Genomic DNA, 55,991 nt, shown 5'->3' with positions numbered 1-55,991 from the left:
GACGTCATCGTCGCGGCCATGACCGAAGCGGCCCGGAATGCCCACCGCTACCCCGATTACCACCGCACCGCGGCACGCGCTGCGGTTGCCGAGGCGATGGGTCTGGACGCGGGACGCATCGCGATCGACAACGGATCCGGCACGCTGCTGCACGCGCTCGCCCGGCTCGTCTGCGAACCTGGCGTGCACGGTGTGCGCCCGGCACCGTCGTTTGAGGCGTATGCGGCGGCGCTTTCGCTCGCCGGCGCGGAGTCCGCAGAGGTCGGTCTCGACGCGAACGGCGCGATGGATCTCGACGCGATGCTCGCCGCGGTCGGCCCGGAAACCCGCATTGTCTACCTCTGCAATCCCAACAACCCGACCGGCGGGCTGCGCGGCGTCGAGGATATCCGGGACTTCCTGAAAAGCGTCCCGTCGAACGTGCTGGTTGTTGTCGACGAGGCGTACCGCGAGTTCGTGTCTGCCGAACCGGTGGACGCGACTGTCGGATTGCTCGACGAGTTCGAGAATCTCGTGCTGCTGCGGACACTGTCCAAAGCGCACGGTTTGGCGGGAATCCGCGTCGGTTACGCCGCCGCGGCACCGCGGATCGCCGAAGCGCTGCGCCGCACGTCCGTCGGGTTCGCGCTCAACAGCGTGGCCGAGGCGGCGGTCATCGCGGCGTTGAGCGCCGAAGGATTGGCTGTGGCGAAGGAAAGAACGGCCGTCATCGTCTCCGAGCGCGCCCGCGTCGAGGCCGCGCTGACCGCGGCGAACGTCGCGTATGTGCCCAGTCAGGCGAATTTCCTTTTCCTGCCTGGAAACGCGGCCGACCTGCTGTCCCGTTTGGAGGCTCGCGGCGTGCTCGCGCGGCCGTTCCCGAAGGCGGGCGGGGCGCGCGTGACGATCGGGCTGCCCGAAGAGAACGACGCCGTACTCGCCGCTCTTCTCTGATCAGCGGTTTCCTCCGACACCGTGTCGGAGGAAACCGGAAGGACTTCGGAGAGCCGCTCGATGAGCCGCCGCACCTGAGTTCTTACGCTAACCGGCAGGACGGACGGAGCGGTTCGTCCCCGCGGCGGGTAACCGATCGCTCGCAGGAAGGAACGGTGCAGTGACCGAGCGCCTATTCGAGCACGACCGGCGGGCATCGATGCGCCGCTCGGTGACCGGCGGTGTGCTCAAAGCGACCCTGCTCGCCGGGCTCACGCTGATTTTCGTCTATCCGGTGGCGATGATCGTGCTCGGCGCCTTCCGCGACGGGCTGCCCTCGGACAACATGCCGTTCACGATGAGCGGCCTGCTCGCGGCGTTCGAGGCCCCGGAAACCTGGCACACGCTGTGGAACTCGATCCTGCTGGTCGTCGTGTGCGGCACGATCTCGGTGGCGGGCGGCGGGCTGTTCGCCTGGATCGCGGCCAACACGAACGTGCCCGGCCGCAAGCTGCTCACGCCGATCATGGTGGTCAACCTGTTCGTCCCGCCGCTGTTTCACACCCTCGGCTGGATCATGCTCGGCAACGCGCAGAACGGGCTGCTCAACCAGCTCGGCCGGGCGCTCGGCACGCACGGGCCGCTGATCAACATCCAGGGCTGGGGCGGGCTGATCCTGCTGACGTCGCTCGGCTACATGCCGTTCGCGTACCTGCTGCTGCTCGGCGCGTTCAAGAACCGGGACCAGTCGCTCGACGAGGCCGCGGCGATCAGCGGCGCGGGAACGGTGCGGACGTTCTTCACCATCACCATCCCCTCGGTGGGCCCGGCGATCACCGGCGCGGCCCTGCTGATCGCGGTGCTGGTGTTCCAGTCGTTCGACGGACCGCAGCTGATCGGCCGCCAGGCGGGCATTTACGTGTTCTCGACGCAGATATACCACTACGTCCGGGATGAGGCGCCAGCCGAGTACACCAAGGCGTTCGCGCTGTCGCTCGTGCTGATCCTGCTGGTGCTGCTGCTGTTCCTCGCCCAGCGCTGGATGCTGCGCGGCCGCAGCTTCACTACGCTCACCGGCAAGACGTCGCGGCGCGATCCGCAGGAGCTGGGCCCGGTCCGCTGGGTGCTGTCCGCGCTGATCGTCGTGGTGGTGCTGCTGAACTTCCTGCTGCCGCTGTTCGCGATGGTGCTCGGCAGCCTCCAGCCGATCTTCGGGGTGATGGGCACCGGGCTGACCCTGGACAACTACGTCACGATGCTCACCGACCCGCAGTTCAGCTCGAGCCTGGCGCTCACCGCGTGGCTCGCGGTCATCGGCGGTTTCGGCTCGATCTCGATCGCGCTGCTCACCACCTACGTGACCGCACGGCGCAGGGGATTCCTGCGCAGTTACACGTCGTTCGCGGTCTGGATCCCGTGGGCGCTGCCCGGTGTCGTGCTCGGCCTCGCCTACATGTTCGCCGTGCTCTACCTTCCGGCCTTCCGCGGGCTCTACGGTTCGGCGTTCCTGATGACGCTCGTGCTGGTCGTCGCGACGATCCCGGTTTCCAGCCGGATCGCCGAGGGCGCGCTCGCACAGCTGTCGCCCGAACTGGAGGAAGCGGGCCGGATGTCCGGCGCGAGCGCGGGCCGGGTGCTGGTGACCATCGTGCTGCGCTTGGTCATCCCGAGCTTCCTGGCCGGCTGGTTCCTCTCCGCGCTGTTCATCTCGGGCAACCTCGCCGTCCCGATGCTGCTCGCCCCGCCCGGCCTGGAACCGGTGTCGCTGACCGCCTTCCAGCAATTCCTCACCGGCGAGATGTCCCGAGGCGCGGCACTGTTCATGATCATCCTGCTAGCCGCGTTCGTGGTCCTCGCGCTCGCCGCGGTGTCCGTCAAGCTCGGCGGCCGGATCCTCGGCCGCGACCGTTCCGCAGGTCCGCTCTCCCGTCTCACCCCCTGACCCGAGAGGAAGAACAATGAAGTTCTCCCGTACGAAACTGCGCGCGCCCGCGCTGGCGGTCACCGCCGGCCTGCTCGCCGCGCTCACCGCCTGTGCGTCCGCGGGCGCGACCAAGTCGAGCACACCAGTCGAGGTCCCTGGTGCGTCAGCCGCGGCCAACAAATATATGAACGAGCTGTACGACAAGGCGTTCGCGGCCAACCACACGCAGCTCGTGCTGTACGGGCCCGGGGTGACCGCGAACCAGGCGCTGAACGACGTGTTCACGAAGCGCTTCCCCGGGATCAAGCTGCTCCCGCAGGACCAGGCCGACGCGCAGATCCTCACCAAGCTGGACACCGAGGCGCAGAGCGGGAACCGGATCGCGGACATCTACGTCGGCGGCGAATCGCCGCAGGCCGCCGCGAAGCCGAACATCTGCACCCCTGCGGACGTGCGCACCGCCGACCCGGGATTCAAGGTCCCGACCGACAACGACGGCCGGCTCACCTACTTCGCGTTGCGTTACTTCGGGTTCGTCTACAACACCGACCAAGTGCAGAAGCAGGACGCGCCGAAGAACTGGCACGACCTGCTCGACCCGAAGTGGAAGGGCAAGATCGCGGTCGGCGACATGACCGTGCCCGGCGGCATCCGGTACATCCTGGAATCGCTGATGCTGCCGGAGAACGAGAAGAAGTGGGGCCGCTCCTACCTGGAGAAGCTGGCCGCGCAGGACCTGCAGATATCTCAATCCGAGCCGATGGTCCCCACAGATGTGGCCAGTGGACGGTTCCCGGTCGGCATCGCCGTATATCAGGGTTACTTCGAGGCGCAGAAGCAGAAGGGCGCGCCGATCGACATGGTGTTCCCGCTGCAGGACGGCGGAAACTACATGGCGCGCTCGGCGCTGTGCCTGATCAAGGACGCGCCGCACTCCGAGGCCGCGCAGCTGTACGTCAACTGGCTGTACTCGCCGGAGGGCCAGAAAGCCTTGGCGGAGAAGGACAACTCCTACGGCCGCACCCCGACCGCGCCCGGCCCGGCCGGTCTGCCGTCGCTGGACAAGCTGCCGCGGCTGCCGTTCTCGAACCCGGACCCGGCGTTCAACAAGCCCTACTTCGACTTCATCACCCAGGCCTTCAAGAAGTAACGCCTCGCTCCCGGCCGAAGAGAAAGCGCAGGTCACGATGACCGAGGTCCAGGTATCCGGACTCACCAAGAAGTACGGCGCGAAGGCGGCGCTGCACGAACTGGATCTGACGATCGAGTCCGGGCAGTTCGTGACGCTGCTCGGTCCCTCGGGCTGCGGCAAGACGACGACGTTGCGCTGCCTGGCCGGGCTGGAGCGGCCGACCTCGGGCCGGATCGTCATGGGCGACCGGGTCGTGGTCGACACCGCGCGGCGCACCTTCGTGCCCGCGGACAAACGCCGGGTCGGCATGGTGTTCCAGAGTTACGCGCTCTGGCCGCACCTGAATGTCACGGACAACGTCGCGTACCCGCTGAAGGTCGCGCGGATGGCCGGCCGGGAGCGGGCGCAGCGGGTGCAGGAAATGCTTGACGCGGTCGACCTTTCCGACCTCGGGAAGCGTCCGGTCACCGCTTTGTCGGGCGGTCAGCAGCAGCGCGTGGCACTCGCCCGTGCGCTGGCCGCCCGGCCGGGGATCATCTTCTACGACGAGCCGCTGTCCAATTTGGACAGCAAGCTGCGGTACCAGATGGGCCAGCAGGTGCGCTCGCTGCACAACCGGTTCGAGACGACGTCGGTCTACGTGACGCACGACCAGGAGGAAGCGATCACGCTGTCCGACCGGATCATCGTGATGAGCGAGGGCGTCATCGTCCAGTCCGGGACGCCGAGCGACCTGTACGACCGCCCGAATTCGGCGTATGTCGCGGATTTCATGGGCTTTCAGAACATTCTGCCGGGGACGGTCACCGGTGTGCACGGCAAAACCGCTGAAGTGCGCGTGGATGGCACTTCGCTGGTTTTCTCCGGAATCACGACCGGCGACGTCTCTGTGGGTGACCGTGCCGACATCGCGTTCCGTGCGGCGCATGCCCGGCTGTCTCCGGGTGGTTCCGGTTCGGGGCGATTCCGTGGAACTGTCGAGCGCACCACCTATCTCGGCAGTGCCGTCAACCTCCTGGTTCGCGCGGACGGCCTTCCGATGCGCGTCCGCACCGAAACGGCCGAGCTGGCCGCGGAATCCGTCCCGACCGCGGGCGAGGAACACACTTTCGCGGTGAGCCCGGACCGCGCCGTCGTCATCCCGCACGAAAACGCGGCCCCGGCCGACGACGACTATCTGACCACGATGACCGATGCCGCCGTCGCGCCCCGCTGACGCCGGACGAAGGGAAGAATCCGTGCCCGATTTGAGTGTGCCGCGTTCCGACGGGCCGCGGATCCGGGAACTCGCCGAGATCGGCGGCCGCACCGATACTCGCGACGTCCTCGCCCACGCGACCAAACAGGCCGAGCGGGAGTACGACGACTACTTCATCGTCGACATCGACGCGCACGTCTCGGAAGATCATTTCTGGGGCGAGGTGCTGGAACTCATCGACAACGACGTGTGGCGCCAGATCGGGATGGACCAGTTCGGCAAGTTCGCCGGCAACAACGCGTTGCTGAACATCCAGCCTGGTATGTCACATCAGAGCGTTGGCGGACGGATCGGGCACCAGGGGCGCAAGGAGCCGCTCGACGGGGTGTCCGGGCATCCCTTCGTCGCCGCGGCCCGGCGTGGCATGGACGCGATGGGGCTGGATTACCAGGTTGTTTTCCCGAGTGCGATGTTGTTGCTGGGCATGCACCCGCAGGACGAGGTCGAGGTCGTGCTCGGGCGGGCGTTCAACCGCTGGTTGACGGAAGTCCTTCTGCCGCAGGATGATCGGCTCAAGGGGATGTTGTATCTGCCGTACAACACTCCGGAGGTCTGCGAGGAGCTGGTCGAGAAGTATGCCGATGATGACGGGATCATCGGGTATACGGTCTGTTCGACGCGCAACAATCCGGTGCACTCGGATGTCTACACTCGGTTGTACAAGCTGATCGAGGACAGTGGGAAGCCGCTCGCGTTCCACTCCGGGTATCACTGGGGCGACCCGTCTTTTGCTCAGCTGAACCGGTTTCTTTCGATGCATGCGCTGTCTTTCACGCATTACAATCAGATTCACGTGACTAACTGGATCATCAATGCGATGCCGGAGCGGTTTCCCCGGCTGAAGATGGTGTGGGTGGAGAGCGGACTCGCTTGGATTCCGTTCCTCATGCAGCGGCTGGATCATGAGGTGTTGATGCGGCCCAGCGAGGCTCCTGGGCTGAATCGGTTGCCTAGTGAGTATATGAAGGAAATGTGGTACACGAGCCAGCCGATGGAGCGGACCAGCATGGAGTTGCTGGAGGCTGGGATGAAGGCGTTCAACGCGGAGACGCAGTTGTTGTATTCGTCGGACTGGCCGCATTGGGACTGGGATGCGCCGTCTACTATTACGCGGCTGCCGTTTTTGTCTGAGCAGGCCAAGCGGAACATTCTGGGGCTTAACGCTGCTCGGGTCTTCAATCTTCCTACTGACCGTCGGAAGCCTGCTGCGCGGAGCGTGCTTCATGAGCGTCCTGGGGTTTCGTGATCATGACATCCGAACTGACGTCGTTGGTATCTCGGTTGGGCGAGTTGACCTCTGAGATCGCCTCGCAGGATCAGGCTGCTGCGGTCGCTGGCGAAGACATCGCGGAGCTGTTGTATGCGGCGGCTCGGCTGTTCTCTGCCAAGACTGACCGGGTGGGGAAGATCGCTTGGCCGATTCGCGAGGATGCGCTTACTGCGACTGAGACTGTTGTTCTGGTTACTGCGTTGCTGGATGCGGCGGATGTGAATCTTTTTGATATGGCGATCTGGTATCGGAGGGCCGAATGAGCGCTGTGCAGCGGGATGTCGTTGTTGCTGGGCTGGCGGATCTTCGGGTGCGTGAGCGGATCGTGGTGGAGGTCGACGGGCTGGAGGTAGGGCTTTACTTCCATGCCGGGGAGGTGCGGGCTTGGCATAATGTTTGCCCGCATCAGGGCGGTCCGGTTTGCCAGGGGAAGATCATGCCTCGGACTGTTCAGCCGGTTCGGGAGGATCGGAAGAGTGCTGGGCCTGCGTTTCATCCGGCTGATCGGAATATTGTTTGTCCTTGGCATGGGTTTGAGTTCGATGTTCTGACTGGGCGGCATCCGGCGGATGGCCGGGTGGGGTTGAGGGCGGTTCCGGTTCGGGTGGTGGGGGATGAGGTTGTGGTGACTGTTTGAGGCGGTGTGGGGTGCTGCTCGTCGCCTGGCGGCGACATTGCGCACGGGTCTCGGCGGGGCACCCCGAAGCTGATTGTGCTGACGGTCTGAGGGTGGTTGTCAAGGCTGGAAAGATGCCTTGACAACCACCCTCAGACCGCAGAGAAGGCTTCGTATCGGGGTGCGGGGGTGGTGTGGGTGCTTGGTGAGTTGGGTGCATCGGCTGCGGTTGGGTGGGTGGGTCCGTGAAGGGCTCCTTGAGGGAATCTGAGTCCGTGAAGGTTCCCCTCACGGACCTATCGCGGGTCGTGCGGAGCTGCTTGGGGTAGCTGCGTCTGTGAAGGTGGCCCTCACGGTCGGGCAGAGGTCCGTGAAGGGCTCCTTGAGGGAATCTGAGTCCGTGAAGGGGCCCCTCACGGACTGCGGTTGGTCGTGAGGGGAACCCTGAGGGACTCTGAGTCCGTGAAGGTTCCCCTCACGGACGCGCGGCGGGGGTTCCCGGCGCGTTAGATCGCTTCGGGATTCACGTCGACTGCTGCGAAGAGAGTGCGCGCGCAAAGATCCCGCAGTTCTTCCGTGCTGATCTTCGGCTCGTCCAGCCAGTCCAGAATCAACGTCGCCACAAAAGAAAGCCAACCCCGGACCGCCAGTTGGGTCGTCGGCGTGACTTCCCGCAGCAGGCTCACCGCGGCCAGAATTCGTTCAGCGTTCGCCGACATCCCAGCCTCGCAGATTTCCCGGATCTCGCGGTCCGCGTCACCGGCGCTGCGGTGCACGATGCGGTAGCCGTCGGGATGGGTGCGGGCGAATTCCAGGTATACCTCTAGCCCGGCGCGCAACTGTTCGGCTACCGGCAGTGCGGGGTCGGGTTCGCTCATCGCCAGCAGTTGGTCGCGCTGCCCGCGCACGATCGCGGCGAAGAAGTCCTTCTTGGTGGGGAAGTAGTGGTACAGCAAGCCACGCGAGACGCCCGCGATTTCGGCTACCTCTTCGATCCACACCTCGTCGTACGGGCGGCCCGCGAACAGGCCGGCTCCGATGGCCAGCAGCTGTTTGCGCCGCTGTTCGGTGCTCAGGCGCGTCCGCATCTCCCCAGCTTACTTGACACCGGTTCAGCAGCGGGGGATCGTGACCCTATTGGATGTGGGTTCAGTAGGGGAGCGAAACTGTGGACACCACCGCGATTCCGCACCGGCCGGGCAGGCTGCCGGTGGTCGGCGACATTCTCGGGGCCAGCTTGCGCACGCCGCTGCAGGGCACCATGCGCGTCGGCGAGAAGCTCGGGCCGATTTTCACCCGCAAGTTCTTCGGTGTCGAGATCGTGTTCGTCAGCGGGATCGACCTGGTCACCGAGCTGAACGACGAGACCAGGTTCGGCAAGCACGTCGGGCTCGGGGTCGAGCGGCGGCGTGCGGTCGCGGGTGACGGGCTCTTCACCGCGCACACGCGAGAGCCCAACTGGCGGCTCGCGCACGACATTCTGCAGCCTGCGTTTTCCGCCGAGGCGATGCGCCGGTATCACTCGATGATGCTGGAGGTCGCCGGCGAGTTGACTGCGTCCTGGGACCGCGCGAGCGGTCCGGTCGACGTTTCGGCTGACATGACCCGGCTGACTCTCGAGACGATCGGTCTTGCCGGGTTCGGGTATCGGTTCGGGTCGTTCGAGCGCACGGAACCGCATCCGTTCGTGACCGCGATGATCCGTGCGTTGCGGTTCGCGCAGTTGGAGAACGTCAAGCTTCCGTTCGTGCGGCGTGCGCTGGCTGGGTCGGTGGCGCAGAACCAGGCCGACATCGCGACCATGACGAACCTGGTCGACGAGGTCATCGAAGGCCGCCGCCGCGAGGGTGGCGAGGCTCGTGACCTGCTCGGGTTGATGCTCACCGAGGGGCATCCGGTGACCGGCGAGCAGCTCGACCCGGTCAATATTCGCAATCAAGCCATCACGTTTGTCGTCGCGGGCCACGAGACGACGTCCGGCGCGCTGTCGTTCGCGTTGTACTACTTGACGCGCCACCCCGAGCTGCTGGCGAAGGCGCGCGCCGAGGTCGACGCGGTGTGGGGTGATCGCGAACCGGCCTTCGGCGACGTCGCGAAGCTGCGGTACGTCCGCCGTGTGCTCGACGAGGCGATGCGGCTGTGGCCGACTGCGCCCGGCTACTCTCGGGAAGCCCGTGAAGACCTTGTCCTGGGCGGAAAATACCCGATGCGCATGGGCGATTCGGTCATCATTCCGCTGCCGATGCTCCACCGCGACCCGACGGTGTGGGGGCCGGATCCGGAGAAGTTCGACCCGGATCGCTTCGAACCGGCGGCGGTGCGGAAGCGCCCGGCTCAGGCGTACAAACCGTTCGGCACCGGGGAACGCGCGTGCATCGGCCGGCAGTTCGCGTTGCACGAAGCGGTGCTGGCGTTGGGGATCATGTTGCAGCGCTACGACTTCGAGGCAGACCCGGCGTACGAGCTGAAGATCGTGGAGTCGTTGACGCTGAAGCCGAGCGGGTTCACGGTCCGGCCGCGGATCCGGGAGCGGGCGGCGGTGCTGACCTCAGCCGCTGGCCGCTAGCTCCCCGGACAGCGTCTCGTGCATCGCCGCGCTGTGTTTGTTCAGCCCGACGATCTCTACCGTCTTCCCGCGCGCCTCGTACTTCGTCGTGATCGCGTCGAGCGACGCTACGGTCGAGGCGTCCCAGATGTGTGCGGCCGACAGGTCGATGACCACTCGAACCGGATCGTCGGCGTAGTCGAACTGGTAGACGAGATCGTTGCTGGACGCGAAGAACAGCGCACCGGTCACCGAGTACCGGACGCTTTCGGGCTCGCGCACCGCGGTCACCTCGACCAGGTGCGCGACCCGCCGCGCGAAGATCACCATCGCAGTGATCGACCCGACCACGACGCCGATCGCGAGGTTGCTGGTCGCCACCACGATGCCCACGGTCACCGCCATCACGGCGACCTCGCCGACCGGCATCCGCTTCAGCGTGGCGGGCGCGATCGAATGCCAGTCGAACGTGCCGAACGCGACCAGCACCATCACCGCGACGAGCGCCGCCATCGGAATCTGCGACACGACCGGTCCGAACACCAGGCACAGCACCATCAGGAACGCCCCGGCGAGGAACGTCGACAGCCGGGTCCGGCTGCCCGCGACCTTGACGTTGATCATGGTCTGGCCGATCATCGCGCAACCGCCCATGCCGCCGAAAATCCCGGTGACGACGTTGGCGATGCCCTGCCCGACCGCTTCCCGGGTCTTGTTCGAGCGCGTGTCGGTGAGGTCGTCGACCAGCTTGGCGGTCATCAGCGATTCCATGAGCCCGACCAGGGCGAACGCCAGCGCGTACGGCGCGATCAGGCCGAGTGTGCCAAAGGTGAACGGCACGTCCGGGATCCCGGGCATCGGCAGCGCTGAGGGCAGCGCGCCCTTGTCGCCGACGGTCGGCACAGCGATCCCGGCCGCGATCGTCAGCGCGGTGAGCACCACGATCGACACCAGCGGCGCGGGGACGGCCTTGGTCAGGCGCGGGAAGAACACCATGAGCGCGAGACCGCCGGCGAACAGCGGATACACCGGCCACGGCACGTCGATCAGCTCCGGCACCTGTGCCAGGAAGATCAGGATCGCCAGCGCGTTCACGAACCCGACCATCACGCTGCGCGGCACGAACCGCATCAGCTTCGCCACGCCGAGCGACCCGAGCACGATCTGGAACAGCCCGCCCAGCACCACCGTCGCGACGAGATAGCCGAAGCCGTGCTCCCTCGCCAGCGGCGCGACCACCAGGGCGATCGCCCCGGTCGCCGCGGAGATCATCGCCGGACGGCCGCCGACGAACGCGATCACCACCGCCATGGTGAACGACGCGCACAGGCCCACCCGCGGATCGACGCCGGCGATCACCGAGAACGAGATCGCCTCCGGGATCAGCGCGAGCGCGACGACCAGCCCGCCGAGGACTTCGATACGCGCGACCCGCGGCGACAGCCACGCCGGCCGTCGAAGGGACACAGTGGACAGTGGCGAGCGCACAGTGGATGACCTGTCGGTTTCGGGGACGGGCAGAAAGAGCCGCTTCACACGGTAGAGGACGGGCCAGGCATCGCCGCCGCGTCCCGCCTTCAGGTGAGTCTTGGATCACCCGCCTTTCCTGGCGCGACGGACCGCGCTACGATCAGGGCATTCGTACAGGACGATCGCCCTGGACGACTGACCGGGGCGATTGGCCAGGACGATTGACCAGGGCGTTCGCCCAGGAAGGAGCGGGGATGAGTTCTCCGGCGGCGGCGCGCGGCCACGAGGTGCGGCAGCGGTTGCTGACCGCAGCGGCGGAGCTGGTGCCGGAACGCGGTTGGGCAGCGGTGAGCACCCGGGTGCTGGCCGACCGGGCCGGGGTGGCGCCGAGCGTGGTGCACTACCACTTCCCGTCCCTGCAGGCATTGCTGCGCGAGGCCGTCCTCGACGCGATGCGCGAGGTTTTGGAGAGCGTCGGCCCGGCGCTCGCCGCGACGCAAAACCCGGCTGACCTGGTGTCCGCGCTGTTCGGGTCGGTCGAGCCGTACACCGGGGTGGACCCGTTGTCAGTGCTGTTCGTCGAGGCGTACCTGGCGGCAAGGCGCGACGAGGAACTGCGGGACCAGATCGGTGGCCTGCTTCTGGCATTCCGTGCGCAGGTCAGCCTCTGGCTCGCCGAGCGCGGCGTCCCGGAACCGGACGCGACCACCGAGGTCCTGGTAGCGACGATCGACGGCTTGCTGCTGCACCGCGGCCTCGTGCCCGGTGGCGATCCAGCGGCGGTCACCGCCGTCCTGCGCGGGTTGGTCACGCTGCCCTAGGGAGGGGAAATGCGATGAGGATTCTGGTCTGCGGCGCGGGCATCGCCGGGCTGGCCGCGGCGAACCGGCTGTCCGCGCTGGGCAACGAGGTGACGCTGGTGGAGCGGTCGCCCGGACCGCGCCCGCAGGGATACATGATCGACTTCTTCGGCCCCGGCTACGACGCGGCCGAGGCGATGGGAGCGCTGCCCGCCATCGAGGAAGCGGCGTACCCCATCTCCGAAGCGATTCTCCTTGACGGACAAGGGAAACGTCGATCCGACATCCAGTTCGCCCAGTTCGCGCGCACCGTCGACGGACGGTTGCTGAGCGTCCTGCGGCCAGATCTGGAACAGGCTTTGCGCACGTCACTGCCCGCCGAGGTCGAGCTTCGGTACGCCAGCGGGGTAGTCGCGATCGAGGACGACGGCGACCGGGCGTCCGCCACTCTCGCGGATGGTTCCGTGCTGGAAGCCGATCTGCTGATCGGCGCCGACGGAATCCATTCGACAGTCCGGGGCCTCGTGTTCGGCGAGGAATCGCAGTTCCTCCGCTACCTCGGCTTCCACACCGCGGCGTTCCTGTTCAAGTCGCCGGAGATCCACGCGGTGGCGGATGGACGCTTCTGCCTCACCGACACCGTCGGTCGGCAGATGGGTTTCTACGGTCTGCGCGCCGGGACGGTCGCCGCCTTCGCCGTCCACCGCACGCCCGATCCCGCCTTGCCCGACGACATCCGGGCTTCGCTGCTGGACACCTACGGCTCGCTGGAGTGGGTCGTTCCGGAAGCACTCAAACTCTGTCCTCCGGCGAAGGAGATCTACTACGACCAGGTCGCCCAGATTGAGATGTCAACGTGGAGCAAGGGGCGGGTCACGCTGGTCGGGGACGCGGCGTACGCGGTGTCGCTGCTGGCCGGACAGGGCGCGTCACTCGGGATCGCAGGCGCGTACGTGCTGGCAGATCAGCTGAACCGCGCTTCGTCGATCGCCGAAGGGCTGGCGGAGTACGAACGGCTCTGGCGCCCCGTCGCGGCCGACAAACAACAGCTCGCCCGCAACGGCGCACGGTGGTTCCTCCCCGACAGCAAACTGCAACTCCAGCTGCGGCGACTCGCGCTGAAACTGGCCCGGTTGCCCGGAGTTGACCGATTCGTGGCCGGGAGTTTGACCGGGAAGTCCACCGCGCTCATCACGAACCTGCACCATTCGGCAAGGGAAGGAGTCCGACCGTGAAACCGATCGCGCGCACGGTCTTCAAGGCGCCGGCGAAGCTGTACGACCGGGACCTGGGATGGTTGCTGGGCAAGCGGTTCCTGTGCCTGACGCACGTCGGCCGCAAATCCGGCCGCGAGTACCGGACGGTGCTGGAAGTGATCGGCCTCCGTCCCGACACCGACGAAGTGCTGGCCATCGCCGGTCTGGGCCCGTCGTCGGACTGGTACCGCAACATCCAGGCGGCCCCCGCCGCCGAGGTCGCGATCGGCCGCCGAAAGTTCGTCCCATCCTACCGAATCCTCGACGAACCCGAAGCAGCCGACGCGATCGCCGACTACGAACGGCGAAACCTGCTGCTGCGCCCCGTTTTGCACCCCGTGCTGAGCAAACTGCTGGGCTGGCGCTACGACGGCTCCGACGCTGCCCGGCACCGGTTGGTCCAGCAATTGCCGATCGTCGCCTTCCGCCCGCGCGGCTCCGCCGAAACCGACCAAGAAGGTACTGGCCACTGATGAACTACATCGCCGAGCTGCGCGAACTGGTCGGCACCCGCCCGCTGATCCTGCCCGGAACGTCCGTGCTGATCGCGGACGAGCGCGGCAGGCTGCTGCTGGTGTTCCGGGAGGAAAGCCAGGACTGGGGTCTGCCCGGCGGGTTCCTCGACCCCGGCGAGTCCTTCGAGGACGCAGGCCGTCGAGAGGTCCGGGAGGAGATCGGCCTGGTGGTGCGGGACCTCGAGCTGCTCGGCGTCTATTCGGGGCCGGAGTACTTCTACCGGTACCCGCACGGGGACGAGGTGCACAACGTCACTGCTGCGTTCACTGCGACCGTTGAGAACATCGAGGTCACCGTGGACGGGGCGGAGATCACCGGCTACGAGTTCTTCGCACTGGACCGGCTTCCGGACGACATCATCGCTCCGGAGAAGCCGATCGTCGAGGATTATGTGAAGAAGTTCGGGGGCTAGGTTTCTGGTGTCGGGGCCCGGCGTGTCGTCCTCCAGGAATAGCGATCTCCGGCCCAACTGCTTCCATGTCGAACCAGTGCATCGCGTTGCCGGAAAGCACGGCGTCGACGGACGCGTCCGGCAGCGGGATCGACTCGGCACTTCCTTGCCGCGCACGGCGGGCAACTCCGGTGAATCCAGCTGGGGCGATCGGCCGTCTCGGCGGGGCCGCTGATCGGGTTGAACGGGTGCCGTAAGCGGCGATCGTCGGCGCTGACGGCACCCGTAAGTTCGGGCCGCGGCCGCCCTCGAGGTCGCCGTGGCCAAGGAACAGCGGCTGCTGTCCTGACCTTGGCCGTCACGAGGTTTTCGGCGTGGCCCGCATTCCAATGTAGACACACGGGCTCCCGTCGGCGAGCGTCGAGAACACCACCGGCACCGGGTTCGCGCCAAAGGATTCCCCGCACGCGGCGAACACCGTCTCGGTGACCGGCACCAGTTCGGCCTCCAGCGGCGGCGACAGGTCCTTCATCCCGTCCACGAACTCGTACCTGATCCGCGCTTTGCCGTCATCATCCTGGCTGATCGTGGTGATCACGCCTTCCCGCACGTACGTCCCGACCAGCGGCGTGACATCCACGGCGGGCGGGTTGGCCGGCGGCGCGAACGGCTCTGGCATCTCAACGTCAGCCAGTTCGCCGAGCAGTTCGCTGAACAACTCGTGGTACAGCCGGTCGAAGTCGCCGCCGTTGGTCAGCAGCACGACCGCCACCCCGGCGTGCGGCACGACCCGCAGGAACGAATGCTGAGCGACGGAACTGCCGTCATGGCCGAACCCGGCGACGCCGTTCCAGTCGTAAAGCGTCCATCCGAGGCCCCAGCCGTCGGCGGAAACGGTCCACTTGTCCGGGCTGTCCACCACCCGGCGCTGCATCAGCGCGACCGCGTCGGCGGACAGCACCCGCGTCCCGTCGGCCGCGACGCCGCCGTCCAGGTGCATCTTCGCGAAACGCGCGACATCGCCGGCGGAGATGATGACCCGGCCGTACGGACCGGCTGAGCGCGGCATCAAATCCCAGACTGGCGTGGGTTCCTCGCCGAGATGGCTCATCGCCACCCGGAAACGCAAGGCTTCCTCGGGCAGCGTCATCGAGTGCTCCAGCCCGAGCGGGGCGAACAGCAGGTCTTTCACCGCCTGGTCCCACGTCTTGCCGGTCACGACCTCGATGACCCGTCCCAGCACGGCGTACCCGACGCTGCTGTAGGACAGGGCCGTGCCGGGCGGGCAGTCCAGCGCCACTCCGGCGGCGGCCTCGACGTAGCGGGCGAGGCAGTCGTCGCCGCGACCGGAGTCGTAGGTGAAGTCGCAGGTCAGGCCGCCGGTGTGGCTGAGCAGCTGCCGGACGGTGATCGTCTCGGTGGCGGCCGGGTCCGGCGTCGAGAATTCCGGCAGCAGCTTGACGATCGGGGTGTCCAGGTCGAGTGCGCCCGCGTCGACCAGGTTCAGCACGACGGTGGCGGTGTAGGTCTTCGCGAGCGAGCCGGACAGGAACACCGAGTCGGTGGTGACCTCGACGCCGGTCCCGCGGTGCAGGACGCCGCTCGCGAGTTCGTGCACGTCTCCGCCGTCGAGCACGGCCAGCGAAGCGCCCGGAACGCCGTGGGCGGCGCGCAGAGTGTCGAGCCGCTGCTGCCAGTGGGCGTGGTTGAAAGACATCAGTTCTCCCCAGTGAGATATTTCGGGCAGGAGGAAATCGCCTGACGGATTCGCCAGGCACCTGAGTGAAGCCGGATTTACCTGCGGTGCAAGGCTTCGCGCCGGGCACGCCATTCGACGGCGAGTTCGGGCATCCGCTCGGCGAGGAACTTCGTAAACTCCGCCAGTTCTTCCAGCCGGGCCCGCCGTTCGGCGGGCCGGCCGGTCATGGCGTCCAGTCCGCGACGCGCCAGCGCGCCGAGCGAGGCGTACTCGGACTGGTTGTCGAGCAGGCGCAGCCACACCTCCGGAGCCAGCCGCACACGGTCGACCCGTTCCCCGGCCGTGCGCGTGCGCTGGATCCAGGACCACTCTTCGAGTTCGCTGATCGCGCTGGTGACCGCACTGCGGCTGGCCCGCAGCGCGCTCGCGAGTTCGGCGATCGTCTGCTGCGGCGGATCGCAGAGCAGCAGCCAGCCGATCACCCGCCCGGTCATCGGCGTCATGCCGTACTGCCGCGCGAAGTGGCGCCCGGCGTCGTCGGCGAACGCGAGTTCCCCGTCCTCATCCATGCGACTCAAGTTAGCGTGATAACTGAGATAACGCAAATCTCCGTTATCTCAGGCCATCCGGCTCCTTGTGCGCCACTCCGGCGAGCAGCAGCGACTCGTTGGCCGCGCAGAGGGGAAGGGGCTGGTCGTTCGGGCCCGCCTCCTCCGGATGCCACAGCGGGGTCCAGGTGACGCCGGGTTCGAGCAGGGCGAAATCGCCGAACAGTTCGGTGATTTCGGCCCGGCCGCGGTAGATGAGATCGGTGCCCGCTTCGGCGTAGCGTTCTTTGCCGTCGGCCAGCAGCTGCTCGTAGTGCGGCGGGACGCCCTCGTCGGTGACGTGCGACAGTGCCAGGTACGACCCGGGGGCCAGGAGATCGCGGTACTCGGCGGTGAGGCTGGGCCCGAGATCTCCGGTGCTCTCGTCGCCGGGCGCAGGCGGTTGCTGGATGTGCAGGACGCAGATGAGCAGCAGCGCGATCGGCTGGTCCAGGTCGAGTACGCCCGAGTCGCCGAGCAGGGACCACAGCCGCCGCGGATCGCGCAGGTCGGCGTGCAGGGCGACCTGCCGGGCGGGGTCGCCCTTTTCGCGCAGCAGGCTGGCGGAATGCGCGACGGCGACCGGTTCGCAGTCGACATAGGCGACTTTCACCTCGCCCGGCGCGATCTGCTCGGCGATTTCGTGCGCGTGCCCCATCGTGGGAACGCCGGAACCGAGGTCGACTATCTGCCGGATTCCCCGGCGCACGAGATGCCGGACGACCCGGTGCAGAAAACGCCGATTCGCCTGGGCGATCGGGCGCACCATCGGATAATCGCGCAGCATGCGTTCGGCGAACTGGCGGTCGATTTCCCAGTTCGCCGTTCCGCCGAGGTAATAGTCGTAGACGCGGGCCACGCTGGGGTGGCTGAGGTCGATCCCGAGAGCCGGGAAGGACTCTTGCTCCAGGCCAGTCACCAGTTTCTCCTTGTGGTCGACGGCGCGGGATCAGCGTAGCGGCTCCCCGGGCCGCCAGGCAGCAGGCGTACGGGTGCTGATCAGATCCGCTTCGGCCTCTTCGAGCAGAATTGCCGATTCCTCCGCCGAAAGGGCGACACTCGAAAGGGATTCCCACGATTGCATATCGGTGTCGTAGGTTTCGGTGTCGTTCATGAACGCCTGGACGCCGTTCGACGTTTCGGCGAACGAACGGTCGAGCTTGTTGTTGGCGAACTGCAAAATCGTGAAATCGGGGCCGACGTGCAGCGGGCCTTTCTCGAACGGCACGAACCGGATCGTCGCGCCCGGATGATTGCGGGCGAGACCGAGCAGATGCCGGACCTGGCCGAGCGCGACGTACGGGTTGTCCGTGCGCGCCCGCGTCAGCCGGTGGACCGCGCTTTCGCTGAGGACGAACTTGTACGTCCGGTCCGGGTGGTCGTCGAGGAGTTTGGCCCGCAGCTTGCGTTCGTGCACGGCGTTGTTCACGTCCGTGCGGCCGTAGGCCTGGAACTGCTCCATCATGTAGTCCTCGGTCTGCAGCATCCCGCTGATGCGCTCGCCGGTCCACTTCAGGATGATCGCGGCTTCCTGCTCGGCCTCGAACACCGGATGGAACCAGGCCGGGCTGGCCGCGAGGCGGCGGGCGTTCCACACCCGGTCGGCGCGGGAGGCCTGGTTGTACTGCCGCATCGCCGCCGCCTCGGCCGGGCCGACCGCGAGGACGTCGATCCATTTGTCGAGCAAATGCGGATGGATGCGGGTCTTGCCCCGTTCCATCTTGCTGATGTTCGGCTGCGTGTAGCCGAGGGCGTCGCCGAGTTCGCCCTGGGTCAGCCCGCCTTCGACGCGGGCGGCGACGAGAAGTTTGCCCAGTTCGACAAGCTGGGCCTCGACGGAAAGCCGGCTCACGAGGGGCGAGCCGTCCGATCGGGGGAGGACGCAAGACCGTTGCCGGGCACGGAATCATGATAGTCCCTCGCATTATCGCCGGCCAAGGCGGACGGGGATTGCGGCGAATGGGGGCCGGGGAAGGCGCTCAGCGGTCGAACTGCCCCTCTCGCAGCGCGCCGGCGAATGCCGCCCATTCCTGATTGTCGAAGACGAGCGCGGGCGAACGGCCGATCTTGGAATCCCGCACCGCGACCAGGTCGGGGTCGCTGAGATTGACTTCGACGCAGTCGCCGCCGTTGCCGCCGCACGCCGACGGACGCAGCCAGGCGGTGTCGTCGAGCGCGGAACTCACGGTGTTCGGATCGTAAGAACTCATGGTTTCGTCCTTGTCAAGCCGTTGACCTTTTCTGGCATATTCAACTCAGGATCGAGGATGGAATATGCCGAAGCAAGGCGCGGACTTGCACAATCCCGAAATGGACCGACGGGTTCACCTGTTTGGCGCCGGGCCGTTTTCTCGCGGTGATCGAGGTCGCGGGATCTGTCCCGTACCTGACTGATATTTGTCCAGTGCGGCACCGTTATTGGCTGGTCGGCAGCTTTCCGCCGAGTGGTGACCGGGGTGCTGGAAGCCGTGGCGGCAAGGCATGCCAGAATATTCTGCCGCGGGTCGTAAGGCATGCATATTCCAGTCGGCAGATGCCTTTGGGCCTGCGATGAGCGGGGAACGCCGCGACGGGTTGACTGAATGCCAATGTTGCCCCGCGGCGAGTTTTTTGCGGGAAAATCACTGGTCAGGGCTCCCTGGAGCGTCGGTTGGCGCTGCTGGGACGGTTCTTCTTGACCTTTTTCTCGTCAATCGTATGCTACCACTCTTGTGAGTGATGAAAAGCTGCTCCCGATACGCTAGAAATCGCCGCTGTTCTTCGGGGATCTGGGCGTTTTGTCCTATGCCGGGGCTCGCGCACACGGTAGGTGACGCGGACGTTTATCCAGGTGGACGCAGGTCGGCACCTGATTGGACGGGCGCGAAGCGGAGTTCGGCCGGAGAGTTCGTTTTCGCCGAAGTTCCGCGGACTGTCGCACCGAACCGGCGCACTGATATTGCGCACGGTAGTTCGTCGTGTCTCTTTACCGTTAATCGACAGCAGCGTGCCGCTTGGCGAGGCAACCGTCAGTGGCTATCGAGGTCTGTGCGCGCTCGTGGCCAAGATAAGGACTGTCGAACTGGGTCGCGCGCCCGAAGAGATAGGTGTGGCCCCCTGCGGGAACAGGGGGCCACGGGATGCCTGAAACTCGCTGCTACGCAAAGGACCAGACGAAATGACTGTACCGCTGGGGAACACCGGCCCGCTAGACGACGATCGCGCCGGACGGGTGGAACGCGTCGAATTCGGCGCGGCCGTCGCCCCGGCCCGCGGCGGGCGGCGGATCGCTACGCGGGACGAGATGGTGGCCGCCGCGACGCAAGTCTTCGCCCGCCGCGGCCCGGGACGGCACCGCAAACCGGTCGCCCGGGGCCGCTGGGTGTGCGCGGCGTCCGGGGCGCTGACGTGGCTGACGCCGGTGTTGTGGGCTTGCCTGCAATTGTCTTTCGCCGCGAGCGTGATCAGCGCGGTGGCGGTGCTGATCAGCCCGGTGGTCGGGGTCGCGGTCGCCGGGCTGGTGCTGATCTGCAGCGCCGTGCTGTTCAACCAGACCCGGCCCAGCCATCGCCGGTAGGTGCTCGGTCCGCGGATTTTTCCGTGCCAGCAGCTGGTCTCCGCTACAGTGGGGCCGTGCCGGAGTTCAAGCTGCCGTTCTACGGAGCCGACCTCGACCGTGGCGACCTCGCTCCCTGAGTCGTCCCGTTTTCCTTCCTCCGGCACCCTTTCCTCTTTTCAGGGAGTCTCCTCATGCCTGGCGAAAGCCTGCGCGCGTTCATTCATGCCTTGCCCAAAGCCGAACTGCATGTCCACCTTGTCGGTTCCGTCAACGTCGACACTGTTCTCGCGCTAGCCCGTCGTCATCCGGAAACAGGCGTGCCGACAGATCGCGCGGAGCTGGAACAGTTCTTTGTGTTCCGCGACTTCGACCATTTCCTCAAGGTCTACTGGGCGCGCGACAGAACGTTCGTTACGCCGAAGTGACTGTCACGCCGTACAACCACGTCCTCGACGGTCTGCCGGGCGACGAACTCCTCACCGGGCTTGTCGAAGGCCGCACCGTCGCGAAGATGGAGCACGGCGTGGAATTGGCTTGGTGCTTCGACATTCCCGGCGAGAAAGGCGTCCGAGCCGGACGGGAGACCGCGGTGTTCGCGCTGCGGGAACGTCCGGACGGACTGGTCAGTTTCGGCCTCGGCGGCCCGGAGATCGGCGTCGGCCGGGCACAATTCGAGCCGTTCTTCACCGCCGCGCGCGAGGCCGGTCTGCACAGCGTGCCGCACGCCAGGGAAACGGGCGGCCCGGCGACGATCTGGTCGGCCGTCCACGACCTCGGCGCGGAACGAATCGGCCACGACACCAGCTGCGCGGCAGACCCGGCGCTGCTGGCCTACCTCGCCGAACACCGGATCCCGCTCGAAGTGTGCCCGACGTCGAACGTCCGGACCCGCCAGGTGCCTTCGATCGCCGCCCACCCCGTCCGGCGGATGCTCGACCACGGCCTGGTCGTCACCCTCAATACCGATGACCCGCCGATGTTCGGCGCGACTCTGGAAGGCGAGTACCTGGCAGTGGCCACGACTCTTGGCCTGCGGGCGGCGGAGATAGCGCGGTTGGCGAAGAACTCGGTGGAGGCTTCGTTCCTGGACGCGGCGGCCAAGTCGGAGATGCTGGCTGAGATCGAGCTGGTGGCTTTGCGCGAAACTGGTGCGGAGGCATGAGTCTCCGTGCATTGCTTGACCAGCGTCTTTCCGCTAGTCGCCGGTCGGTCAGCTCGGCGTGCGCACCGCTTCGTCCGCGGCTGGCTCCCGCTCGCTGACCTGCCGAAGCAGTGTCAGCGCCTCCTCCGAAGCCGACCCGGCCGGAGTCGTGCACACGATCAGCACCTGCTCCGGCGACCGAGTCACCGACAGCGTCTGCTGCGTCACCGTCACCCGGCCGACCGCCGGGTGCCGCAGCTCGTACGAATCGGCGTCGCACGGGCCGACCCGGTGGTCCCGCCACAGGGAGACGAACTCCGGGCTCTTCATCGTCAGCTCGCCGATCAGCTCGGCCAGCAGCGGGTCGTCCGGGTGCTTCCCGACAGCGATGCGCAGGTTGCCGACGACCGCGCGAGCCTTCCGTTTCCAGTCCGCGTACAGCTCGCGGCAGTGCGGGTCCAGGAACAGCATCCGGCTCAGGTTGGGGCGTTGGGCCAGGTCAAGGTGCCCTGCCAGCAGGGCGTGTCCGAGGGTGTTCCAGGCCAGCACGTCGGTGCGGCGGCCGAGCACCAGCGCCGGGACGCTGTCGACCGCGCGAAGGAGGTCGCGCGTTTCGTCGGCCAGCTTCTCCGGGCGGGGACGGCGCTGTTGGGGCGTGCGGCGGGCCGCGTCGGCGAGGCGGTCGAGGTGGGCGCGTTCGTGGGCGTCCAGTTGCAGGGCGCGGGCGATCGCGTCGAGCACCTCGGCGGACGCGCCGCGGGAGAGTCCCTGCTCCAGCCGCGTGTAGTACGAGACGCTGACGCCGGCCAGTTGCGCCAGCTCTTCCCGGCGCAGTCCGGCGACCCGGCGGCGCGGTCCGACGTCTTGCAGCCCGACGTCCGCGGGGCGCAGGCGGGCGCGTCGTGCGTGCAGGAAGTCTCCCAGCGGGCCAGCAGTCATGGATTCCACTATCCGCCGCGTGAGATATCACTGCCACACCCTGCGCGGGGTAGGAAAACGCGGGAGTGGTCCGGGCGCGCCGGTCCGCGCAGGCTCGGTCGCATGGACGAGATCATTCTGGGCGACGTCACGGTCACCCGCGTCAAGGAGTTCTACGGCTCGGTCGAGATGAGCCCGGACCAGTTCTTCCCGGACAGCCCGGCGGGCTCGTGGGACGAGCACCGCGGCTGGCTGGCCCCCGATTTCTGGGATCCGGAGACCGGCGCATGCCAGTCGGCGATCCAGTCTTGGGTGCTGCGCAGCGAAGGCCGCACGATCCTTATCGACACCGGCGTCGGCAACCACAAGGACCGGCCGTACGCGCCGGTGTGGAGCCGCCTCGACACCAGTTACCTCGACCACCTCGCCGCCGCTGGTATCTCACCGGAAGACGTTGATGTCGTCATCAACACCCACTTGCATATCGATCACGTCGGCTGGAATACCCGCCTCGACGGGCGCACCTGGGTCCCGACCTTCCCGAACGCGACGTACCTGATGCCGTCGCGGGACTTCGAGTTCTGGGACCCGGCCAATGAACACGAGACAGTGTTCGGCCGCGGGAACCAGAACGTCTTCGAGGACAGCGTCGCTCCGGTGCAGCAGGCTGGGCAGGTTCAACTGTGGGACGGGACGTACCGGATCGACAAGAATCTGCGTCTTGACCTCGCGCCCGGGCACACTCCGGGTTCGTCCGTCCTGACGCTGGACTCCGGCAGCGACCGGGCGCTGTTCGTCGGCGACCTGGTGCACACCCCGCTGCAGATCGCGGAGCCGGAGACCAACTCCTGCTTCTGCGAGGACCCAGCCGAGGCGCGGGTGACGCGGCGCAGGCTGCTCGGCCGAGCTGTCGAGGACAACGCACTCCTGTTCCCGGCGCACTTTCCCGGCTCCGGGGCGGCAGAGGTCGAGCGGGACGGGTCGAAGTTCGCGATCAAGAAGTGGGCCGGGTTCTCCCGGATCTCCTGAAGGAAGTGATTCTCTTGTCTCAGCAGGAAAACCCGGTAGTCGATACTGCCGCGGGCACCGTTCGCGGCCTTCGCGACGCGGCGGGCGAGCTTTACCGGGCCATTCCCTACGCTGCTGCCCCGCTCGGTGTCGGTCGGTTCGCTCCGCCTGAGCCGCATCCGGGCTGGTCCGGAGTCCGCGACGGTACCCAGCCGTCGCCGACCGCTCCGCAGCCGGTTCGTGATTTCGGCCGTCTCGACCTGACCCCGTACTTCGGGCCCGGCTGGGTTCCCGGCGAGGAATATCTGACGGTCGACGTTCGTACACCAGCTGCGGACGCTGGAAACCGTCCGGTCATGGTCTTTGTGCACGGTGGCGGGTTCGTCACCGGTTCGACTCGAGCCGCGCTCTACGACGGTAGCGCCTTCGCTCGTGACGGTGTCGTCCTCGTGACGGTGAACTACCGTCTCGGCATCCCGGGTTTCCTTGCATTGGAAGGGGCTCCGGACAATCGCGGGCTGCTCGACGTCGTCGCCGCACTGCGGTGGGTGCGTGACTCGATCGCTGCGTTCGGCGGAGATCCGGGGAATGTCACGGTGTTCGGGCAATCCGCGGGTGCGACGCTCACCGGTGCGCTGCTCGCGACCCCGGAGGCCAAGGGGCTCTTCCGGCGCGCGATTGTCCAAAGTGGAAGCGGTACCGGTGCGTTCGCTCCGGAGCAGGCGCAACGGGTCACGGCTGCTGCGGCGGCCGCGCTGGACGCCGAACCGACGGCAGCGGCGTTCGCTGAGATCTCAGACGAGCGGTTCCTGGAGATCTTGCCCGCGCTCGCCGGGCTGGACCTGCAGACCGCCACCGCGGCGGATCCGCTCGTTGGGCTGAGCCCGTTCAGCCTGGTCTTGCCGGTGCAGCCCGCCGACAGCCTGGTCGCTGACGTTGATCTGCTGCTCGGCACGAACACCGAGGAGGGGCGGCTTTACCTGGTACCGCAGGGGAAACCGGACGCTGCCGCCGACCAATTGGGCGAGTTGTTGTTCGGCGCTGGCACCGTCCGGATGGCACAGGCGCACGCTGAGATCTCAACTGGTCGCACTTATGTCTATTCGTTCGGCTACCGCTCCACCGCACTGGACGGTCGGCTTGGTGCGGCGCATACCGTCGAGCTGCCGTTCGTCTTCGATCTCGCCGACGAACCCTGGCTGCATGGTGACGCTGGGCTGCTCGGTCCGGACGCCGCTCCGGCTGGTCTTGCCGCGGAGGTCCATGGTGCGTGGGTGGCGTTCGCGCGGACTGGCAATCCGGGCTGGGCGGCGTATGACCCGGGGCGGGCTGAGGCGCATCGCTTAGGCGGTTGAACCTCACCGCGCCGTCTTCACCCCGCGCCGAAGCTCAGCCTGATAGCTCCCCGGCGTCTGGCCGAGAATCGCGGAGAACGTTTCGATGAAGCTGGTCGGGTTGGCCCATCCGCAGCGCAACGCGGTGTCAGTCACCGAACGGCCCTGCCCGAGATGCACCAGCGCGTGCTGGATCCGCAGCTGTGAGCGCCACTGCGAGAAGCTCATCCCCAGTTCGACGCGGAACAACCGGCTGAGCGTCCTCTCGCTGGCCCCCACGGCCCGGCCGAGTTCGCTGAGGGTGGCGGGCTCGGCCGGGTTCCCGCGCAGGACATCGGTGACCCCGCGGAGACGGTCGTCCGACGGTTCGGGCAGGTACATCGACTGTTCGGGGAGTTCCGTCAGCTCGTCGACCAGCACTCGGAGCAGCCGGTCGCCGACGTCCGGCGGCAGGGTGGCGCCGCCGGTCAGTTTCAGGACCGCGGCGCGCAGCAAGGCGGACACGGCGAACACTGTCGGCGCGGAGGGGAGCGCGGAGCACAGCTCGGCGGGAACCTCGAGGATGCTGATCTCGGTCTCGCCGTAGGCGCGGTGGCCGTGCTCGAAGCGGGGCGGCGTCCACGAGATACGGTCCGCCGGAGCGACCCATGTGCCCCGTTCGGTGGTGGTGGCGAGCAGCCCGCTCGCCGCGTACAGCAGTTGTCCCTGCGCGTGCTGATGCGCGGCGACCCCCTCCCCGTGGGCCAGCGACCAGCGGCCCTGGATGGGATCGTCGCCCGACCAACAGAGGTGGCGGCGTTTCGGCATCAGCTCCCAGGATACCGCCAAACGGCCTGCTGGTGATCTTGGCGGGATACCGGTATCCGCTGTCCGACGGGCGGTGGCAGCGGCTCCGTCAACGGGCGATCCTGGCTAGACAAGCCTAGTGCCGGGGAGATTCCTTGTGACAGAAGAAATCCGAGCCGCCGACCGGCAGGCGATCATCGACTTGATGACCGGCTGGATCCATCGCGACCGGCAGAACTGGGACGCCCTGGCGAACCTCTTCCACGACGACGCGACGCTGACGATCCTGTGGTTTTCCGGTCAGGCCAGGGACTTTGTCGACGGCTCACGCCGGATGAGCGGCGGTCCGTTGCGCAGCAAGCACTTCATCGGGACGCCAGTCATCGAGATCGCCGGTGATCGCGCCTTCGTGGAAACCAATGCGATGCTCGTCGCCGACCACCTCGAACTGGGGCTCGGCGTGACCGTCCACAATGGATTCCTCGACCGGGTCGAACGCCGCGACGGGGTTTGGCGCATCGTGCGCCGCGATTCCGTCTACGACATGGGCGGCTTCACTTATCCTTTGGGAGTTCGATCCACCGACGATCTCGACCCGCGACGGCATCCGCGCGAGTACGCCGCGTTGGCATATCTGTTGGAGCACAGCGGACATCAGGTGCCCGACACCTGCCCGACCCGCTTCAGCAAACGGGAACAAGAGATCCTCGAAGAAGGCCAAGCCTGGTTGACGGGAGTTCCAGCATGAACCATCGTCCGCTCAGCGATCCGGTCGTCAACGCGGTCGTCGACAAGCTCGTTGCTGCACAACAGTATCCGGCCGACGACCCGCGCTCCGGTCTCGAACGCGATCCGCACGAATACAGCGAATACGGATTCTCGATCTCGCAGGATCAAGGCGATCTGATCTATCTGTTGTGCCGGGGGATACGCGCCAGTCGGACCGTCGAGTTCGCCACCTCGGTGGGCATGTCGACGCTTTATGCCGCGGCCGCCGTCCGCGACAACGGGGGAGGTACGGTGATCGGCGCGGAGCTGGTCCCGGCCAAGATTGCCGCGGCCCGCCGCAACCTCGCCGCGGCGGGACTGGCTGATTACGCCGAAATCCGCGAGGGCGACACCCGGGTGACGTTGCGCGATCTCGGCGGCGAGGTCGATTTCGCGCTGATCGATGGGTGGCTGGGCGCTGAACCGTCGTTGGCTCGCGAAGTCATCGAGTTCGTCGCACCGCAGATCCGGATCGGCGGTTACGTCATGAACGACAATGCCGAACCCGATTTCCTCGCCTACGTCCGCGATCCGCCCAACGGATTCGTGTCCGTCTCGCTGCCCATGCATGGTGGCAACGAATTGTGCGTCAAGGTCGCCGAGCGGCAGGAAAGGTAACCGCGCTGGTCAGGAGTCCGCCGGACTGATCTTGAGCGGCGCGGCGCCCCCACCAGCGAGTTGCTGCCGCTGGGTGACGGCATGGTCGAGCTGCCTCGCCAGATGCGGGACATTCGCCGAGGTCAGGTAGGTCTCCGCGCCGGCGTCGAGCAGCCGCCGGACCGGTCCGTGGTAGCTGACGCCCAGCTCCGCGTCCTCGACCTCGGCCAGGACGACCCGCGCCTTCGGGAACTTCGCCCGGAGGCTCCCGATCAGCTGCGGGCTGACCGGCGGCACGAGCAGGACGTCGGCGGTGGCCGGCGCCGAGTGCAGGTCCAGCACGAGGTAATCCGAGCCGAGTTCGGCGGACAGCGACATCCGGGCCGAGGCCGACAGCTTCATCGCGGTGGCGACTACCGTCACGTCGTCGTAGTCCGTCCGCGGGGGTTCGGGCCGGAGACCAGCGCCGGTGACCGCCGCGATCGGGTTGCCGTCCCTAGTGAGGACCAGGTGTTCGCCGGGCCTGAGCGCGTCGATGAGGGCCACGACGTCCTCGGGTAGACAGCTGACGTCGATCTGCCGCGTGGCTCGCTCGCTGGTCATGACTCGCCCAGGTCCAGCGGCTCAAAGCGAATGGCGGGCACAGGCGGTGGCGTCGTCATGGAACTCGATCATCCCAGAAACAGCGGCGCCGTGTCCGGTCCTTCGCGGAAGCTACGGGTGATGGCGGTTTTTCGCCAGCGTTACCCGCCCCGCAGTTCCTACGCTCGGCCAGTGCATTCAGATATCACTCCGCGCCTTCACGGCTCGGTCGTCGGATTCATCTCGCTCGCCGCCGCATTGGGCACCGCGGCCATCTATCCGCTGCAGCCAGCCATCGCCGAGGTCGGCGGCGCGCTCAGCACGTCGCTCGGCTCGGTGGGCATCGCGCTCGCCTGCGGACCGGTCGGCTACCTGTGCGGACTCGCCCTGCTGGTGCCGCTCGTCGACCAGTTTCCGCCGCGCTACGTCCTGTCCGCGCAGGTCGGCGCGCTCGCCGTCGCGCTGGGGCTGAACGCGATCGTCGGCCAGGTGTGGCTGCTCGGCCTGGTGCTCGGCGTGCTCGGCGCGTGCTCGTCGGTCGGTGCCGGGTTGAGTTCGGTGACTGCCCGGCTGGCGAGCCCGGACCGGCGGGCTACCGCGCTCGGAATCGTCACTGCTGGTATCTCAGCGGGGATCCTCGCAGGCCGCATCGTCGGCGGCTGGCTGGCCGACCTGATCGGCTGGCGTGCGATGCTGGGCGTTTTCGCCGCCGGATGCGCGATTGTCGCGGTAGCGGTGCTGCTCGTGCTTCCCTCGGTGGCCGGTGCGAACAAGCGCGGCTACCTCGCCACCTTGCGTTCGATTCCCGGGCTATACCTGCGATATCCGGCACTTCGGCTCGCGGCGATCCGTGGCACGCTCTGGTTCTTCGCGTTCTGTGCGGTGTGGTCCGGAATCGCGGTCGCGCTGTCGAAGCCGCCCTTTTCGTATTCCGCCGAACGCATCGGGCTGTACGCGTTCGCTGGCATCCTCGGCATCTTCGCTACCCGCATTGCCGGAGCGTGGACCGATCGCGTGGGCGCCCGCCGGGTCATCCTCTGCGGCTTGATCCTCGCCGGTCTGGCCAGCGCGGTCCTTGCCATCGCGCTGCCGAGCACTGTGTCGACGCTGATCTGCTTGGCCTTGTTCGACGCGGGATTGTTTGCCGCCCAGGTCGCGAACCAAAGTACGGTGCTGGCGATCGAGCCGAGCGCACCAGCGCGGTTCAACAGTGCTTACATGGTCGTCTATTTCGCTGGTGGGAGCCTCGGGACCGCCTTCGGCGCGACGGCGGCCGAGCGGCTCGGCTGGTCGTTGACCGCGTTCGTCACCGCGGCGGTGATCGTGGCCGCGGCTGTCGTCACCCTGCTGGCTCGCGCCCAGAACCCGCACACCGAACAGCTGCCGGACGCCGCGGAATCGGTGCCGACACGGAGTTAGGAACGAATACCGCGCGCGACACGTCGGATGGCCGTATCCGCACCGAGCGCTGCGAAAGGACCCATCGGTGAACGACGACTGGCCCGAGCAGGTCGACGGCTGGGAACTGGCCCGGCACGATCGTGTCGAGGACTACCGCAGACGCCTGGCCAACAACATCACGGTCACCGCGACCTGGGACAACGGTCTTGGCATCGGCCGGGTGGAGGCCTACGTCGAACCGGCCGGGATCGGGCGGACGTTGAGCCGGAGCCGCAAGGACTTCCGCGACAAGGAGGCGTTCTGGACCGCTGCGCACTCCGTGGTCGAGATGGCCGCGAACCTGCCTTCGCTGGGCCAAGGGCACGAAAGCCCCGCCGAGCTGGTGTTGTTCGGAGATGTCGCGGGGACCGTCGAAGCGGAACCGGGCAGCGCCGGAGTCCCGGAGGCTGAGCTGACGTTCACCCTGGCCGACGGTCGCAGCGTGGCGCTGCGCATGTCCGACGAGCAGGCGTTCGACCTGTGCCGCCGCATCGATCGGCTCGAAGACCATGTGTGGTCCGAGGAACGGGAGGAAGTCGAGGACGCCCTTCCGGAAGCCGCGGCCGAGGTGCCGGATACGACGGAGATCCAGTCGAGCCCGGACACCGGCCACGACGTGGTCGCTCTCCTGGGCAGGCAGTTCGGGGTCGGCGAGGACCACCTCATGGCGCGCGTGGACTGGTCGGCCGTGATCGTCGTCGGCGACCCCGCCGTCAGCTCGCTGATTGAGCAGAGCGACGAACTGGCCACAGCAATCGGGCCGCGCTGGTATCCCACGGTCGTCGATCGGCCGAGCGAGCGGTGGGTCGTCCTGAGTCGCGCTTCGAACTGACACTTACTGTCATGGCCGCAGATAGGTCAGCGTGTGGTGGGAGACCTGCCGTCCGGCGTCGTCGGTGACTGTCGCGGTGCCGTAGATCGTCCGGCGTCCCGTTCGGGTCAAGGACGACTCGCAAGTCAGGTCGGACCGCGCGGCACCGAGGAACGCGGTCGTCATGTTCACCGTGACGGCCGGTTCCTCGGGCCCGATGACGGACAGGATCGCGATCCAGCACGTTACGTCGGCGAGCGTCATCGCGCAGCCGCCCTGCAGAACGTCGCCAGGGCGGTAAAACTCCGGCCGCGCTGGCAAGGAAAGCGTCGCGACACCCGGTTCGACGGTCTTCACCGTGAACCCCCACCAAGGCCCGAACGGGCTGCCGTCGATGATCTGCTGAGCCCGCACCGTATCCACGCGCAGAAACATAACATGATTAGGTAGATGCATGCGGCGAACGAACGAGGAGCGCTCCCGGGCCACCCGTCACGATCTCGTGGAGGCCGCGCGCGGGCTCTTCGCCGAGCAGGGTTACGCCGGCACCTCGCTGGCTCAGATCGCCGCCGCGGCCGGGATCACCACGGGCGCGGTCTACCACCACTGGGAGAACAAGCAGGAGCTGTTCCACGCCGTCGTCGAGCAGGTGCACGCCGATCTGCACCGGGTGCTGCAGTCCCGATCCGGCGGCACGGGAGCGCCGTCCGACCGGCTCAAAGCGTCCGGCTCGATCTTCCTCCGCCGATGCGCGGACCCGGCCGTCGGACGGATCCTCCTGGTCGACGGTCCGTCCGTGCTGGGCCAGGAAAAGTGGCGAAACCTGGACGAACAGTGGTGGCGCGAGCCGACCGTCGCGCTGCTGCGGGAGGCGGGCAGTTCTGGCGGCAGGGTCGAAGAGCTTGCGGTCGCGTTGCTGGGGTCGCTTACTGCGCTGGGGCAGGAGATCGCCAGCAATCCGGGTCCGGCGCGGATTCGGCGGTGTCAGCAGGTGTATCGGATGCTGGTGGATGCGGTATCAGTTCAGGAGAATTGAGATATCACGAAGCGAGGAGAAGTGCGCTCTCCACTGCTTCCTCGGTATGCGCGCTCACCGTCCCACCGCGCCGTAGTGCATCCTCGGCCAGTTTTTCCAAGCCTCCGAACAGAATCAGCGCGCGGACCCGCGACAGCGCAGCACCCCCGGACTCCTGGAATTCGGTGCCCGCCGAGATGGCACGGACGACGTTGACGTACGCGTCGTGGTTCAGGTCGGCGGTGATCGGGGCGTCCAGCAACGGCACGTCGCGGATGTAACTCAGCATCACAGCGGGCCGGGCATCGACGACGCCGAGCCAAGCCGTGACGAGCTGGCGGATTTGGGTCTGCCAGGGCGCGGTGCGGTCGACCGCGGCGGAGACCTGCGCGGATCCTGTTGCGGCCGCTTCCTTGAGCAGGGCGAGCAGGCACGCTTCCTTGGAATCGAAATGCTCGTAGAACCCGCGGCGGGACGTGTGCGCCCGGCCGACGAGGTCGCCGATCGTGATCTTCGGGAACCGTTTTTCCGCCAGCAGCGCCTCCAGCGCGCCGGTGAAGCGGCTCCGGTAGGCGCCGGGGCGCTCGACGGGCGTTTCCGGCTCTGCAGTGCGTGGCACCGCGCGGGTCCTTCCTGTCCGCGATTATCCGGCGATTCTACCAGTCTGAGCACGGGGATTTTGCGAAAACAGGCGTGGGCTATCCGCGAAATGCCGGGGTGAATGGATGCGGCGGCATTCGGAGGCGCTGGCTGGTCCGGGCGGCAGCAACCGGCGCGACGCTCCGGAAGCGGCTAGGCCATCTCAGTGACATCACGGAGAGACGTTTGGCCGATTGCGGGTACGTTCGGTAGTGTTTTGTTCCAGCGTCAGATTGGGGAGTCGAGCGCTAGGGGGATTCAGGTGTTTTTATCGCTTTTCTTCACGCCGCGCACGAGACGCGGCACTCTGTGACGAAATAGCTGTCACCGCAGGTCAGCGGGTTCACGACGGTGTGTTCACGCCCGTCTTGGGCAACCGCGCCTGCTTGCCGGAATGCTCCGGCGCACGCGTTCCGTCGGCGTTGGGGGCCGACGGGGACGACGCGACTGTTCCTGTCCGGCATTACCGCGCCGGGTGCGTAAACATGAATGTTTTTCGCTCAAGGGCAGTCCGCTCAGGGGAAATAAGGAAAACGAATGGGGAAATCATGACAATGGGGTCTGCTTCTCTGAAGATCGCGAGGGTGGCGTCGGTCGCTTCGCTGGCGGTCGTCATGTCCGCGGGGATCGTTTCGGCCGCGAATGCCGCACCGTCCCGGGAGGTCGTCCCGGCGGGCTGCGGCAGCGCCGGCGGCGGCACCTGGTGCCACGGTTCCGGAAGCGACGGGATCTGGAAGGGCTGCTACTCGAATTACAACCACCCGTACAACTACCACAGCTCGACGGCGGCCATCGGAGCCGCCAACGACAAGCGGTACGCGTCGGCCGGTTCGTGGTCGAACGCGCACACCCGGGCCGGGTGGGCTTACACCTGCTACGCGTACTACAACCCCAACGCGTGATCGTGGCCTGACGTTCCGGGCATGATCACCACGACGCGGCGCCGGGCCAACGGCGTCCCGACGCCGCGTCTCCACCGCAGCGGGCACGCATCAGCGACGAGAGCGAGCTAGCCGTGCGACTGATCCTGTCTCTCCTTTTCGCGGGAATCCTGTTCGCTATTCCGGCAGTGGTCTTGATGGACGTAGTTCTGGCGCAGGAAGCGCAAAGCGAGACCGCGGCGGACCGTGTCGGAGTGTCGTTCGTCTGGCCGGAACAACCGCAGGCAGCCGATCCTGCGACGACGCTGCGCATTCTCGCGGAAGCGGCGGAGGCGACCGGTGCCACGGTCATGCGCACCACCGTGAACACTCAAGCGGATCGGAAACGCATTACGCATTACGTCTTGCTGGGCGGCGATCGGACGGCTCTGTTCGGCGAATTCAGCCTCGCGCAAGGGCGCTGGTTGAGCGCGGCGGAGTCGCGCAGCGGTACAGCGACCGTTTCGACGGCGGGCGGAGCGGGAAACGTAGGCGTGCCAGCGGTTTTCGCCGACCGGTACGATCTCGCGTTCGAGCCGTTGCGCCGGGCGTTCGACGCCTTGCCCAGCTCCGGCCGGTATGTGGTGGACGCGGGACCAGCCACCGATCGCTTTCTCGCGCTCGTCCATGAGCGATTGGTTGAAGCGGGTGTCACCGTCGCGGAGCTGACTCCGCCAGAGCGCGGTGAACAACCGACGGAAACCGTCCCAGGGCTGAGGATTCTGGCTTATCTTCTCGCTGGTGCGGCCACGGTCGTCATCGCATTCCGGTTGCTGCGCGAGGGAAAGCGCATCGGCGTGCTTCGCTTGATCGGCCATCCCACGACGAGGATCTGGTACGAGGTCGTGGGAAGAACGCAGATCGCCACTGTGCTTGTCGGGCTGGGCGGATGCGCCGCAGTCGTCCTCGCCGTACCCGGTGCGGACTCGTCGTTCTTGTACGCGCTTGCCGTCGCGGTGACACCGGTGACAGCCGCCGGATTCGCGACGACGCTGGGCATCGGGCTGATCGTCGTCCACCGGGTGCGCGTTTCCGACCTCGTCAAAGGAAGTCTGCAGTGAAGCACAGGACGCGTCATCGTTCGCCGTTCGGCTTGGCGATCGCCGCACCGGCCGTGGTGAAAGCGGTGTGCGGAGCGATCCTCGCGGTGCTGGCCGTAGTGGTCTGGCAGCAGTTCTCCGAACTGGCGAAGCAACAGGAATTGCTGGCGCCGTGGGAGAAAGTCCAGGGCTATGCGGTTTTCTACCCGCGCCTTGTCGGAAACGACCAGCAGGAAATGGAAACCGGGGGCAACGCCTCGTCGGTAGCGGAAGCACGCGACCTCTATCCGGTGCTGGACCAGGCAGGCGCGCTCTTCGTCGACGCCGCCAACTACGAGCCGGGCACGCCGCCGGACCCGACGTCGCGGTGGCCGGTGCCGCCGATCCGGGTGAACACGCATTACCTTGAGCAGTACCCGATTCTCGACGCCTCCCGGAAGCCGATCACGGTCGCCGCCGACGATCCGTCGTGGGTCGTCGCCGTTCCCGAGCAATTCAAACCGCGGGAAGCGCAACTCCGGCATCTCCTGCAGGAAACGCGCACCGGCGGCCCGGGAATCACCGGCGCGACGCAGGCGGAACAACGCATTACCGGCGAGCACCCGCGGTTCACCAGCCAGCACGTCAAGATCGTCTGGACCGCCTCAGGGCAGGGTGTGTTCAGCTACGATCCGCAGGTCAATCCCGGGCACGGAAACCTGATCACGGACCCGATCGTCGAGATCATGACCCCGGCGAACAGCCTCACCGTCGACCGGCTCAACGCGATCACCGGCGGTCTCGACACCGGGCTGAAGGTCCGCGTCGGCACCGATCCGGCGGCCACGCTGGCCGCGCTCGGGCCGAAGCTTAAGGAACTCAAGCTCGACGACAACCTGCGGCACCTGGTCACCGTGCACGACGCTATGGCTACGCAGATCGACCAGGTGCGCGGCGGCATCACGCAGATCGCCGTGTTCGCGGGCGCGGCGCTGTTCGTCCTGGTCGCCTTGACCGCGGTGATCGTGATCATCGGCTCCGACCGGCTGCGCCGCCGGCTCACCGTGCGGAGACTCCACGGCATCGGATTCACCCGCTCCTACCGGGAACTGCTGGTCGCCCTCGGCGGGACGTGGTTAGGCCAGACCCTACTGGCCGGCATCGGACTGGCGGTGCTCGCGATGAACACGCTGTCCCCGTCGGATACCACGGTGGCCCCGCTGGACCGGCTACCGGAACTCGTTGCCGTATCAGTGATATCTCTGATGATCGAGGTGGTGTTCGTGGTGGTGACCGCCCGCCTCGTGGAACGCCGGAACACGGTCAAACGCTTGAAGGAGCTGTGACCCATGGAATTCTCGTGCGAACTCCGGGGAACCCGGAAGCAGTACGGCCGCCACCAGGTCCTGGACGACTTCGACCTCCGCATCGAGGCAGGCGAGTTCACCGCGCTGACCGGCGCGAGCGGAGCCGGGAAGTCGACCGTGCTGAACCTGCTCGGCCTGCTGGAAGGGCCGGATGCCGGTGAGGTCCGCCTTTTCGGCGAGCGAGCACCCCGGCCTCGTTCCCGGGCGGCGAACTTGGTGCGGCGCAACCGATTGGGGTACCTGTTCCAGAACTTCGCCCTCATCGACAGCGAGACGGTCCAGCACAACCTGGAGGTCGCGCTCACCTACGCCAAGCGTGGGACGCCGAAGCAGGACCGCATCAAGGAGGCTCTCGCACAGGTCGGATTGCGCAAGGCGGAATCTCGCAAGATCCATTCGCTGTCCGGCGGCGAACAGCAACGCGTCGCCGTGGCGCGGCTTCTGCTGAAACCGTGCGAACTCGTCCTGGCCGACGAGCCGACGGGTTCGCTCGACGCCAAGAACCGGGATCGGGTCCTGGACCTTCTGCGGAAGCTCAACGAGGCGGGAAAAACGATCATCGTGGCGACGCACGACGAGGCGGTGGCTGAGCGGTGTTCGCGGGTAGTGGATCTTTCCGGCCACCGCGCGGAGGCAGCGGAGACAGCGGAGACAACGGAGCCCGAGTTGGTCACTGAAGCCGGAGCACCGCCTGCTCCGCCGAAGCACGCCCAGGCTCGTCGATAGGCGGCAGGAGGTCCGCCGGATCCGCGCACACCCCGCGGATCACGTCCGCCACCCGGAGCAGCAATCCGAGCCGGGGGTGGTGCGGCGGCCACGCGATCCCGATCTCCCGCGGCGACACGATCTCGCTCAGCGAGAACCGCGTGACGCCGGGATGGCGTTGCCCGAGCGCCAGTTGCGGCACGATCGAGTACCCGACGTCCGCGGCGACCAGCGGTTCCACGACGTGGATCTTGTCGGTGCCGAAAACCCAGTTCGGCTCGATGCCCTGGCGGCGGAGTTCGGCGGCTACCTCGAGCTGTTCGCTCGTCAGGCACACCATGGGCAGGCCGCGCAGATCCGCCGGCCGGATCCGGGGGAGCGAAGCCAGCGGGGCGCCCCGGGGCGCGAGCAGGATGAACGGGTCGCTGAAGAGTTCCAGGCCGTGTGCTTCCCCGCTTTGCAGGGGGAAGATGACGAACGCGATGTCGATCTCGCCGAAGCGCAGCAGTTCCTGCAGGCGGACGTCGTCGTCGACCTCGACGGGTTTGATGCGGCACGGGAGGTGCTGCGTGCGCATCGCGGCCAGCACCAGCGGCATCACCCGCACCGCGACGCTCGAGAACACGCCGATCCGGACGGTCGGTTCGCGGCCGTCCCGCATGTCCTCGATGTGCCGCGTCGCGGTGCGGAGGATGACCTGTACCTGTTCGGCGGCGTTGACCAGGGCGATCCCGGCGTCGGTGAGCCGGACCTGGCGTTGCCCGGACATCCGCCGGACCAGCACGACGCCGAGCCGGCGTTCGATCGACGCGATGCGCTGGCTCACCGCGGGCTGGCTGCAGCCGAGCGCCACCGCGGCGGCCGCGAACGAGCCCTCGTTGGCGACCGCGTAAAGCGCTCTCAGCTGCAACAGGGTGAGGCGGCCGCTGTCGGACCAGATGGCGTCCAGCACAACCCGGCCGAGCCGGTTTCGTCGTTCCGCGCCGATCATGGGCTGGCCTCCTTGCCGGGGTAATGCCGCGACGCCGGGGAAACTCAGGGTTTTCGAAGGGGACTTGGGGTCATGGGGTTGGTGCGGTACCGGCTGGCTGACGGGGCGGGTGCGGAAGCACCGGTGGTTGCCGCGGTTGCTGTCTTGGGAGCAGGTGCAGTGCGGGTTGGCAGCTCGTGCCGCGGGGCTTGCGCCCACGACGGAGTGCGGTCGTTCCGCCGTGCTGGCGGGGTGTTCGACGGTGTGGCGGGAGCTGTCCCGCAACACTGGGTCCTCGGGCAGGCATCGGCGCGGCAGCGGGACTCATCGGGACCCTCCGGCGAGGCAGAACGCGGTGGCCAGGTCGATCGTACTGGCCAGGTCGGCGAGATCCGCCACTTCGCCGGAGCTGTGCATGTGCCGGAGAGGGATATTAATGACGCCGCATCGGATACCAGCGGCGACCGCTGCCATGGCATCGGCGTCGGATCCGCTCTCGTCGCCGTAGGCCTCGATGGTGTAAGGGATTCCGAGTTCTTTCGCCAGGGTGCGCAGGCTGCGCGCCATGGGCTCGTCGGTGACGGCGCCGCGGCCGATGGCCGGGCCGGAGCCGAGCCGGTGGTCGCCGGTTTTGCGTTCGATGCCGTCTTCGGGGATGTCGCTGGCGAAAGTGGTGTCGATCGCGAGCGCGAAATTCGGTTCCGTCGCGTAAACGGCTCCCATCGCGCCGTGGTAGCTCGTTTCTTCGCGGACGCTGGCGACCACGGAGATCTCGGCGGTGACCGACGCCGCGGCCGCCGCGCGCGCCGCTTCGAGGACGGCCAGTGCGCCGAGCCGGTTGTCCAGCGCCGGCGCGGCGATCCGGCCGTTGCGCAGTTCGACCGGGGACGCGCCGAACACCACCGGGTCGCCGACGGTGATCACCGATTGCGCGTCGGCTCGGCTGGTGGCGCCGATGTCGATCCACAGATCGGGCATTTTCGGCGACGAATCCTCGTCGTCCAAATGCGGCGGCGAGGTTCCGATCACGCCCGGCACCCGGCCGTCTTCGGCGAGGACCACGACGTGCTGGCCGTACAGGATCGCGGCGTCCCAGCAGCCGATGCTGACCGCCCACAGGCGTCCGGCGTCGTCGATGTGGCTGACGCTCAAGCCGATCTCGTCGATGTGGCCGATCAGCGTGATCCGCGGCGTGCTGCCCGGGTTCACCACCGCGTGGCCGCTGCCGAGCGGATCGACGTGCACGTCCGCGAATTCGCCCGCCAATTCGACCCAGGCGCGCACCGGTTCCTCCTCGTAGCCGGACGGCCCGCGCGCGGCGAGCAGCGGCAGGAGACGCCGGCGCAACGTGGCGGCGTCGGGCGCGTATCGCGAGGAACCGTCGGGGTTCGTCATGCTGCTCCTTTGCTGGGCGGGAATGCGGGGAGATCAGCGCAGCCAGGCGACCCCAGGCAAAAACCCGAACTGGCCGCTGAACCGGTAATTGCCGAGCCGCGCCGAGGTGAAATCAATCCATTTCGGCACGTACATCGACACCCACGGGGCCTGGTCGGTGACCGCGCGGTCCACTTCGGACCACAGCCTGTTCGCCGCGTCCGGGTCCGTGTTGGCCAGCCGCAGGGCCTCGGCCATCCGGGCGTCGACGGCCGGATCGCAGAAGCCGCCGATGTTCGGGCTCGCGTCCGAATTCGGCACGAACGCGGCGCACGAGGTCAGCACTTTCAGGAAATCGCTGGCCGCCGGATAATCCTGGGACCAGTCGGTCAAGGCGGCTTCGACGTGATTTCCGGAATTCTGGACAAAGGGAAACTGTAATCCTTCGTCCATCGGTTTCAGTGTCGCACGGTACCCCAGATCGGTCAACAAAGTCTGCAGGTATTCGCCCATCGCGATATGCATCCGGTTGTTTCCCGGCACTACCGAAACCGCGGCTCCGGCGGTACCGGATTCCGCGACCAGGCGCTTCGCCTTCGCAAGGTCTGGGCCGCGCCAAGGACCGCGGCCGTCCGGGGCGGGGTTGCTCGTCCACGGGCAATACTGCTGGTATCCGGGAAGGCTCGGCACCAGGATCTGGCAGGTCGGGACGGCGAGCCCCGGACCTCCCGCCTCCAGTACCGCCGAGTTGCGGTCGAACGCGTAATTGACCGCCTGCCTGGCCTTGAGATTGTCGAACGGCGGAATCCGCGTGTTCAGCGCCCAATACCAGATGTGCCCGAGCTGGTCGATGTGCAATTGCTTCGGATGGTCAATGCTGACCTCGTTCAACCGGTCCGGCGGCGTCTCGTCGACCGCGAGATCGGCCTGGCCGTTGATCACCGCGGTGACCTGGTCGGTCGGCTCGAGGCCGAATTTCTGCACGATCCGGTCCGGGTACCCCTCGGGTGCGGCGAGTGACGACCAGGAATGGAAATACGGATTGCGCTTCAGCACGACGCGGTCGGTCGGATCGTAGCTGGCCCAGTAGTACGGTCCGGTCGAACGCAGTTTCGACACGTCCGAGCCGACGTCGGCGGGCGGGGTGTCCGCGGGCAGGATCGACGCCAGCGGCTGGGCGAGTTGCTGGGTGAATTCGGGATCGGGTTCGGTCAGGGTGAAAGTGATCTTGCCAGCAGCCTCGTCGATCGCGATGCCTTTCGACAGATCGCAGGTTTCCGGGGTGTCGAGGCATTCCTTCGCCCCGTCGAGGACGTCGAACTGCGAGGACGTCGTCGGTCCGTGCACTTTGAACATCCGCTCGAAGGACGCCTTGACGTCCTTCGGCTGGACCTCGCGGCCGTCGCTGAACCGGATCCCGGACCGCAGCGTGAACGTCCACTTGAGACCGCCGTCCGTCGGTTTCGGGATTTCGGTCACGAGATCCGGGGCCACGCGCTGGCCGGTTTGCGGGCCGGACTTGGTGAACGCGGTGAGACCGTCGTAGGTCGCGGTGAAGAGCGTCCACGACGAGGTCGAGAAATTGACCATCGGATCGGCGGTGCCGACGTTGCCCGACGACAGCATGACCTCGGTCCCGCCCTGGTGCCCGTGATCGCCGGGCGCGACCGACGTCAGGTCCAGCGTGTCGTCCACCGCGCATCCGCTCGCGGTGAGAAGCAGCAAAGCCGCGAGCACCGCTGACGTCCGTCTCATCGCGCCATCCCCTCGCCGTCGACCGGCGGCAGGATCTCCGCCGAACGGGCGCACACCCGCTGGATGATGTCGATGACCCCGCGAATGAACGCCAGCCTCGGGTGATAGCGCCGCCAGGCGATGCCGACAGTCCGCGCCGGAACGGTGCCCGCGAGCGAAATCCTTCGTACGCTCGGGGTTCGGCCGCCGAGGGTGAGCCGGGGGACGGCGCCGTAACCGAGTCCCGCGGCGACCATCGCCTCGACGGCGTGGTTGGTCTCCATCTCCAGCACCCAGTTCAGCTCCGCGCCCACGGACGCCGCCCAGGCTTCCATCGGGTCGCGCTGGCCGCGCAGGCCGATCAGCGGCAGCCTGGCGAGGCGGTCGGGGGAGACCGGCGCGGCGCCGGCCGGAACGAGCAGCACGAACGGGTCGGTGAGGAGTTCCGCGGTGAGCAGCGCCGGATCGGCGATCGGCAGCTTCACGAAGGCGAGATCGATGTCGCCGTTGCGCACCAGCCGGGACACTTCGGTTTGCTGATCCAGTTCCACCAATTCGATCCGGTAGTCGACCGGCTGCCGTCGCAGCGCCGCCATCATCGGCGGGATCACCCGCTCGCTCGCGCTGGTGAACAAGCCGATCCGGACGGTCGCGTTGAGGCCCTTGCGAATCGTCTCCACCTGGCTGACGGCGACCGAGAGGATCCCGCCGAGCTGTTCCGCGGCGGCGAGCAGGGTGTCGCCCGCTTCGGTGAGCGACACCCGGCGCTGCTGCCGGGACCGGTGCACCAGCAGAACCCCGAGGCCGCGTTCCAGGCTCGCGACCCGCTGGCTCACCGCGGACTGGGTGCAGCCGAGCGCGGTCGCGGCCCCGGCGAACGAACCGGTCGCGGAGATCGCGATCAACGCCGCGAGCTGCGGGAGCGTCGGCCGGGCAGACTGGTCGGTCTCGGCGCTAGTCATCGCGAGCGGCTTTCGGTTCGGCAGCGGCCAGCGGCTCAGCCGGTTCGAGCGGGTGGTGGCAGGCGACTTCGTGGTCTGGGCGTTCACGGTTCAGCACTGGTTCCGTCGTACGGCACACGCTGGTGGCGCGCGGGCAGCGCGGGTGGAACCGGCAGCCGCTCGGCGGGTTCAGCGGGCTCGGCACGTCTCCGGCCAGCGTGGTGTCCCGCCAGTCCGAGCCCGCCGCCGGATCCGGGATCGGCACGGATGCCAGCAATGCCGCGGTGTAAGGATGTTGCGGCGCGGCAAAGATCTCACCGACCGGTGCCTGTTCGACGATCCGGCCGAGATACATCACCGCGACCCGGTCGGAGGTGTGCCGCACGACGCCGAGGTCGTGCGCGATGAACACGTAGGTGAGGCCGAGCCGTTCCTTGAGGTCGTCGAACAGGTTCAGGATTTGGGCCTGCACTGAAACGTCCAATGCGGACACTGGTTCGTCGGCGACGACGACCCGCGGCTGCAGCGCCAGCGCCCGCGCGATCACCGCGCGCTGCCGTTGCCCACCGGACAGTTCGTGCGGGAACCGGTCGGCGAGTTCGGCGGAAAGACCAGTCAGGACAAGGAGTTCGGCGATATCCGAGCGACTAGCGGGCTGGCGGTGCACGCGCAGCGGTTCGGCGACCGAATCGCCGATCCGGCGGCGTGGATTGAGGCTGGCGTACGGGTCCTGGAAAATCATCTGCACTGACCGGCGGACCGGACGCAGCCCGCGCCGGCCGGTCCGGCTGATGTCTTCGCCGTCGAAGGTGATCGACCCGCTGCTCGGCTGGTAAAGCCGGACGAGGCAGCGGCCGAGGGTGGATTTGCCGCAGCCGGATTCCCCGACGAGCCCGAGTGTTTCGCCGCGCCGCACGGACAGCGAGACCCCGTCGACGGCGCGCAGCCGACCGGGACGGCCCAACCGATTTCTCCGTACTGGGAACCACTTGACGAGGTCTGTGGTGCTGAGGAGTTCGGCCATCAGGCGGTTCTCTTTTCGTCCGGGTTCGACGCGTGCCGCAGCAGGCAGGCGTCGAAGTGCTCCAGAGCCGAAGGCAGCAGAACCGGTCGTTGCTGGACGCATACCGCCTCCGCTTCAGGACAGCGCGGCGCGAACGCACAGCCCGGCCCGATGTCGGCAGCCAGCGGCGGAAGGCCGTCGATGGAGGGCAGCCGAGCGGGCCGGGGCACGTCCAGCCGGGGGATCGAGCCGAGCAGCCCGACGGTGTACGGGTGTCGCGGCCGGGCGAACAACTGCGCGGTCGGTGCCTGCTCGACGATCCGCCCGGCGTACATCACCTGCACCCGTGACGCGATTCCGGCGAGCACGCCGAGGTCGTGCGTGATCAGGATGACGCTGGTGCCGGTGCGGGCACTCAGGTCGCGGATGATGCGCAGGATTTGGGCCTGCACCGAGACGTCCAGCGCGGTGGTCGGCTCGTCGGCGATCAGGATGTCGGGTTCGCAGGACAGCGCCATCGCGATCATCACCCGCTGCCGCATGCCGCCGGAGAACTGGTGCGGGTAGTCCCGCGCGCGGGTCCCCGGGCTCGGGATGCCGACCAACTCGAGCAGTTCGACCGCGCGGCGGCGGGCGGCTCGCATACCGATCCGGCGGTGCTGGCATATCTGTTCGGCGATCTGCCATCCCACCCGGTACACCGGGTTCAGCGACGTCGTCGGATCCTGGAAGATCATCGCGATCCGGTTGCCCCGGTAGTCGCGCATGCGCTTCGCGGGCAGGGCGAGGAGATCCTGGCCGTCGAACAGCACCCGGCCGCTGACGACCGCGTTGCCGTCGCGGAGCAGGCCGAGCAGCGCGAGCATGGTGACCGACTTCCCGGAGCCGGATTCCCCGACCACACCGAGCGTTTCGCCCGCTTGCAGCTCGAACGACACGTCGTCCACCACCCGCACCAAGCCGCTGCGCGTGCGGAATTCCACGGTCAGGCCTTCTGCGGACAGGACTTTCGCGGGCAGGGTCGTCATCGCACTCGGATCCTCGGGTCAAGGGCGGCGTAGCCGAGGTCGACCAGGAGGTTCACCAGCACGACGGTGAACGCGCCGTACAGCGTCACCGCCATCAGCACCGGCAGGTCGAATCGGCTGAGCGAGTGGAAGGTGAGGTTGCCGACCCCGGGCAGGCCGAACACCTGCTCGGTGAGCACCGCGGCCCCGCCGAGCATGGCCCCGAGGTCGAGGCCGAAGAGACTGACGAACGGGATGAGCGAGTTCCGCAGCACGTGCCGGAACAGCACGCGGGATTCGGAGAGTCCTTTCGCCCGCGCGGTGAGCACGAACTCGGACCGGTCGACCTCGATCAGATCGGCCCGCAGCACGCGCGCGTACAGCCCGGCGGTGCCGATCGCCAGCGTGATCCACGGGAACAGCAGCTGCTCGAACCACTTCAGCGGGTTGACGTTGATCGGCGTGTAGCCGAGTTCCGGCAACCAGCTGAACAGACTGGTATGCCAGGTGCCCTGGGTAAGCATGTTAACCACGCCGCCTAGCCAGTACACCGGGAGCGACATGCCGATCAGGCCGAGGCCCATCAGCAGCGGATCCACCGCCCGGCCGCGGAAGACCGCGGCGAGCGTGCCCGCGCCGAGCGCGAGCAGCAGCCAGATCACCGCCGCGCCGCCGACGAGCGACAGCGTGACCGGGATCGTCTTGGCCACCCGGGAAAGCACCGGGCCGCGATCGGTGTACGACACCAGGTCCCGGTCGATGACCAGGCGTTTCATCATGTCGAAGTACTGCACCGGCAACGGTTTGTCGAGGCCGAAGTCGGTCCGGATCTGCGCGATCACCTGCGGGGTCGCCTGTTTGCCCGCGATCTGCCGCGCCGGGTCGACGCCAGGGGTCTTGAAGAAGATCAGGAACACCAGGATGCTCACCGCGATCAGCACTCCGGCCGCGGAGAACACGCGGCGCACGACGTAGCCGATCACCGGGCGCGCATCCGCAGTTCGGCCTTCGGGTCGAAGGCGTCCCGGATCGCGTCGCCGAGAATGTTCAGCACGCACACGGTGAGCGCGAGCAGCGCGCCGGGCACGATCGCCATCAGCGGCCGGTTGCGCAGCAGTTGCGTGCCGTCCTCGATGATCGTGCCCCAGCTCGCGGCGGGCGGATGCACGCCGATGCCGAGGAAGGACAGGCCGGACTCCAGCAGCATCGCGGTCGCCACCATCAGCGGGAGCAGCACGATCACCCGGGACAGCACGTTCGGCAGGATTTCCCGGCGGATGATCCGGCCGTGCCCGGCGCCGTAGGACGTCGCCGCGCCGACGTAGTCCGCGGCGCGCACGGACAGCACCGCGCCGCGCACCGGCCGCGCGACATAAGGCACATAGACCACCCCGATAATCAGGACTGGCAGCGCGAGACTGCCGGAACTGACCCGGACGAAACCGAGGCTGATCCCGGACGCGAAGCTGATCGCCGAAATCGAGATCGCCAGCATCAGCACCGGAAACGCCCATACGACGTCCAGGATCCTGGACAGCACCCCGTCGACGACGCCGCCGACGTACCCGGCGATCAGCCCCACCACCAGGCCTCCGGCGCAGGCGACGAGGCCGGCGAGCACTCCGATCACGAGGGTGTTCCGGCCGCCGTACAGGATCCGCGCGGCGACGTCCCGGCCGTCTCCGTCCGCGCCGAGCAGGAAATGCGCCTGGCCAGTCGGCCCGATCGGCAGCACGCCGACGCCTTGGGACGCTGGTTGCAGCAGCGGCACCACGGTCCCGTCGTCGAGCACGGTGGTGCCGACCGGATTGGCCACGAACGGATCGGTGCCGGAGATGTAGCTGGCGTACAGCGGAGCGAGCAGGCACAGCACGACGATCACGACGAGAATCGCCGCCGACACCAGGACCCGGCGATTGCCGAGCAGGGCCCGTAGGCCGCGGCGCCACGGCCCGCCGCCGGACTCCGGCTCTGCTCGCGTGCCGACGGCCGCCGGCTGTACGAGAGGGTGCTCGGTCACCTGGCCACCCCCTCGGATTCACCGTCCTGTCGGCAAAAACTAGAGAAGGTTCCCGTTTTTCGGCAAGAAGACCCGCATCGCATTCGATAAGTCGGCCTAATGGCCTGACCGATTTGTTCCCGGCCGGAACACTTTCCGGTAAGCGCCGGGAGTCACGCCGACGACCTGGCCGAACTGGGAACGGAAGTTGCTGGTCGTGGGGAACCCGGTCTGCGCGGCGATCCGGTCGACGGTGTGGTCGGTGGTTTCGAGCAGTTCCTGCGCCTGCCGCAGGCGCACTCCAGCCACCCACTGCATGGGGCTTTGCCCGGTTTCGTCCTTGAATCGCCTGGTCAGCGTGCGCACGCTCAGCCCGGCCGCGTCGGCGATGTCCGCGAGCGCGAGGTCCCGGTACGCGTTTTCCTCGATCCACGGCAGTACCTGGTCGAGTGTGGTCGCGCGGCTGGGCGCGCGGTTGCGGACGATGTATTGCGCCTGTCCGCCGGGCCGGTGCAACGGCGCGACGGCAAGGCGGGCGGCGTCGGCCGCGACGGCGGTGCCGTAATCGTTCTGGACGATGTGCAGGCAGAGATCAATTCCGGCCACGGCACCCGCGGAAGTGAGGATTTTCCCGTTGTTGGTGTAAAGCACGTCTGGATTCATGTGGACGGCCGGGTACTGGCGCGCGAATTCGTCGGCGGCGAGCCAATGCGTTGTCGCGGCCAAGCCGTCGAGCAACCCTGCTTCGGCGAGCGTGAATGCCCCGACGCAAATCGACGCGATTCGCGTACCGCGGTCTGCGGCGGCACGCAAAGCTTCCAGGACGGTGGGCGGTGATGGCGCGCGGGGATCGTTCCGGCCGGGCACCACGATGAGGTCGGCACGCTGGAGGGCGTCCAGGCCGTCGTCGACCGTGAGCCGCAGCGGGCCAGCGCTGATCTCGCGCTCCGGACCGGCGACGACGGTTCGGTAGCCCGGGCGGCCGTCCGGGAGGCGCACGCGCCCGAATGTCTCGATCGGGGTGACCAGATCGAACGGGATCGCATCCGGGAGTGCGAGCGCCACAGTGGTGTACATCCCTGCAGCGTAAGGCATCTCTCATGTGGCCAAATACAGGTGGAAGCTGTCTGGATAGCCATTGTGTCCAGCATCGCGGTGGGCCTTCGATGGACGAAAGCGTCCATCGAAAGGAACCGCCCATGCTTCGGGCCCAGTTCGTGCTCTTCGACGGGTTCGACCCGCTCGACGTCATCGCTCCGTTCGAGGTGCTGTCGGCCGGAAGCGACTTCCTCGGCGGCAAACTCGCCGTGGAACTCGTGAGCGCGGACGGCCCCGGTGTCGTGCGCTCCGGCGTCTCTGGGCTCACCCTGACCGCTACCGCCGCGTTCGACCCGGACGCACCCGGTTACGTCCTCGTCCCCGGAGCCGCCGGTCCGGTGGACGGCGACCCGGACGCGGACGTCGAGACCATCCCGGTCCTGTTGTCGCGCTTCGCGGCGGGGGACGCGATGGCGCTGATGCGTCACGCGTTCGACAATCCGGACAGCACGGTCGTGACCGTCTGCGGAGGTTCGCTCGCGCTGGCGATGGCGGGCCTCCTCGAAGGCCGCACCGCGACGACACACGTGCTCGGCATCGACCTGCTCGACGCCACCGGAGTGAACGCCGTCCGCGCCCGGGTCGTGGACGACGGCGACTTCATCAGCGGTGGTGGCGTTACCTCGGGCCTCGATGTGGCTCTTTACGTGCTGGAGCGCGATTTTGGCTCACATACCGCGCGTGCGGTCGAGGAGCTTTTCGAATACGAGCGCCGCGGCGTCACCTGGAAATCCTCGCAATCCTGAAGGGAAATACGTGCACACCATTGTCGGCACCTGGTTGCTGCGGATGAAAACCCCGATCGGCGCCATAGGGGCTACTTATACTTTCGAAGAAACGGCGGGCGTCCTGCAAGGCAGCGCCAGTGGCGGTGGCGAAACCACGCCCCTCACCGACCTCGCAGCCTCCGGAGACAGGTTCACTTGGCGGCAACGCATCACCCGGCCGATGCGCCTCAACCTCGACTACGACGTCATCGTCAACGGCGACTCCCTTTCCGGGGAGTCCCGCGCCGGACGGCTTCCGCGCACCAGCGTGACCGGGGAGCGGATCTCCGCGTGAACGCTTTCCTGCTGTCTATCCATGTATTAGCGGCCATTCTCGCGATCGGCCCGGTCGCCGTCGCCGCGAGCATGTTCCCGAGCGCTGCCCGGCTCGCGTCCGACGACCCGAAGAAGGCCGCGACAGTACAGGTTCTCCACCGCACGACCCGCGTCTACGCGGTGATCGGGGTGCTCGTTCCGGTCTTCGGTATCGCGACCGGTGCGCGGATGGGAGTGCTGGGGGACACCTGGCTGATCGTATCGCTGACCCTGACTGTTGCCGCAGCCGGAATTCTGGTCGCTTTCATCCTGCCCGGGCAAAACCGCCTAGTCGATGCGCTCGGTTCGGACCAGCGGCCGGTCGGGTCCTCTCGGCTGGCAATGACGACCGGCATTTTCAACCTGCTCTGGGCGGCGGTGGTCGTGCTGATGATCTACCGTCCCGGCTCGACGACGGGAGTCGGATTGTGAGCCCGCGGCGGATTCTGGAGATCATCGGCGCGGTGGAATTGGTGACGCTGGTGCTGATGCTGGGGAATGTGGTGACCGTGCATCAGCCGAAGATCTCGGGAGTGCTCGGTCCGGTGCACGGGTTGGCTTATACGGCAACGGTGATCGCTGCTGTTCTCGTCATGGGCGGTCGTCATCGCGTGTGGCTGCTGGCGCTGATTCCGGGAATCGGCGGGCTTCTCGCGGCACGAGCCGCCGCATCGCGGAGTTCTCCCTCGGCCGGAGGTGCCTAGTCTGCGTCACGGAGGTCAGGCATATCTCTGAGCTGCCGCCGTGACGTGACACCGAGCTTGCGAAAGATATTACGAAGGTGCGCGTCCACCGTGCGAGGACTGAGAAACAGCCGCGTAGCCACTTCCTTTGACGTCGCCCCGGCAGCGACCTCGCGCGCGATGTGCATCTCCTGCATGGTCAATCGGTCATAAGTATGCGAGGAACGGCTGCGCGCAACCTCCCCGGTGGCGCGCAGCTCATCGGCGGCCCGTCGCGTGAAGGCTTCCAGCCCGATCTTCGACAGCTGCTCATGCGCGATGCGCAGGTGCTCGCGCGCCTCACGACGGCGGCCGACGCGGCGCAGCCATTCGCCGTACCGCAGGTGCGCCCGCGCGACCTGCACGGCTGCCGGACTGGCCGTCAAGTACGAGAGCGCCGCGAGGTAGTCGTCCTCCGTGTCGTTGACCATCGCCCGTGCGCTCGCCGCGACGCCGAGCGCGAAGTCGGTGCCAGCGGGTTCCGTGCGCTCGACCAGCGCGTCCAGCGCAGACCGGGCGACGGCGTCCTCCCCGCAGCGGACGGCGGCTTCGATCTGCTCGGGCAGCGCGATGCCGGTGAGGTAAAGGTCGCCGCTCCCGACGGCAGGCGCGGCGGCTTCGAAAGCGGCCGGATAATCGCCAAGGCCGTTGTACAGCACGGCCGTCGCCCAGTGGGCGTTCGCGGTCAGCTGCCCGGTGCGCCGGCTGCTGGCCTCGGCGAACAGGTCGAGTACCTCCTGCTTGCGCCCGCGCATCGCCGCCAGATGCACTCGCGGGTACAGCTGCGGCGGATCGCCGAGAGCGTCGGCGATCGCTTCCTCCTCGGCGATCGCGGCCATCGCCTGTCCGAAGTTCCCGGTGAGCACCGCGTACACCGCCGCTTGCGAGAGACCGAGCCGGACGGTCATCGGCGAGCCCGTCGACTGTCCGGTCCGCGTCAGCCAGTCGACGATCGTCCGGTGCAGGCCGAGATCCCACAGTTCGCCCGCGAGCACGGTGGCCAGGGCGGGTGTGCGGGTCCAGCCCTCGTCGTCGCCGGTCAGGGCCCGCCGGATGGCCGGCACCCCGGCGCGGTGCCCTTCGGTGGTCAAGCGCACCAGCGCGGTCAGGAGATCCGGCGGTCCGGACGAAGGCGCGGCGGCGAGCACCCGGTCCAGCACTCCCGCGGCCCTCCCGACGACGAGCCCCATCTCCAGCGCCGCCACCAAGAACTCGCGCGACCGTTCCGGATCGTTGTCGGCGAGCTGCTGCGCGGCTTGCAGAATGATTTCCGGACCTCGGACGGCTCCGTCCGCGCCCTGGACGAAGGCGATCTGCCCGCGCAGCAGGTCGACGGAGGCCTGCTGCGGGAGGTCCAACACCGAGGTGTCGATGCTGGTCAGCAAGTCTGCCGCCGCGTCGGTCCGACCAGCCGCGAGCGTCGCTTGCGCGGCGGCCAGCGTGCGTTCGACCTGCTTATCGGGGTCGAGCGACAGCGCGGCGGCCCGTTCAAGGAACGCTGCTGCGGCGGCGATGCCACCGCGGGCTTGCGCGCGGGACGCTGACAGTTCCAGCTCCGCCGCGACGTCCTCGTCCGGCCCGGCGGTGGCCTGCGCACGGTGCCAGGCACGCCGGTCGCCAGCGGTGTCCGGGTCGGTGACGTCGGCGAGCGCTCGGTGCGCTGCCTGCCGCTGTTTTGGCTCAGCCGCGCGGTAAGCGGCCGAGCGCGCCAGCGGATGGGCGAAGCGCGCCCGGGTGTCGAACTGGATCAGCCCGGACGCCTCCGCCGCGGCGCTCGCGGCGGGCACGTCGAGGTCGAGCTGCCGGGCGGCCGCCCACAGCAGACCCGGGTCACCGGTGGGATCGGCGCTCGCCAAGACCAGCAGTTGCCGGGCGTCCGGGGGCAGATCCGCCATTCTGGCGAGGAAACTCCGCTCGATCCGGCTCGCGATCGGCGACGGCGTCGGCAGCGCGAAACCGCCTGCTTTCGGCAGCTCGATCAGGGCCAGCGGGTTGCCGCGGGCTTCGGCGAGCAGGCGGTCGCGCACCCGCTCGTCCAGCGTCACGGTCTTCTCCTCGGCCAGCAAGACCCGGGCCTGCGCATCGCTCAAGCCGCCGACGGCCAGGCCGGGCAACTCGTCCAGCCCGGGGAGCGGCTCCTGGTCGCGGGCGGCGAACACCATCGCGATCGGCTCGGCCGAGATGCGCCGGGCCAGGAACGTCAACGCTCGCGCCGAGGCGGCGTCCAGCCAGTGCGCGTCGTCGATCACGCACAGCATCGGGCGTTCCGCGGCCGCGGTGGCCAGCAGTTCGAGGGCGGCGAGACCGACGCGGAAGGGGTCCGGCGCGCCGTCGGCCAGCCCGAAGGCGACCAGGAGGGAGTCGCGGTAGGGCGTCGAGAGCGTGTCGAGGTGCGCCAGCACGGGAACGCACAGCTGGTGCAGCGCGGCGAACGGCAGCTCGCCCTCGAACTCCGACCCGGACGCGCGGATCCGCTGAAATCGCTCAGCCGCCTGCTCGACGTGGTCCAGCAGCGCGCTCTTGCCGATGCCCGCCTCGCCGCGGAGGACGAGCACCCCGCCCTCGCCCTGCTCCGCCGCACGGACCAGCGCGAGGAGGCGTTCGATCTCGTCGTGCCGGCCGACGAGAGGGCGGGAGGAGGTCGTGGACATGGTCCGAACCTTAGGGCAGGTGCCGTAGGCGAAGTAGGTGATAGTCACCGACGCGAGCGGCGGGGTGTCCGGGCGATGGTGGTAGCAGGCCACCCGAGGAAAGGAAATTCCACAATGGACACCGTGCTCGTCACCGGCGCGACCGGCACCGTCGGCTCCGCGCTGATTCCCGCTCTGCAAGCCCGCGGCAGCGCCGTCCGCGCCATGACCCGGGGCCGCGCCATCGACGGCGTCGAGACCGTCGTCGCCGACCTGCGGGACCCGGCCTCGATCGCCGCAGCACTGAAGGGGGTCGACGCGGTGTTCCTCAACAGCCCGTCGGCGCCCGACGCCGCCGAGTTGCAGATCCAGTTCGCCAACCTGGCCCGCGACGCCGGGGTCAACCGGCTGGTGCTGCTCTCCCAGTACGCGGCCCGCGCCGATTCGCCGGTGCGCTTCCTGCGCTGGCACGCCGAGGTCGAGGCGCACGTCGAGAAGCTCGGGCTCGACTACACCGTGCTCCGCCCCAACCTCTACCTGCAGGCGTTGCTCAACTTCTCCGCCACCATCTCGCAGGGATTCTTCGCCGCTCCCATCGGAGATGCCGCGGTCAGCGCCATCGACACCAGAGATATCTCAGCTGCCGCCGCTGCCGTACTAACGAGCAGCGGACACTCCGGCCGCACCTACACCCTCACCGGCCCGCGCGCCGTGACCCACGCGGAGATCGCCGCCGCGCTCTCGGCCGCCGCCGGACGGGACATCGCCTTCCACGACGCGCCCGCCGACCAGTTCGCCGCCGCGCTGACCGGCTTGCTCCCGTCGTGGCAGATCGACGGCCTTGTCGAGGACTACGCCCACTACGCCCGCGGCGAGGCCGCCGAGGTGCACACCTCCGTCGCCGACCTCACCGGACACGCCGCGCGCGACCTCACCGACTTCGCCCTGGACTACGCCGCCGCGTTCGCGGCTCTCTGAAAGGAAGATTCGATGATCTACCACAGCATTCGGTTCACGATCAAGCCCGGCGTCACGCCGCAGGAGAAGGCTGCTGTCGTCGCGAAAATGCGCGAGCAGTTCGCCGCGATTCCGGCGGTCAAGGCGCACGTCGTCGGCCCTGATTTCGGCGGGAAGTACGAATACGGCGCCGTCCTGGTGATCGAGGACATCGAGGGGTACGCCGACTACATGAACCACCCGGCGCACCTCGAACTGGACCGGGTGGGGCTGCCGTTCGTGGACGAGTTCATGTCCTCCGACATCACCGACGACCCGGACCCGGAGATCGGCGAGAAGATCGCCGAGGTCCACCGGAGCCGGTTCGAGAACGTGCCGGACATCGCCGACCTCATCTCCGGTCTCGCCTCGTACACCGGCAGCGCCGCACCAGGCAAACACGGCAATTGAGCAGTGGCGGGCGTGGTTTTGCGGCTGGACCACGCCCGTCGCGTTAATTCGTTCGCACCAGCGCTCGCTCGCTGTTTAGACTGGCCCCAACTGCTGCCGTTCATCGGAGAGGGACCTTGATCTTCTGAGGTGTAAAGACACCGCGACTCCGGGCGTTTCCGTCCGTCGCGCGTCTGGCCTCGGATGACGGCAGCCGAAATCCGGCACCCCGTTCCGTAGCACGCGTGCTGTGCCGCGGTGTCTCCACGTTCTTGTCCCAACTGCGAACGGGGAGTTACGCCTGTGTCTTCGTCCATTGTCTGTTCAGACCTCAGTTTCGCCTGGCCGGACGGCGAGGTCGTCTTCGACCGGTTCAGCCTGGCGATCAGCGAGGGCCGCACCGGATTGATCGGCCTCAACGGTTCCGGGAAATCCACCTTGTTTCGGCTGATTTCCGGCGAACTGCGGCCGACCGCGGGCTCGATCAGCGTGTCCGGCGAACTCGGCTACCTGCCGCAAAACCTGATCCTCGCGGCAGATCGTCGCGTGGACGAGGTGCTCGGCGTGGTCGAGACCCGGGCCGCGCTCGCGGCGATCGAACGCGGGGATGCCGACGAACGCCATTTCTCGACCGTCGGCGACCAGTGGGATGTCGAGGAACGCACCCGCGCGACGCTCGATCAGCTCGGCCTCGACCACGTCGGCCTCGACGCACGCGCGGGACAGCTGTCTGGCGGCGAGCTGATCCTGCTCGGCCTCGCCGCGCAGTTCCTTCGGCAGCCGGATGTGCTCGTGCTCGACGAACCGACCAACAATCTGGACCTGCGGGCCCGGCGACTGGTCGGCGAGGCGGCGCAGGCCTGGAAAGGCGTGCTGGTACTGGTATCTCACGACAGAGAGTTGCTGCGCCACGTCGACCGGATCGGCGAACTGCGTTCGGGGGAGGTGACCTTCTACGGCGGGAATCTGGAGGATTACGAGGCTGCGGTGGCCGTCCAGCAGGAGGCGGCTGCGCGCATGATGCGTGCTGCGGAGTCGGATCTCAAACGGCAGAAGCGCGAGCTGATCGAGGCGCGGACGAAACTGGACCGGCGCGCCCGGTACGGCCGCAAACAGTGGGAGAACAAGCGTGAGCCCAAGGTTCGGATGCGCAAGCGGCAGGAGGACGCGGAAATCGCCGCGGGCAAACACCGCGCGATGCACCTCGGCAAAGTGGCGGAGGCCAAGGACCGGGTGAAGGAGGCGGAAGACGCGATCCGCGCCGACGCCGAGCTCCGGATCGACCTGCCGGAAACCTCGGTACCGTCCGGGAAAGAAGTGCTCACGCTGTCCGATGTGGAGCTTCGGAACGGCCTTGCGGTGAACTTGGCGCTGCGCGGACCGGAACGCATCGCGCTGGTCGGGCCGAACGGTTCCGGCAAAACCACGTTGCTGCAAACGATCACCGGGGCGATCGAGCCGCGATCCGGAACAGTCAAGGTCCCGGTTCCAGTGCGCTGGCTGCCGCAACGGCTCGACCTTCTGGACGACACATTGTCCGCCGCGCAGAACGTGGCCCGGGCGGCTCCGTCCGCGTCGGACAACGAGATCCGCGCTCAGCTCGCGCGGTTCCTGTTGCGCGGCAGCCGGGCGGATCAGGCGGCCGGAAGCCTTTCCGGGGGCGAGCGTTTCCGGGCGACGCTGGCGACGTTGCTGCTGGCGGAACCGGCGCCGCAACTGCTGTTGCTGGACGAACCCACCAACAATCTGGACCTGGCGAGCGTCCGGCAACTGTCGGAGGCACTGAAGTCTTACGCCGGCGCACTCATCGTGGTCAGTCACGACCTCCCGTTCCTGCGCACGCTCGGGGCGACGAAATGGGTGCGGCTCGGGTCCACAGTGGAGGAAACGGCGGTCAACGGATCGCGGTGAGGAGCGTGACGGCTCCCGCCGCGATCAAGGCCGCAGCGAACCCCGTCCCGCCGCCGAGGTTGGCGATCGTGCTGAATACGGCGACCCCGCCGCCCGCGCCGATGGCGAAACCCACCTCCTGAGTCGCCCCGGCCGCTCCGGCGTGCTCGGCGGTCGCGGCCTCGAACAGCGCAGTGGTCGCCAAAGTGCCGATCGCGCCGTATCCGAACCCCACCAACGCGACAGAAAACACCGTGTGAGTCAACGGAATCGCCGCCAGTCCAACAGCTTGAAGCACCAGCGCGATGGACGTCGACGTCCGGCTTCGCAGCCAGTTCAAGCTGAACGGCGCGACCAATCCACCGACCGCGGTGGCCACAGCTTGCGGAGCCAACGCGAAACCCGCCTCGATGGGCGTACGCCCTTGCGCGTGCTGAAGTTCGAGGCTGACGAGGTAGAGACAGGCCGCGGCTGTTGCGGCGGAAACGACGATCCGTGCGAACGCCGATGCGAACCCTGGCCGGAGAAACAGCCGGATTTGCAACAACGGTTCCCGGAGCCGAAGTTGTCGGCGCACGAACACAATCCCCGCCACCACACCCGCCGCGGTAAACAACATCCCGCGCAATGGTGAGACGGTAGTTTCCTGCAGGCCGTAGACAATCCCGGCAATCGCCGCCGCCGACCACAGCAGGCTCGGGATCTCCCATCCGGCAGCCGCCTGTCCGACCGACTCGGGCAGCAACCACACCGCCAGCGCGATCGTGAGCATCGCCAGCGGCACCAGCGCGAGGAAAACCCAGCGCCAGCCCGGCCCTTCCGTCAGCAACCCGCCGACGACCGGTCCCAATGCGTTCCCTGCTCCCAGCACGGTGACCCACATGCCGTTGGCGAACGCGAGACTGCGGCCGGAAAAGAGCGTCCCGATCGTGCCGACGACCCCGGCCAGAATCAGCGCGCTGGCGACCCCGAGCAGCCCGCGGCACACAATGAGCAACGCTGCGTTCGTGGCCGCCGCAGCCACTCCGTTCAGCACCGCCAATGCGCTCACGCCAAGCAACAGCACGCGTTTCCGCCCGTACCGGTCGCCAGCCCGAGCCGCCCCGACCATCGCGACCGCCAGCGCGAGCGGGTACACGTCGACGATCCATGCGCGCGCCGGCGCCGACACCTGCAGTTCGGCGGCGATCCGCGGCAGCGCGGTGTTGACCATGCCAAGGGCGAGACTTCCGCCGAGCACTCCGGCCAGCAACGGAATCAAAACGAGCCCGCGCCGCGGCTCCACCCGGGTCAACGCCATGCGACGATCCTGTCCGGACACCCCTTTGTCCGACAAGTACGGACTTCGTCGTCCAGTACTAACCGAATGGATAGTGAGGAGGCCGGATGCGCCCGCAGACCGCGAAAGCCGTACGCGAGTGGCGAACGTCATGCGCCGCCGAGATCACGACGATGGTGCTGGGAGGCGCGTGGAAGCCGAGCATCCTGCACGCACTGGCCGAGCACGACGTCCTCCGCTTCGGTGAACTCTCGCGCCAGCTCTCAGATCTCACCGACCGGGTCCTGACCCGCCAACTACGCGAACTGGAAGCCGACGGCCTGGTGCGCCGCGTGGTGTACCCGCAGGTGCCGCCGAAGGTCGAATACAGCCTGACGGAACTCGGGGAAAACGCGCAGGAGGTACTGAACGCGATGGCGGCGTGGGGCCGGTCCTACGCCGCGGAGCACGACCCCGACCGGTGATCTGCCGGGCTATTCGGCCGGGCGGGGATGTCGGTCGAACCGGTGGAGCAGAACGGCGAATCCCAGTGTGACGGCTATCGGTACTGCGTAAATGACGACTGGCAGAACTGCGTAGGCATCGAGCTGTCCGAGCACCCGCGCGACGACTGGTACCGCGATGAGCGGCGCGAGAAGGATCAACGCCGCACGACGGCCGCTTCGCGTGCTAACCCGGCAGGCAGCGAAGACGCCGACCACGAGCACCACCAACTGCACGAGCTGGGCGAGAGGAAGGTGCATGCCGCGAGCTGTTGTCGTGAGGGCGAGCAACACCACGACAGTGCTGGCGAGGATGGTCAGGCGCCTTCGGCCCAGCAGAGCCAAACCGCGGCGTGGGCCCGAAGACACAGTCATCGCGACTGCCGCGAAAACGCTGAGCAGGATCCACCCCGCGGTCACCTCCGCCAGCCAATGCCGGGCCGGGTCGAGAATCGCGACAGTGATCAAGGCTGCGGTGGCTAGCCAGGCGAGTGCGACCGAGACTCGGCGCAAGCCGTACACGCCGAGCACTACGGCGGCGAGCCACGCCGTCCACACTGGAACGTCGGCGAGCGCGCTGAGCCACATCCGCAGCGGCCAACCGTCCAGGCGGGCCACGGTCCGGACCGCGCGCACCGTCGACGCGGCTCCGGGCAGCAGGAGCAGCGGTGCCAGCAGGCTGACGATCGCCAGGGCGTCTCGGCGGCCGTGTCCGCTCAGCGTGTGCCGCCAGTGCACTTGGATCGCGCCCCACAGAAGGTCCAGGGTTTCCGTTAGCGCTGGCTTGCTTCGGTTTCCGGCGCCGTCGAGCAGTACTCCCAGCATTTCTTCGCCGTGCACGGATCGATGCGCGCGCGGGTACAAAGCCAGCAGTCGCCGGTAGCGTCGCTCAAGGACGTTCACGCCATTCCTCCCGCGTTGCGGAGCTGCAGCCGCTGTTCGGCCGCGGTGGTGTGGCGTTGCCGCCGCTGGACTTCCGCGGCCAGGCGCGCGGCCCCCGGTTCGGTCAGCCGGTAGTAGCGGCGCAGCCTGCTGTCCACGACTTCCTCTCGATCCACTTCCACCCAGCCCTCCGCGTGAAGCCGATCCAGCGCGGCGTACAACGTGCCGGCCCGCAGCGTGACCTGGCCGCCGGAGATCGTCTCGACATCGCGCAGCACGCCATAGCCGTGCTGCGGCTGGGCGGCAAGCGCGGTGAGGACCAGGAAGGTCGGCTCGCGCAAAGCTCCGTCGTTCATGGGGGAAGTATATACCGATGATCTGTATATGGCGACCAGGTCGCGGAGGTAGGCGTTTTCCGCAGCCGCAGCCGCAGCCGCAGCCGCAGCCGCAGCCGCAGCCGCAGCCGCAGCCGCAGCCGCAGCCGCAGCCGCAGCCGCAGCCGCAGCCGCAGCCGCAGCCGCAGCCGCAGCCGCAGCCGCAGCCGCAGC

General features: G+C 67.6%; 59 protein-coding genes and 1 pseudogene (1 of these 60 running past the window's edge). 33 read left to right on the top strand and 27 right to left on the bottom strand.

Going from position 1 to position 55,991, the window contains the following annotated elements; translation table 11 throughout:
- The 7 genes from D0D37_RS06940 to D0D37_RS06910 form a co-directional block, all read left to right on the top strand.
- Positions 1–933, top strand: the 3' portion of a protein-coding gene (locus tag D0D37_RS06940) for a pyridoxal phosphate-dependent aminotransferase (protein ID WP_116199688.1). Its footprint begins 117 nt before the window's first position; only the last 933 of its 1,050 coding nucleotides appear in the window; the start codon falls outside the window, past its left edge; it ends in the stop codon at positions 931–933.
- A gap of 160 nt (positions 934–1,093) precedes the next feature.
- Positions 1,094–2,854 carry an ABC transporter permease gene (locus D0D37_RS06935; protein ID WP_116199687.1) on the top strand — a complete coding sequence of 587 codons (1,761 nt, stop codon included), beginning with the start codon at positions 1,094–1,096 and terminating at the stop codon, positions 2,852–2,854.
- Positions 2,855–2,870: 16 nt separating this feature from the next.
- Complete coding sequence (locus tag D0D37_RS06930; protein WP_116199686.1) at positions 2,871–3,986, top strand: ABC transporter substrate-binding protein; 1,116 nt, start codon at positions 2,871–2,873, stop codon at positions 3,984–3,986.
- A gap of 37 nt (positions 3,987–4,023) precedes the next feature.
- A complete protein-coding gene (locus D0D37_RS06925) occupies positions 4,024–5,184 on the top strand; it encodes an ABC transporter ATP-binding protein (protein WP_116199685.1) in 1,161 nt (386 codons plus the stop codon).
- 22 nt (positions 5,185–5,206) lie between these two features.
- Positions 5,207–6,472: an amidohydrolase family protein gene (locus D0D37_RS06920; protein ID WP_244223416.1), complete on the top strand. Its 1,266-nt coding sequence runs from the start codon at positions 5,207–5,209 to the stop codon at positions 6,470–6,472.
- 2 nt (positions 6,473–6,474) lie between these two features.
- Positions 6,475–6,759, top strand: a complete 285-nt coding sequence (locus D0D37_RS06915) for a hypothetical protein (RefSeq protein ID WP_116199774.1) — start codon at positions 6,475–6,477, stop codon at positions 6,757–6,759.
- Positions 6,756–7,133, top strand: a complete 378-nt coding sequence (locus D0D37_RS06910; protein WP_116199683.1) for a Rieske (2Fe-2S) protein — start codon at positions 6,756–6,758, stop codon at positions 7,131–7,133. The genes D0D37_RS06915 and D0D37_RS06910 overlap by 4 nt, the downstream gene beginning before the upstream one ends.
- A gap of 485 nt (positions 7,134–7,618) precedes the next feature.
- Here the strand turns inward: D0D37_RS06910 and D0D37_RS06905 are convergent, their stop codons facing one another.
- A complete protein-coding gene (locus D0D37_RS06905) occupies positions 7,619–8,200 on the bottom strand; it encodes a TetR/AcrR family transcriptional regulator (protein ID WP_116199682.1) in 582 nt (193 codons plus the stop codon).
- An 80-nt stretch (positions 8,201–8,280) separates the two neighbouring features.
- Here D0D37_RS06905 and D0D37_RS06900 point away from each other — a divergent pair, with 80 nt between their 5' ends.
- Entirely contained in the window at positions 8,281–9,678 is a 1,398-nt protein-coding gene (locus tag D0D37_RS06900; protein WP_116199681.1) for a cytochrome P450, read from the top strand.
- Here the strand turns inward: D0D37_RS06900 and D0D37_RS06895 are convergent.
- Positions 9,661–11,133, bottom strand: coding sequence for a SulP family inorganic anion transporter (locus D0D37_RS06895; RefSeq protein WP_208719840.1), 1,473 nt, complete (start codon positions 11,131–11,133; stop codon positions 9,661–9,663). The two genes, D0D37_RS06900 and D0D37_RS06895, sit on opposite strands and share 18 nt — an antisense overlap.
- A 248-nt stretch (positions 11,134–11,381) precedes the next feature.
- On the opposite strand from D0D37_RS06895, the gene D0D37_RS06890 reads away from it, so the two are divergent.
- From D0D37_RS06890 to D0D37_RS06875, 4 genes are read left to right on the top strand one after another with little or no spacing between them, the layout of a single operon-like run.
- Positions 11,382–11,948: a TetR/AcrR family transcriptional regulator gene (locus D0D37_RS06890; protein ID WP_116199679.1), complete on the top strand. Its 567-nt coding sequence runs from the start codon at positions 11,382–11,384 to the stop codon at positions 11,946–11,948.
- A gap of 14 nt (positions 11,949–11,962) precedes the next feature.
- On the top strand, positions 11,963–13,162 hold the full coding sequence (locus D0D37_RS06885; protein WP_116199678.1) for an FAD-dependent monooxygenase: 1,200 nt from the start codon (positions 11,963–11,965) through the stop codon (positions 13,160–13,162).
- Entirely contained in the window at positions 13,159–13,656 is a 498-nt protein-coding gene (locus tag D0D37_RS06880; protein WP_244223415.1) for a nitroreductase family deazaflavin-dependent oxidoreductase, read from the top strand. The genes D0D37_RS06885 and D0D37_RS06880 overlap by 4 nt, the downstream gene beginning before the upstream one ends.
- Entirely contained in the window at positions 13,656–14,111 is a 456-nt protein-coding gene (locus D0D37_RS06875) for an NUDIX hydrolase (RefSeq protein ID WP_116199677.1), read from the top strand. The genes D0D37_RS06880 and D0D37_RS06875 overlap by 1 nt, the downstream gene beginning before the upstream one ends.
- On the opposite strand, the gene D0D37_RS48735 is transcribed toward D0D37_RS06875, so the two are convergent.
- The 6 genes from D0D37_RS48735 to D0D37_RS06845 form a co-directional block, all read right to left on the bottom strand.
- Positions 14,056–14,373: a methyltransferase domain-containing protein gene (locus D0D37_RS48735; protein WP_425266904.1), complete on the bottom strand. Its 318-nt coding sequence runs from the start codon at positions 14,371–14,373 to the stop codon at positions 14,056–14,058. The genes D0D37_RS06875 and D0D37_RS48735 overlap by 56 nt on opposite strands.
- A gap of 75 nt (positions 14,374–14,448) precedes the next feature.
- Complete coding sequence (locus tag D0D37_RS06865) at positions 14,449–15,807, bottom strand: serine hydrolase domain-containing protein (RefSeq protein ID WP_116199676.1); 1,359 nt, start codon at positions 15,805–15,807, stop codon at positions 14,449–14,451.
- A gap of 77 nt (positions 15,808–15,884) precedes the next feature.
- Positions 15,885–16,358, bottom strand: coding sequence for a GbsR/MarR family transcriptional regulator (locus D0D37_RS06860; protein WP_116199675.1), 474 nt, complete (start codon positions 16,356–16,358; stop codon positions 15,885–15,887).
- 43 nt (positions 16,359–16,401) lie between these two features.
- Positions 16,402–17,295, bottom strand: a complete 894-nt coding sequence (locus D0D37_RS06855) for an SAM-dependent methyltransferase (RefSeq protein ID WP_116199674.1) — start codon at positions 17,293–17,295, stop codon at positions 16,402–16,404.
- 30 nt (positions 17,296–17,325) lie between these two features.
- A complete protein-coding gene (locus tag D0D37_RS06850) occupies positions 17,326–18,228 on the bottom strand; it encodes a Scr1 family TA system antitoxin-like transcriptional regulator (protein WP_116199673.1) in 903 nt (300 codons plus the stop codon).
- Positions 18,229–18,355: 127 nt separating this feature from the next.
- Complete coding sequence (locus D0D37_RS06845; protein ID WP_116199672.1) at positions 18,356–18,586, bottom strand: DUF397 domain-containing protein; 231 nt, start codon at positions 18,584–18,586, stop codon at positions 18,356–18,358.
- 947 nt (positions 18,587–19,533) lie between these two features.
- Between D0D37_RS06845 and D0D37_RS06840 the strand changes: the two genes are divergently transcribed.
- Both D0D37_RS06840 and D0D37_RS06835 read left to right on the top strand, forming a co-directional pair.
- A complete protein-coding gene (locus D0D37_RS06840) occupies positions 19,534–19,932 on the top strand; it encodes a hypothetical protein (RefSeq protein ID WP_116199671.1) in 399 nt (132 codons plus the stop codon).
- A gap of 173 nt (positions 19,933–20,105) precedes the next feature.
- A pseudogene (locus D0D37_RS06835) lies at positions 20,106–21,076 on the top strand (adenosine deaminase family protein).
- A gap of 48 nt (positions 21,077–21,124) precedes the next feature.
- Here the strand turns inward: D0D37_RS06835 and D0D37_RS06830 are convergent.
- A complete protein-coding gene (locus D0D37_RS06830; RefSeq protein ID WP_116199670.1) occupies positions 21,125–21,994 on the bottom strand; it encodes a helix-turn-helix domain-containing protein in 870 nt (289 codons plus the stop codon).
- 102 nt (positions 21,995–22,096) lie between these two features.
- On the opposite strand from D0D37_RS06830, the gene D0D37_RS06825 reads away from it, so the two are divergent.
- A complete protein-coding gene (locus D0D37_RS06825; protein ID WP_116199669.1) occupies positions 22,097–23,002 on the top strand; it encodes an MBL fold metallo-hydrolase in 906 nt (301 codons plus the stop codon).
- A 14-nt stretch (positions 23,003–23,016) separates the two neighbouring features.
- The gene (locus D0D37_RS06820; protein WP_116199772.1) at positions 23,017–24,336 is read left to right on the top strand and encodes a carboxylesterase/lipase family protein; all 1,320 of its coding nucleotides are present in this window, start codon (positions 23,017–23,019) and stop codon (positions 24,334–24,336) included.
- A 3-nt stretch (positions 24,337–24,339) separates the two neighbouring features.
- Here the strand turns inward: D0D37_RS06820 and D0D37_RS06815 are convergent, their stop codons facing one another.
- A complete protein-coding gene (locus D0D37_RS06815; protein ID WP_116199668.1) occupies positions 24,340–25,122 on the bottom strand; it encodes an AraC family transcriptional regulator in 783 nt (260 codons plus the stop codon).
- 136 nt (positions 25,123–25,258) lie between these two features.
- Between D0D37_RS06815 and D0D37_RS06810 the strand changes: the two genes are divergently transcribed.
- Both D0D37_RS06810 and D0D37_RS06805 read left to right on the top strand, forming a co-directional pair.
- A complete protein-coding gene (locus D0D37_RS06810) occupies positions 25,259–25,849 on the top strand; it encodes a nuclear transport factor 2 family protein (RefSeq protein ID WP_116199667.1) in 591 nt (196 codons plus the stop codon).
- Entirely contained in the window at positions 25,846–26,487 is a 642-nt protein-coding gene (locus tag D0D37_RS06805) for an O-methyltransferase (RefSeq protein WP_116199666.1), read from the top strand. The genes D0D37_RS06810 and D0D37_RS06805 overlap by 4 nt, the downstream gene beginning before the upstream one ends.
- 9 nt (positions 26,488–26,496) lie before the next feature.
- On the opposite strand, the gene D0D37_RS06800 is transcribed toward D0D37_RS06805, so the two are convergent.
- The gene (locus tag D0D37_RS06800) at positions 26,497–27,069 is read right to left on the bottom strand and encodes a hypothetical protein (RefSeq protein WP_116199665.1); all 573 of its coding nucleotides are present in this window, start codon (positions 27,067–27,069) and stop codon (positions 26,497–26,499) included.
- Between the two features lie 171 nt (positions 27,070–27,240).
- On the opposite strand from D0D37_RS06800, the gene D0D37_RS06795 reads away from it, so the two are divergent.
- Together D0D37_RS06795 and D0D37_RS06790 are read left to right on the top strand one after the other, a co-directional pair.
- Entirely contained in the window at positions 27,241–28,467 is a 1,227-nt protein-coding gene (locus D0D37_RS06795) for an MFS transporter (RefSeq protein ID WP_244223414.1), read from the top strand.
- Positions 28,468–28,534: 67 nt separating this feature from the next.
- Entirely contained in the window at positions 28,535–29,320 is a 786-nt protein-coding gene (locus D0D37_RS06790) for a hypothetical protein (RefSeq protein ID WP_116199663.1), read from the top strand.
- 9 nt (positions 29,321–29,329) lie between these two features.
- On the opposite strand, the gene D0D37_RS06785 is transcribed toward D0D37_RS06790, so the two are convergent.
- On the bottom strand, positions 29,330–29,722 hold the full coding sequence (locus D0D37_RS06785; protein WP_208719827.1) for a PaaI family thioesterase: 393 nt from the start codon (positions 29,720–29,722) through the stop codon (positions 29,330–29,332).
- 31 nt (positions 29,723–29,753) lie between these two features.
- Here D0D37_RS06785 and D0D37_RS06780 point away from each other — a divergent pair, with 31 nt between their 5' ends.
- Positions 29,754–30,335 carry a TetR/AcrR family transcriptional regulator gene (locus D0D37_RS06780; RefSeq protein WP_116199662.1) on the top strand — a complete coding sequence of 194 codons (582 nt, stop codon included), beginning with the start codon at positions 29,754–29,756 and terminating at the stop codon, positions 30,333–30,335.
- A gap of 4 nt (positions 30,336–30,339) precedes the next feature.
- On the opposite strand, the gene D0D37_RS06775 is transcribed toward D0D37_RS06780, so the two are convergent.
- A complete protein-coding gene (locus tag D0D37_RS06775) occupies positions 30,340–30,933 on the bottom strand; it encodes a TetR/AcrR family transcriptional regulator (protein WP_116199661.1) in 594 nt (197 codons plus the stop codon).
- A 574-nt stretch (positions 30,934–31,507) separates the two neighbouring features.
- Between D0D37_RS06775 and D0D37_RS06770 the strand changes: the two genes are divergently transcribed.
- The 4 genes from D0D37_RS06770 to D0D37_RS06755 all read left to right on the top strand — a co-directional run bounded on the left by D0D37_RS06770 (position 31,508) and on the right by D0D37_RS06755 (position 34,985).
- On the top strand, positions 31,508–31,855 hold the full coding sequence (locus D0D37_RS06770) for a lactococcin 972 family bacteriocin (protein WP_162834106.1): 348 nt from the start codon (positions 31,508–31,510) through the stop codon (positions 31,853–31,855).
- A gap of 113 nt (positions 31,856–31,968) precedes the next feature.
- The gene (locus tag D0D37_RS06765; RefSeq protein ID WP_116199659.1) at positions 31,969–32,934 is read left to right on the top strand and encodes a hypothetical protein; all 966 of its coding nucleotides are present in this window, start codon (positions 31,969–31,971) and stop codon (positions 32,932–32,934) included.
- Positions 32,931–34,238, top strand: coding sequence for a hypothetical protein (locus tag D0D37_RS06760; RefSeq protein WP_116199658.1), 1,308 nt, complete (start codon positions 32,931–32,933; stop codon positions 34,236–34,238). Before D0D37_RS06765 ends, D0D37_RS06760 begins: the two co-directional genes overlap by 4 nt.
- 3 nt (positions 34,239–34,241) lie before the next feature.
- Positions 34,242–34,985: an ABC transporter ATP-binding protein gene (locus tag D0D37_RS06755; RefSeq protein WP_116199657.1), complete on the top strand. Its 744-nt coding sequence runs from the start codon at positions 34,242–34,244 to the stop codon at positions 34,983–34,985.
- Here the strand turns inward: D0D37_RS06755 and D0D37_RS06750 are convergent.
- The 9 genes from D0D37_RS06750 to D0D37_RS06710 form a co-directional block, all read right to left on the bottom strand.
- Positions 34,930–35,955: a LysR family transcriptional regulator gene (locus tag D0D37_RS06750; protein ID WP_116199656.1), complete on the bottom strand. Its 1,026-nt coding sequence runs from the start codon at positions 35,953–35,955 to the stop codon at positions 34,930–34,932. The genes D0D37_RS06755 and D0D37_RS06750 overlap by 56 nt on opposite strands.
- A 303-nt stretch (positions 35,956–36,258) precedes the next feature.
- Positions 36,259–37,329, bottom strand: coding sequence for a zinc-binding metallopeptidase family protein (locus tag D0D37_RS06745; RefSeq protein ID WP_116199655.1), 1,071 nt, complete (start codon positions 37,327–37,329; stop codon positions 36,259–36,261).
- Positions 37,330–37,362: 33 nt separating this feature from the next.
- The gene (locus tag D0D37_RS06740) at positions 37,363–39,063 is read right to left on the bottom strand and encodes an ABC transporter substrate-binding protein (RefSeq protein WP_116199654.1); all 1,701 of its coding nucleotides are present in this window, start codon (positions 39,061–39,063) and stop codon (positions 37,363–37,365) included.
- The gene (locus tag D0D37_RS06735) at positions 39,060–40,004 is read right to left on the bottom strand and encodes a LysR family transcriptional regulator (RefSeq protein WP_162834105.1); all 945 of its coding nucleotides are present in this window, start codon (positions 40,002–40,004) and stop codon (positions 39,060–39,062) included. The genes D0D37_RS06740 and D0D37_RS06735 overlap by 4 nt, the downstream gene beginning before the upstream one ends.
- Positions 39,997–41,007: an ABC transporter ATP-binding protein gene (locus D0D37_RS06730; protein WP_116199652.1), complete on the bottom strand. Its 1,011-nt coding sequence runs from the start codon at positions 41,005–41,007 to the stop codon at positions 39,997–39,999. The genes D0D37_RS06735 and D0D37_RS06730 overlap by 8 nt, the downstream gene beginning before the upstream one ends.
- Positions 41,007–42,014, bottom strand: coding sequence for an ABC transporter ATP-binding protein (locus D0D37_RS06725; RefSeq protein ID WP_116199651.1), 1,008 nt, complete (start codon positions 42,012–42,014; stop codon positions 41,007–41,009). Before D0D37_RS06725 ends, D0D37_RS06730 begins: the two co-directional genes overlap by 1 nt.
- The gene (locus D0D37_RS06720) at positions 42,011–42,976 is read right to left on the bottom strand and encodes an ABC transporter permease (RefSeq protein WP_116199650.1); all 966 of its coding nucleotides are present in this window, start codon (positions 42,974–42,976) and stop codon (positions 42,011–42,013) included. The genes D0D37_RS06725 and D0D37_RS06720 overlap by 4 nt, the downstream gene beginning before the upstream one ends.
- Positions 42,973–44,013 carry an ABC transporter permease gene (locus D0D37_RS06715; protein WP_116199649.1) on the bottom strand — a complete coding sequence of 347 codons (1,041 nt, stop codon included), beginning with the start codon at positions 44,011–44,013 and terminating at the stop codon, positions 42,973–42,975. The genes D0D37_RS06720 and D0D37_RS06715 overlap by 4 nt, the downstream gene beginning before the upstream one ends.
- Positions 44,014–44,109: 96 nt before the next feature.
- On the bottom strand, positions 44,110–45,069 hold the full coding sequence (locus tag D0D37_RS06710) for a GlxA family transcriptional regulator (protein ID WP_116199648.1): 960 nt from the start codon (positions 45,067–45,069) through the stop codon (positions 44,110–44,112).
- A 122-nt stretch (positions 45,070–45,191) separates the two neighbouring features.
- Between D0D37_RS06710 and D0D37_RS06705 the strand changes: the two genes are divergently transcribed.
- The 4 genes from D0D37_RS06705 to D0D37_RS06690 are packed head-to-tail and all read left to right on the top strand — an operon-like array spanning position 45,192 to position 46,876.
- Positions 45,192–45,836: a DJ-1/PfpI family protein gene (locus D0D37_RS06705; RefSeq protein WP_208719826.1), complete on the top strand. Its 645-nt coding sequence runs from the start codon at positions 45,192–45,194 to the stop codon at positions 45,834–45,836.
- Between the two features lie 10 nt (positions 45,837–45,846).
- Positions 45,847–46,152 carry a hypothetical protein gene (locus D0D37_RS06700; RefSeq protein WP_116199646.1) on the top strand — a complete coding sequence of 102 codons (306 nt, stop codon included), beginning with the start codon at positions 45,847–45,849 and terminating at the stop codon, positions 46,150–46,152.
- On the top strand, positions 46,149–46,604 hold the full coding sequence (locus tag D0D37_RS06695; RefSeq protein WP_116199645.1) for a DUF2269 family protein: 456 nt from the start codon (positions 46,149–46,151) through the stop codon (positions 46,602–46,604). Before D0D37_RS06700 ends, D0D37_RS06695 begins: the two co-directional genes overlap by 4 nt.
- Positions 46,601–46,876, top strand: coding sequence for a hypothetical protein (locus tag D0D37_RS06690; protein WP_116199644.1), 276 nt, complete (start codon positions 46,601–46,603; stop codon positions 46,874–46,876). Before D0D37_RS06695 ends, D0D37_RS06690 begins: the two co-directional genes overlap by 4 nt.
- On the opposite strand, the gene D0D37_RS06685 is transcribed toward D0D37_RS06690, so the two are convergent.
- Positions 46,873–49,545: an AAA family ATPase gene (locus tag D0D37_RS06685; protein WP_116199770.1), complete on the bottom strand. Its 2,673-nt coding sequence runs from the start codon at positions 49,543–49,545 to the stop codon at positions 46,873–46,875. The genes D0D37_RS06690 and D0D37_RS06685 overlap by 4 nt on opposite strands.
- Before the next feature lie 114 nt (positions 49,546–49,659).
- Here D0D37_RS06685 and D0D37_RS06680 point away from each other — a divergent pair, with 114 nt between their 5' ends.
- The 3 genes from D0D37_RS06680 (at position 49,660) to D0D37_RS06670 (ending at position 52,821) form a co-directional block, all read left to right on the top strand.
- Positions 49,660–50,502 carry an NmrA family NAD(P)-binding protein gene (locus tag D0D37_RS06680; RefSeq protein WP_116199643.1) on the top strand — a complete coding sequence of 281 codons (843 nt, stop codon included), beginning with the start codon at positions 49,660–49,662 and terminating at the stop codon, positions 50,500–50,502.
- 12 nt (positions 50,503–50,514) lie between these two features.
- Positions 50,515–50,931, top strand: coding sequence for a Dabb family protein (locus D0D37_RS06675; protein WP_116199642.1), 417 nt, complete (start codon positions 50,515–50,517; stop codon positions 50,929–50,931).
- Between the two features lie 282 nt (positions 50,932–51,213).
- A complete protein-coding gene (locus tag D0D37_RS06670; RefSeq protein ID WP_116199641.1) occupies positions 51,214–52,821 on the top strand; it encodes an ABC-F family ATP-binding cassette domain-containing protein in 1,608 nt (535 codons plus the stop codon).
- On the opposite strand, the gene D0D37_RS06665 is transcribed toward D0D37_RS06670, so the two are convergent.
- Complete coding sequence (locus D0D37_RS06665; protein WP_162834104.1) at positions 52,805–54,100, bottom strand: MFS transporter; 1,296 nt, start codon at positions 54,098–54,100, stop codon at positions 52,805–52,807. The genes D0D37_RS06670 and D0D37_RS06665 overlap by 17 nt on opposite strands.
- Before the next feature lie 86 nt (positions 54,101–54,186).
- Here D0D37_RS06665 and D0D37_RS06660 point away from each other — a divergent pair, with 86 nt between their 5' ends.
- Positions 54,187–54,543, top strand: a complete 357-nt coding sequence (locus D0D37_RS06660) for a winged helix-turn-helix transcriptional regulator (RefSeq protein ID WP_116199639.1) — start codon at positions 54,187–54,189, stop codon at positions 54,541–54,543.
- A 9-nt stretch (positions 54,544–54,552) separates the two neighbouring features.
- On the opposite strand, the gene D0D37_RS06655 is transcribed toward D0D37_RS06660, so the two are convergent.
- The 3 genes from D0D37_RS06655 to D0D37_RS47310 all read right to left on the bottom strand — a co-directional run.
- Positions 54,553–55,464 (bottom strand): hypothetical protein, encoded by a 912-nt coding sequence (locus D0D37_RS06655; protein WP_116199638.1) that lies wholly within the window; start codon positions 55,462–55,464, stop codon positions 54,553–54,555.
- Positions 55,461–55,799, bottom strand: coding sequence for a PadR family transcriptional regulator (locus tag D0D37_RS06650; protein ID WP_116199637.1), 339 nt, complete (start codon positions 55,797–55,799; stop codon positions 55,461–55,463). The genes D0D37_RS06655 and D0D37_RS06650 overlap by 4 nt, the downstream gene beginning before the upstream one ends.
- On the bottom strand, positions 55,796–55,991 hold a 196-nt coding region (locus D0D37_RS47310), incomplete at its 5' end, for a hypothetical protein (RefSeq protein ID WP_208719825.1). The genes D0D37_RS06650 and D0D37_RS47310, both read right to left, overlap by 4 nt.

Origin of the sequence: Amycolatopsis circi, from assembly GCF_003385235.1 — a bacterium.
GTDB lineage: Bacteria > Actinomycetota > Actinomycetes > Mycobacteriales > Pseudonocardiaceae > Amycolatopsis > Amycolatopsis circi.
Note: the sequence above shows the minus strand (reverse complement) of the source record. Positions and strands in the feature narration are given on the sequence as shown.

Excerpts from the sequence above, each read along its gene's own strand:
- D0D37_RS06910 (WP_116199683.1), top strand. The coding sequence starts at position 6,756 with ATGAGCGCTGTGCAGCGGGATGTCGTTGTTGCTGGGCTGGCGGATCTT.
- D0D37_RS06685 (WP_116199770.1), bottom strand. The coding sequence starts at position 49,545 with ATGTCCACGACCTCCTCCCGCCCTCTCGTCGGCCGGCACGACGAGATC.
- D0D37_RS06915 (WP_116199774.1), top strand. The coding sequence starts at position 6,475 with ATGACATCCGAACTGACGTCGTTGGTATCTCGGTTGGGCGAGTTGACC.
- D0D37_RS06925 (WP_116199685.1), top strand. The coding sequence starts at position 4,024 with ATGACCGAGGTCCAGGTATCCGGACTCACCAAGAAGTACGGCGCGAAG.
- D0D37_RS06675 (WP_116199642.1), top strand. The coding sequence starts at position 50,515 with ATGATCTACCACAGCATTCGGTTCACGATCAAGCCCGGCGTCACGCCG.
- D0D37_RS06905 (WP_116199682.1), bottom strand. The coding sequence starts at position 8,200 with ATGCGGACGCGCCTGAGCACCGAACAGCGGCGCAAACAGCTGCTGGCC.
- D0D37_RS06930 (WP_116199686.1), top strand. The coding sequence starts at position 2,871 with ATGAAGTTCTCCCGTACGAAACTGCGCGCGCCCGCGCTGGCGGTCACC.
- D0D37_RS06860 (WP_116199675.1), bottom strand. The coding sequence starts at position 16,358 with ATGGATGAGGACGGGGAACTCGCGTTCGCCGACGACGCCGGGCGCCAC.
- D0D37_RS06865 (WP_116199676.1), bottom strand. The coding sequence starts at position 15,807 with ATGTCTTTCAACCACGCCCACTGGCAGCAGCGGCTCGACACTCTGCGC.
- D0D37_RS06875 (WP_116199677.1), top strand. The coding sequence starts at position 13,656 with ATGAACTACATCGCCGAGCTGCGCGAACTGGTCGGCACCCGCCCGCTG.
- D0D37_RS06705 (WP_208719826.1), top strand. The coding sequence starts at position 45,192 with ATGCTTCGGGCCCAGTTCGTGCTCTTCGACGGGTTCGACCCGCTCGAC.
- D0D37_RS06660 (WP_116199639.1), top strand. The coding sequence starts at position 54,187 with ATGCGCCCGCAGACCGCGAAAGCCGTACGCGAGTGGCGAACGTCATGC.
- D0D37_RS06680 (WP_116199643.1), top strand. The coding sequence starts at position 49,660 with ATGGACACCGTGCTCGTCACCGGCGCGACCGGCACCGTCGGCTCCGCG.
- D0D37_RS06815 (WP_116199668.1), bottom strand. The coding sequence starts at position 25,122 with ATGCCGAAACGCCGCCACCTCTGTTGGTCGGGCGACGATCCCATCCAG.
- D0D37_RS06800 (WP_116199665.1), bottom strand. The coding sequence starts at position 27,069 with ATGACCAGCGAGCGAGCCACGCGGCAGATCGACGTCAGCTGTCTACCC.
- D0D37_RS06650 (WP_116199637.1), bottom strand. The coding sequence starts at position 55,799 with ATGAACGACGGAGCTTTGCGCGAGCCGACCTTCCTGGTCCTCACCGCG.
- D0D37_RS06840 (WP_116199671.1), top strand. The coding sequence starts at position 19,534 with ATGACTGTACCGCTGGGGAACACCGGCCCGCTAGACGACGATCGCGCC.
- D0D37_RS06755 (WP_116199657.1), top strand. The coding sequence starts at position 34,242 with ATGGAATTCTCGTGCGAACTCCGGGGAACCCGGAAGCAGTACGGCCGC.
- D0D37_RS06710 (WP_116199648.1), bottom strand. The coding sequence starts at position 45,069 with ATGTACACCACTGTGGCGCTCGCACTCCCGGATGCGATCCCGTTCGAT.
- D0D37_RS06665 (WP_162834104.1), bottom strand. The coding sequence starts at position 54,100 with ATGGCGTTGACCCGGGTGGAGCCGCGGCGCGGGCTCGTTTTGATTCCG.
- D0D37_RS06830 (WP_116199670.1), bottom strand. The coding sequence starts at position 21,994 with ATGACTGCTGGCCCGCTGGGAGACTTCCTGCACGCACGACGCGCCCGC.
- D0D37_RS06750 (WP_116199656.1), bottom strand. The coding sequence starts at position 35,955 with ATGATCGGCGCGGAACGACGAAACCGGCTCGGCCGGGTTGTGCTGGAC.
- D0D37_RS06725 (WP_116199651.1), bottom strand. The coding sequence starts at position 42,014 with ATGACGACCCTGCCCGCGAAAGTCCTGTCCGCAGAAGGCCTGACCGTG.
- D0D37_RS06730 (WP_116199652.1), bottom strand. The coding sequence starts at position 41,007 with ATGGCCGAACTCCTCAGCACCACAGACCTCGTCAAGTGGTTCCCAGTA.
- D0D37_RS06825 (WP_116199669.1), top strand. The coding sequence starts at position 22,097 with ATGGACGAGATCATTCTGGGCGACGTCACGGTCACCCGCGTCAAGGAG.
- D0D37_RS06770 (WP_162834106.1), top strand. The coding sequence starts at position 31,508 with ATGGGGTCTGCTTCTCTGAAGATCGCGAGGGTGGCGTCGGTCGCTTCG.
- D0D37_RS06735 (WP_162834105.1), bottom strand. The coding sequence starts at position 40,004 with ATGACTAGCGCCGAGACCGACCAGTCTGCCCGGCCGACGCTCCCGCAG.
- D0D37_RS06780 (WP_116199662.1), top strand. The coding sequence starts at position 29,754 with ATGCGGCGAACGAACGAGGAGCGCTCCCGGGCCACCCGTCACGATCTC.
- D0D37_RS06890 (WP_116199679.1), top strand. The coding sequence starts at position 11,382 with ATGAGTTCTCCGGCGGCGGCGCGCGGCCACGAGGTGCGGCAGCGGTTG.
- D0D37_RS06805 (WP_116199666.1), top strand. The coding sequence starts at position 25,846 with ATGAACCATCGTCCGCTCAGCGATCCGGTCGTCAACGCGGTCGTCGAC.
- D0D37_RS06740 (WP_116199654.1), bottom strand. The coding sequence starts at position 39,063 with ATGAGACGGACGTCAGCGGTGCTCGCGGCTTTGCTGCTTCTCACCGCG.
- D0D37_RS06845 (WP_116199672.1), bottom strand. The coding sequence starts at position 18,586 with ATGAGTTCTTACGATCCGAACACCGTGAGTTCCGCGCTCGACGACACC.
- D0D37_RS06885 (WP_116199678.1), top strand. The coding sequence starts at position 11,963 with ATGAGGATTCTGGTCTGCGGCGCGGGCATCGCCGGGCTGGCCGCGGCG.
- D0D37_RS06745 (WP_116199655.1), bottom strand. The coding sequence starts at position 37,329 with ATGACGAACCCCGACGGTTCCTCGCGATACGCGCCCGACGCCGCCACG.